The organism is Prevotella sp. P5-92, assembly GCF_002251245.1.
Taxonomy (GTDB): Bacteria; Bacteroidota; Bacteroidia; order Bacteroidales; family Bacteroidaceae; genus Prevotella.
Genome location: NZ_NPJG01000001.1, coordinates 115,343 through 160,483, shown reverse-complemented (window position 1 = coordinate 160,483; position 45,141 = coordinate 115,343). Strand labels below are relative to the sequence as shown.

Below are 45,141 nucleotides of genomic sequence, written 5' to 3'. Positions count from 1 at the left end.
AAGTGACTGTCCAAGCTTGAATCTGTCCAATAATGACAGAAAATCATTGCAGATAGAAGATTTTTCACTCAAAAAGTTGGATAATTCAGAAAAATGACTTAATTTTGCATTCATAACAGATTGTTGATTTTTTGTTTAATATCTTGTTTTTGACCCTTACAAAGATACAACAAATAATTGACAATCTGTTATTTATCCTCAGATTTTTTTCAATATTTTCAAAGAACGAGAAGTCTGTTCCCAATAAATGGGATAAAGGCTTAGTAGCAATTTCAACCACTTCTTTTAGGTGTGGGAAACTTTAATATATAATTTTGCAGTCAAAATGGTGAACGTAACATGTCGAGGGGTGCTGAGTAGTTACTGAGCTCGCAGTCGCAGTTAAAGTTACTTAAAAGTGTAGCTTGTTGGAAATATTTGTGACTTATCCGTGACTTGTTAAGTTGCAGAAGTTGCAAATCACTGAATTTAAACGATTTATCACAAGCAATCACAATGTCAAGAAAACAATCACTATGATATATGTTGTAATAGATACAAACTTTTTCGTGGCAAGGATATACATTATTTCTGAGATTCGCAAGGAAATCTTGTATATGCAGCGTTATTATATGTTGTTTTGCTGTGTGCGAACACAAAAAATACTTAATATATATCAAGAAAGTCGTATATTATTGACTGTCAACGGCATAAAAAGATTTAAAATACCTAAATATATTTGGTTGGTTCAGTTTTTCTTCCTAACTTTGCAGCCGATAATTAATAGGTGACATAGATGTCCCGTGTTGGGACGGTCATACTTAAGTCAAACTGGAGTAGAAATATGGCGTGCGTGTCATGTCTGTTTCACGGTCTTCTTGTGAAGACTATGCTCCAAAAAAGTTATGTTATGAATAGAATATTAAGAATTGTATGTCTAAGTCTTATTTTAACGTCAGTCTCGTTGCAATATGCAGCTGCTGACACGGTAAAGAAAACAAGATCAGGATTTGATTGGGAGCCGGTGATGGAGGCCATCATTCAAGTTGAGAGCGAAGGAGACCCAAAGGCTGTAAGTGGAAATTCTTGTGGAGCTATGCAGATAACTCCGATATTAGTGAAGGAATGCAACAATATCCTGAAGAAGCGCAACATGAAGAAGAGATATACTCTAAACGATCGTTTCAGTGTAGAGAAGTCGAAAGAGATGTTTCTTCTCATTCAATCTCATCACAATCCTTCGAACAATGTAGAGAAGGCTATCCGTTCGTGGAATGGTGGTATGCGTTACAGTGTGAAACGCACTCAGCGCTATTATAACAAGGTGAAGAAAAACTTAAAGAGAAAGTAATAATAATTGTTTTGGGTGGTGCTACTCTTTTCTTTAGACGTGTGATAACGTCAGAGGAAAAAGAGTAGCACTTTTTTTGTTTTGTCAGTAGAACGGGGGATGAGGCTATTGTGGTACATCCTCTTCCGTCCAGTCTTCAAAGGTGAAGGATGTCTCAATGTCCATGAGGTCGAATGTGGTCTTGACGCTGTGGATGTATCCACGTTTCATAACGACGTCTTTGTAGTTACGTTCGATTATTACCTCGTCGTTTGTGTCGATGACCTGGATGTTGGCATCGACAGTCTTGGGAAATACGTCAAACTGTCCGAAGATAGACACGTTGTTATTGGTTTTTCCAATATAATTTGTTGGAATGGTTATTGTATGTGAGAAGGAGGAGTTTTTGAGATTGCATCCTGTTTTTGGATTGAAGGAGTATGACGTCTGCTGTTCGCCACCTGTGTTTAGCGACAAAATGACCTTTTTGACATAATCGGGCATTGCATTTGTGAAATAAACCCTTAGTCTTGACACGCAAAGGTTGATGGGGAGGGTGACCGTCTGTGGGGATGAGGTGGAGCTACTCTCTATCGTCTTTTCCACAGAGCAAGCGTAGAGGAAGGGGATATAGGCCTCGTTGATGTCAACCTTCTCTGGTGAAACGATGTTTGCGTCCTCGGCGGTGGTGCTCGATGCCATGTGGGCGACGGCTACAAAGGTGTAGTTGCCGGGGTTGAGCTTCAGTCCGGTGATGGTGCCGAAGGAGGTGTCGTCCTTTCTTTGTTTGACCTCAGTTACCAGATTGTTTTCACTGTCAAACACTTTCAGTGCTATACGGGTGACGTCGCTGGTCCCGGTGGTTGTGGCACGTGTCTGCCATGACGTCTCGTCGATAACAAATTTGTAGTTGACATTGACGTTAGCCATGGTCTCGTCGTGTTTTTCTTCATTCTCAAGGCTTACTGTCTCGCATGCAGTGAGCAAAGATAACGTTAGGAAGAGTGTCGTAAAAATTTTCATTATTAATAATGTTTTGATGTGAAATAGTATATGAGTTATTGCTTCTTTACTGTAATGGTTTTTACCAGTCTCAGCCGATAGTTTTTCACCGTGGCCCCACCTTGTTTTATGGAGTTATAGCTGCTGCCGGCCTTAAAGCTGAAAGTCTTTTCGGCGTTGTCGCAGAGATACCTAAGGTTGGTGCCTTTATCGTCGGTTAAGACGATGGCGTCAGCATCTGTGCTCTCGATAAGACTGTCGAAGCTGTCGGTGTAAGTGAGATAAGTCTCGCGTAGAATCATCGCCTCGTCGGAGGTAGGAATACGCCATGATCCGATATTGTATTCGGTATAGTTCTGTGCACAGTCGGAGGCAGCGTTAGGAGTAGTGGTGTTGAATGCGGAAGTGAGTCCGCTATAGTCGGTGAGCGACATCAGCATGAGTTCAGCCGTGTTATTATCTTTTTCGGTAGAAGAGATGACGATATGTCCGTCCCACACGCTCAGGGCTTCAGGAATCTGTTCCACTTCGAACACGTCGTTGCTGCTGTCAGGCGAGTCGCCGTCGGCGGTGATGGTGGTAGTGATATCGGGAGAGAAAGAGAAGTCGAGATTGACGGGATTGCCCCACGCAGCAGGGCTGACGCTGCCAGAGACAGAGATGTTGCCGTTGCTGAGTATGCCATTAAGGGAGTAGGGAGTTCCCTGCTTCAGTGGCGCAAGATAGTTGACGGAGGCATACTGTTCGCCGTCGGTGTTGTCGTAAGCGATGGTAAAGGTGGTTTGCGATCCTACTGTGGGCATGATATAGACAACCCCCGACTGCCATTTCCCTTCTTTCTTATTCAGAGGTATGCGAGCGGTCTGAGTGTCGATGGTCTGTCCGCCGAACGTAATGCCCTTGGCGCTATTGGCTATAGACACGAAGGCCGACGGGCAGTCTTCAGGCAGGTTTTGCAGTGTGATGTTGATCGAAGCCACCTGGTAGTTTTGTTGTATGGTGACGTTGGCGTTGTCGGTCTTTGTCAATAGATTGGCGCTACCCATCTGCATGGCGAGCCCTGTGGTGAATCCCTGTGCTATGGCCACGGCGTCGTCAGGAACGTCGTCAGGCAGTTGTGGAGAGCCGAACGAGATGGTCGATGACAACTTTGGGGACTCATCCCACTGATAGGAAGTCCTGTTGGCAGAAAGTGCCACGATGCGACATTCCGTATTTTTAGGCACCATGATCACCATGTCCTCCTCTTCGCTTTCAAATGTTTGTTTTGTGAGGAGCGTGCCATCGTCTTTGAACGCATAGAGATAAAGTGGGAATGACAGTGGGCTTGTTGAACGAGTGGCCACCTTCACTTCCGTGTTGTCCGTGGAGCCAAGCGCAGAGTTACCCTCGTTTAGAGCATCCAAGTCGATTTTTTCACATCCACAGAGTGCCGTGATTATGAATGCTAAGACAAGCAATATCTTTATTCTATGAGCAATATACATGATGTGTTTTATTTGATGATTGTGTTTTGTTAGAGATTTTGAATTAATGCGAATTTACAATTTTCTTGATAATATTCCAAGAAAGCAAAAGAGATTTTATTAAAAATTAACGTGGCGAAAGGCGGTTGTCTTTATATAATGTCATTGAGCCTTCACTACACCTTATTATATATAGTGAAGAGAAAATGATAAGTTTATTCACGAAAAGTTTGGAGGATTGCGAAAAGTGTTGTAACTTTGCATAGTTTAAAAAAAGGAAATAGAAGAACAACAATAAAGGTATGAAAAAGGTAAGACATTTTTTTGCAGTATTGACGGTAGCGATGCTTACCGCCAGTTGTGGGACATCATCTACAGTGCCCATCACCGGCCGAAAGCAAAACATACTGGTGAGCGACGAGCAGGTGTTGAGTCTCAGCAATCAGCAGTATCAGGAGTATATGAAGCAGGCAAAGGCATCGCAAGACGCTACAAGCACAGCCATGGTGAAGCGTTGTGGCGAGCGTTTGGCAAGTGCCGTGGTCAGCTATCTGCAGCAGAATGGTCTGGCAGTAGAGGTGTCGCAGTACAAGTGGGAGTTTAATCTCGTGCAGGACAAGAGCGTGAACGCATTCTGTATGCCTGGTGGAAAGATTGTGGTGTATGAAGGACTGTTGCCAGTGACAAAGGACGAGTCGTCGTTGGCCATAGTACTTGGTCATGAGATAGCTCATGCCGTTGCTAAGCATTCTGCCGAGCGACTGAGCAACGAGGTGCGCAAGCAATATGGAGCACAGATTATTGGCGGTGTACTTCAAGGAGCGGGAGCCAGTGCAAACCTCCAGAATATCAGCTCTGCTGTTTTTGGCATAGGCACCACGCTCGGAGGAGCGGCATATTCGCGCAAGCAGGAGAACGAGGCCGACCGTCTTGGCCTTATCTTTGCTGCCATGGCGGGATATAATCCCGAGGTGGCGGTATCGTTTTGGCAGCGTATGGCATCGGCCACGGGCAGTACATACACGATACTGAGCGACCACCCGAGTGACGAGAGTCGCATAAAGAATATCCAGGGGTGGCTGCCTGAGGCGAAGCAATATTACAAGCCGACGACAACGACAAAGTCCTCGACATCGTCGAAGACAAAATCCTCTTCATCGTCAACGACCTCCACTTCTTATAAGTCCTCTTCAGGCAGTAAGACCACGACCCGGACGTTGAAGATTTCGTCGAAGAAATAACGAACCGCCATTTTTTCGGAGCAAGACATGAGCAAGGACGAGGAATACATGAAGAAAGCCCTTCAAGAGGCAGAAGAGTCAGCCAGGGTGGGAGAGATACCTATAGGGGCTGTAGTGGTGTGTAAGGGTAGGGTGATATCGCGTGCCCACAACCTTACAGAGACGTTGTGTGACGTCACGGCCCATGCAGAGATGCAGGCTATAACGGCTGCCGCCAACACGCTTGGCGGTAAGTATCTCACCGACTGTACCCTGTATGTGACAGTAGAGCCCTGTGTGATGTGTGCCGGAGCGATAGGATGGGCGCAGATTCCCCGTATAGTATTTGGCGCATACGACGAGAAACGCGGTTTCTTGAAGTATGCGCCAAAGGCCATGCACCCGAAGGCCGAGATTATCGGTGGGGTGTTAGAGTCGGAATGTTCCGAGCTGATGAAAGATTTTTTCAAGAGCAAGAGGTGAGGATCCTGAATCCCGCCTCTTGTTCTTTTTTTGTGCAGTGAAAGTCACTTCCTTGTGTGAGGAAAGTGACTTCCTTGTGTGAGGAAAGTGACTTCCTTGTGCGAGTGAAGTCACTTAATATTGTTCGTAAGAGTCGTCGTCGGGATCCATTCCCGGTTCGACATCCACTGAAAATTCGTTTTGGATGATACGTTGGTTATATTCCTTTCTGATGGGACCTGTGCGCATGATGAAGTCGCTGTAGTCGAGCATAGGAATAACCAGTCCGAACACGCCTAATCCCACACGTTTACCGTTAGGAATGGCATTGTTGCGCAGATAAGCAGTAGAGAAGAACATGTGGCGGTAGATTTCGATGGAGTTATGTTCCCAAAACATGTCCATCGTCTCTTCGTCCTCAGAATTTTTATCGGCATGAGTAAACACCGACATGGTGTTTCTCACCAGGTCGTCAGACTTGTCAGCATCTTTGGCTTGGCATTGTTCGATACATTCTCTGATGTCGTCCTCGATTTCCATTTCCATCTTTGCCTTTGATGGCACCGTGACTTTAGCTACGACGAGGATGATGGCCGTGATGCCGATGATGATGGCTATCTTTCCGAGGCAGCTGTTAAGGAAGAGGTCGGCAAACGAGTGTTTCTGAAATTGTTTACTATCGGTCTGTTGCATATTATTTCGTTTTAAAAGGTAAGTAAATATATTATTGATGATGAATTAGGTTCATAAATTCCTCGCGAGTCTTGGCCTGGTTGAAGGCCCCGCAGAATTCGCTGGTGGTAGTGATGGAGTTTTGTTTTTCCACTCCCCTCATCTGCATGCACATGTGTCTTGCCTCGACGACCACCATGACGCCGAGAGGTTTAAGGGTCTGTTCGATACACTCTTTGATCTGCAGTGTCATTCTCTCTTGCACTTGCAGACGGTGAGAGTATATATCCACCACGCGTGCTATTTTGCTCAGTCCGGTGATACATCCGTTAGGGATATAAGCCACGTGTACCTTGCCGTAGAAAGGAAGCATGTGGTGTTCGCAGAGCGAGAAGAAGTCGATGTCCTTGACGATCACCATCTGGCTGTAGTCCTCTTTGAACAGTGCGTCGGTGAGCACTTTGTGTGCGTCCATAGAGTATCCCCGGGTGAGCACTTGCATAGCTTTAGCCACCCTCATAGGAGTCTTCTGGAGGCCCTCTCTTTCTGTGTCTTCTCCAAGCAGTTGGAGTATGTCTTTGTAGTGTGAAGCGAGACTGTCAAGTCCGTCACGGTATTCTGTTTCTGGATTCATTTAATATTGTACGCTAATTTTTCCTTTCACGATAGAAGCCTGTTTATATCCCATCTTTTTTATTTCGAGCAGCATGGCGTGAGCCTCCTCGTAAGTACGGAAGTTGCCTATTCGGCATATCCATCGTGGTGAATAGAAATGAACGTAAATGGGTTGTTCTGGGAATTTGAGTTTTATCGCCTCTCCTATGTTCTGTGCTTTTTGTCTGTCGGCTCGGGTGTTACCGCCGGCGAAAGCCTGAACTCGATATCCGTTGACCTTATAGCTCCGTCCCATTACTTTTTTTCGCATATCCACGGTTGGGATATCGAATTCGTTGTCGGTTTGTTTTTTGGTGGAGTCCTCTTGCGGGACAGCGTTTTTTTTTGTTGTCTCCTTTTTGTCGGGAGACGGTTTGGAGTTTTCAGAAGTGTTTTTTGGGGAGAGTTTTGTTACATTGTCAGCCGAGCCGTTATTATCTGTTGGCTTTGTTGGCTTGATGTCTGGCTGGTTGCCATTCACGAGTTTGTCTATTGCCGCGCTGTGAACCACGGTGACGGTTCCCTTTCCGGCAACAGGTCTCTGCAGTCGTTGTGTGAACGTCTGTGCTGTAGCGTTGATGTTTATGCAGAGAAGTGTGAGTGCGGCAAAAAGTTTCATAAATAAAATTGTTTTCTCAGTAAGGAGAGGAGTCAGGTGAGGCCATGGAGACATGTCACTCACCTGTCACCTCCTTGTTGACATTATTGTTATGAATTAGTTCCAAGCGTCGATGATGCCCTTGAAGTCAGCAGCCTTGAGCGAAGCGCCACCGATGAGTCCGCCGTCGATGTCAGGCTTAGCGAAGAGTTCAGGAGCGTTGCTTGCCTTGCAGCTACCGCCATAGAGGATGGTAGTGTCGTCAGCCACTTCCTGTCCATAGACCTCAGCTACGCACGAGCGGATGTAAGCGTGGATTTCCTCAGCCTGTTCTGCGGTAGCGGTCTTGCCGGTACCGATGGCCCAGATTGGTTCGTAGGCGATGACGATATTCTTCCACTCCTCAGCAGAGAGGTTGAATACGCTGCCAGCGAGTTCAGCCTTAACCACTTCGTTCTGCTTGTTAGCCTCGCGCTCTTCGAGAGTCTCGCCGATGCAGAAGAGCACCTTCAGTCCGTTAGCGAGTGCGAGCTGTACCTTCTCCTTGAGGATTTCTGGAGTCTCGTTATAGTACTCGCGACGCTCAGAGTGGCCGAGGATGACCCACTGTGCACCAGTGCTCTTTACCATTTCGGCAGACACTTCTCCAGTGTAAGCACCCTTTTCCTTGTCGGCGCAGTTTTCGGCACCGAGTTCGATGGCGCTGTCCTTAACGATTTCGGCAACGCTTGCGAGGTGTATGAATGGTGTGCAGATGATGACACCGCAGTTAGGGTTCTTTACTACCTCTGTCAGTTCCTTTGCGAGAGCAACGCCCTCCTGCAGGTTCTTGTTCATCTTCCAGTTACCTGCTACAATTTTCTTTCTCATTTTTGTTAATGTGTTTAATTAAGATGTTAATATTCTTGTTTTGAAATTTTCTTGTCCATGCCCATGTTCTGTCGGCTATGGTGAGCAATGTGAGCGGAATGATAAACCAAAGAATCATTTCGAGTGCCGTGTTGGCATCGCTCTTGTTGCTGGTGTCGAGTCCTCCCCGCTGTATTGACGGGGTGTTGTCTTCTACTGCTGGCAGGGCGTTATGGCTCCATTTGCCCTCTATGCGTCCGTCGTGCATCAGTATCAGTCCTGGGTTGCTGCGTATCATTGTCTTCAGTGTGGTCTCGTCGGCGTTGGCAAACAGGTATTCCGCTCCGGTGCGGTCTCTCCATTTGCCGATGGCTTTGTCTGAGCTTGCCGTGATGCACAGGAAGCGGTAGCCGTGTCGTTTGGCGTAGTCATACAGTCGGTTTATCTCGTCGAAGTGTATGTCGTCAGCCTGTTCGAGGAATGGTGCTATGAGCATCATTGTGTATCCCTTGTCACCGACGATGTCCTCCGTGACGTCTGCATCGTCTTCTGCCGTTGTGATCGAGAAGTCGTGGATGGGAGGCACATATCCCTCTTTGGTCATTACGGTCTTGCTGTCGATGAACGTCCATGTGGAATCGGGGTAGTCGTCGAGTTTGAATTCCTTTCTTGTCCCGTTTTTCTCGAGTATGAACGTGGTCTCGAATTCTGGTTGTTCGGCTCCTTCTGGTATTTCCATTCCCGCCCTTATGTCGGCTCCGACGTGGTATGGGCGGAAGTCGAACTGTGGCAGATAGTAGAGGCTGTATCCCGAAACGGCGAGTATGAAGATGACCGTATAGTTGACCACTATCCACTGCGTGTTTCGGCTCAGCAGTCTTGCCATGGAGAGAGGCCATCGCGCCACTATGAGCGCGGCGGCAAGCAGGACGATGTTTTTTGTCAGTGTCTCCCCGTTAGTGAGTCTTATGGCGTCGCCGAAGCATCCGCAGTCGCTCACGGGGTTGGCTATGTAAAGCCATGCAGAGATGGCCGTCATGACCGTCATCACCGCCACAGTCACCTTGCTCACCAGTCGTCGTCTTATGGCGAAGAGCAACATCATGCCTATGAGGAACTCAGATGTCGAGAGCACTATCGAGCCCGCGAGAGTCAGCCAGTCGGCGCTCCAGTCGGCCAGTCCCCAAGCCACGAGGTAGTCGTGTATCTTGTATTGTGTGCCTATGGGGTCAACGGCCTTGACGAAGCCTGAGAAGACGAACGTCAGGGCCAGCAGTGCTCTTGCCGTGTTGACAGCCGCTATGGCGAGCTTATGCTGTCTTTTGTTGCTGTTCGTTGATTTTGATGACTCCAAAGACTGCATAATTGATGATATCCATATAGTTGGCGTCGATACCCTCGCTGACGAGCGTGTCTCCGTCGAGGTCTTCGATTTCTTTCACTCGTTGTATTTTTGTGAGGATGAAGTCGGTGTAGCTGCTCACCCTCATGTTTCTCCATGCCTCGTCATAGTCATGGTTTTTTCTCAGCATCAGTTCGAGAGCCTCTTTCGCGTGTCTGTCGTAGAGAGCCATCGCCTCGTTGACGTCGATGTCAACAGAGTCAGCGAATCCCTTTTCGAGCTGTATGAGTCCGACGATGCCATAGTTTATCAGGGCGATGAATTCTGGCAGTATGCCTTCATCGACGAGTGATATTTTCTTTATTTCGAGGCTTCTTATTCTTTTAGCCTTTATAAACAGCTGGTCGGTGAGCGACGATGGTCGTAGTATTCTCCACGACGCCCCGTAGTCGTGCAGTTTTTTCTCGAATAGTGTCCTGCACGTGTCCATAGCTGTTTCAAACTCCTGTTTTGTATTCATCTTGTTCTTTCAAATTCGCTGCAAAATTACTCAATATTCTTGAAACTGCCAAGGAAAAGGAGTATTATGTTTTATTTTATGTTCTCCTTTTGCTTCTTGTGGATATATTTTATCTTTGCGCACTGCATGTCGAAGCGCACTTTGAGCGAGTCGAGTTTCGCCTTTGTGGTGTTAAGCATGAGCAGTTCCTCGGCTGTGGCACGCAGTTCGGCCCTGTCTTTCTCTACCTTTGTCTTCTGGTAGTTGTAGTCGTGTGTCACCACCTGCAGTATGCTGTCGGTGTGCGCGAGGTCGTCCTGTGCCTGTTTGAGTGATATGCTCTGATACAGTGCCAGCGCCTTTCTTCTTGTCTCCACGGCGTTGGGGTAAAGTTTTCTCAGCGAGTCAATTTTTGCCAGTGCCACGTCGTAGTCTCCGTCGGTGAAGTGTTGTCCGGCCTCGTTGAGCAGGGTCTCGGCAGCCTGTTGTACGCTATTGTCGCAAGCCGAGAGCGTGAGCAGTCCTACCATGAGTGGTATTATGATGTTTTTGTTCATGATTCTTTATTGTTGTTTCTTTATTTTTATCTTATATGTCGTCCATGTCAATGCGTCGAAGGTGAGCAACGAGTCGGTGAGCAGGTCGCCGGTCTTGACGAGGTATTTTATCACCTCTGTAGCCTGTATGGTGCCTATCACGCCGACAATGGTTCCGAGCACGCCCACTTCCGATGCCGTAGGCACATGGTTTTCGGATGGTTCGCTGCCGAAGATGTCGCGGTAGTCGGCCGAGCCGGGCAGGTGGGTGAAGACGTTCCCTTCAAATCTCAGCACTCCTCCATGCACGAATGGTTTCCCTGCCTTGACGCAAGCGTCGTTAATCATGTATTTCGAGCGAAAGCTGTCGGTAGCGTCCACCACGATGTCGTAGTCGGCGGCAATGCCTGCAAGTCTGTCGGTGTCAAGATATTCGTTTATCTCCACCACATTGACGTCGGGGTTTATCCTTCTCATCTTTCTTGCAGCCGAAGCCACTTTGGGCGATCCGATGTCGTCGGTGGTATGAATGACCTGTCGTTGCAGGTTGGAGATATCGACAGTGTCTCCGTCGGCAATGCCGATGGTTCCCACACCGGCAGCAGCGAGATACAATGCCACTGGCGAACCGAGTCCTCCAGCTCCCACTATCAGCACTCGTCCGTCAGCTATCCGTTGTTGTCCCTTCTGCCCGATTTCGTCGAGTTTCAGGTGTCTGCTGTATCTTCCGTCAGTATCAAACATATTCATCTATACCTTATTATATATGAATCGGCATGCAAAATTACTTAAAATAATCGGTTCTTTATGCCGTTTCATTTTCCTTTTAAGAAGAATTAACGGTATGAGAGCAGTATAACTCTTTGTCATTTCTCTCTTTTTGAGTAATTTTGCACCCCTAAAAGTAGAAAAAGATGAAAATATATAGCGATGAAGAGCTTGCAAAGCTGCTTGACAAAGACATTTTCCACCTTATCTCCAGTGTGGCTGACGACCTCGGCCTTGAATGTTATGTGGTGGGAGGATATGTGAGAGACATTTTTCTCGAGCGTCCTTCTAACGACATCGACGTGGTAGTGGTGGGAAGTGGCATCGAAGTCGCGTCGGCGCTTAAACAGCGTCTTGGTCGCAAGGCCCATCTATCCGTGTTCCGCAATTTCGGCACGGCGCAAGTGAAATATCGTGACACTGAGGTGGAGTTTGTGGGAGCGCGCAAGGAGAGCTACAGCCACGACTCGCGCAAACCCATAGTAGAAAACGGAACGCTGGAAGACGACCAGAATCGTCGCGACTTCACCATCAATGCCATGGCGATATGTCTCAACAAGGAGTATTTCGGTGAGCTTGTCGATCCGTTCTATGGTATCGAAGACCTTGAGGACGGCATCATCCGCACGCCTCTCGACCCCGACATCACCTTCTCTGACGACCCGCTGCGCATGATGCGTTGCGTGAGGTTTGCCACCCAGCTACGCTTTATGATAGAAGAAGAGACCTTCGATGCCCTGGTGCGCAATGCCGAGCGGATAAAGATAGTCAGCGGCGAGCGCATCAAGGACGAGTTGAACAAGATCATGATGTGTCCTCAGCCCAGTCGTGGAATAGTGGATCTCTACCGATGCGGATTGCTTCAGCTCATCTTGCCCGAGCTGACGGCACTCGACGTGGTGGAGACGCGCGAAGGACGTGCACACAAGAACAACTTCTACCACACCCTCGAAGTGCTCGACAATGTGAGCAAAAAATCAGACAATCTGTGGCTACGTTGGGCAGCCCTCCTGCACGATGTGGGCAAGCCCCGCAGCAAGCGATGGGATGCCTCGGCAGGCTGGACGTTCCACAACCACAACTTCATTGGCGCCAAGATGGTGCCGCAGATATTCCGCCGTATGTCGTTACCCCTCGACATGAAGATGAAATACGTGAAGAAACTCGTCGATCTGCACATGCGCCCCATAGTCATTGCCGACGAGATAGTCACCGACAGTGCCGTCCGCCGTCTCATGAACGATGCTGGCGACGACATAGACGACCTCATGCTACTCTGCGAGGCAGACATCACCAGCAAGAACGAGGCGAGGAAAAAAATGTTTCTCAAAAACTTCCGCATGGTGCGCGAGAAACTCGCCGACCTGAAGGTAAAAGACTACCGACGGGTGCTTCAGCCCGTGATCGACGGTGACGAGATCATGCAGCTCTTCCATCTACCGCCAAGTCGCGAAGTGGGCGTCTTGAAACAGCATATGAAAGACGCTGTACTCGACAATAGGGTAGAAAACGAACGCGAACCGCTTATGGCGCTCCTAATGGAGAAAGCTAAGGAGATGGGGTTGACTAATTAGTGTTAGTCTGCCCCTTTTTGCTAAAAAAACACTAAATAACGGAGAAAAGACGTTAAATGTTGCCCTGATATTATCCATATATAATATAATATGTGTAACTTTGCAGTCCGAAAACTAAAAGGATGTTCTTAGTTTCTTTTTAAAGTTCTGAGTACGATCTATGTTTCTTTTTTGAAAAAGTAATAAGAGAATAATAATAAAACGTTTTAAATTAATAGGTATGAAAACAACAAAAATGCTAATGATTGCGGCTCTCGGAGTCACACTCGCCTCTTGTGGAGGAAAGTCTGGTGGCAAGCCAAATTTCGCAGACAACGAGTATGCTGTAAGAACCGTAGAAACACAGGGAACAGAATTGCAGACAACCTTTCCCGCAACCATCAAAGGTATTCAGGATGTGCAGATACGCCCAAAGGTATCTGGTTTTATCACCAAGATCTGCGTCCATGAAGGTCAGAACGTGAGTGCCGGCCAGTTGCTCTTTGTCATCGACAACGAGACATATCAGGCACAAGTGCGTCAAGCCAAGGCAGCAGTCAACACATGCAAGGCTCAGCTTGCCACATCAAAACTCTCTTACGAGAACTCTAAGGAACTGTTTGCCAACAAGGTGATTGGTCAGTTTGAGCTCTCTACAGCCGAAAACACATACGCCACAGCCGAAGCACAGTTGGCTCAGGCCCAGGCAGCCCTTGCCTCAGCAGAGGAAGCGCTGAGTTTCTGCTACGTGAAGAGCCCGGCAGCCGGTGTCGTTGGTTCGCTGCCTTACAAGGTAGGAGCCCTTGTCAGCGCTTCGAGCCAGGAGCCACTGACCACCGTGTCGGATGTCAACACCGTTGAAGTTTATTTCTCAGTGACTGAGAAAGACATGCTCGCCATGACCAAGGGCGCCGACGGAGTGGCAGGAGCCATAGCAGCCTATCCTCCCGTTAAGCTCCAGCTTGCCGACGGAACTATCTACGACCAGCCCGGCAAGGTTGTCAAGGCCAGCGGTGTCATCGATGCCGCCACCGGTTCGGTGTCGCTCATAGCCCGTTTCGACAATGCCAAGCACGAGCTCCGTTCGGGCGGTTCGGGCCAGATCATCATCCCTCAGTCAACCTCGTCGGCTATCATTATTCCACAGACAGCCACCTCGGAGGTGCAGAACAAGAAGTTTGTCTATCTCCTTGGCAAGGACAACAAGGTTAAATTCACCGAGATACAGGTTAATCCACAGAACGACGGCGTCAACTATATCGTCACCGGCGGTCTGAAGCCAGGCGACAAGTTTGTGTCTAAGGGCATCTCGTCGCTCTCTGACGGCATGGAGATAAAGCCTATCACCGAGGAGCAGTATCAGAAGAAGATCGACGACGCTGCTAAGCTCGGCGAGGGTCAGAACTCAGCCTCTAAGGTCATCGACGCCATGACCTCAAAGAAATAAGAAACAAGATTTAGGATTTTTTCTTTTTTAAGCAATGACATTTACAAATTTCATAAAGCGCCCGGTACTCTCGACGGTGATATCTATATTCTTCGTCATACTGGGTCTCATCGGACTCATCTCGCTGCCTATCGAGCAGTTCCCCGATGTGGCACCACCAACCATCTCGGTGCGCACTTCCTATACTGGAGCTGACGCGCAGACAGTGCTCAACTCCGTTATCGTCCCTCTTGAAGAGAGCATCAACGGTGTGGAGAACATGACTTACATGACCTCGCAGGCCACCAACGACGGTTCGGCCTCGATCACCGTTTATTTCAAGCAGGGAGCCGACGCCGACATGGCTGCCGTCAACGTTCAGAACCGCGTGGCGCAGGCACAAGCTCTTCTGCCAGCTGAGGTTACACGTGTGGGAGTCACCGTGACGAAGCAGCAGACCTCAAACGTCATCATGTTCACCCTCACCTCTGAGGACGGACGCTACGACGATGAGTTCCTCACCAACTACAACGAGATCAACGTCATCCCGGCCATCAAGCGTATCAACGGTGTGGGCGGCGTGATGTCGCCGGGTATGAAGACCTATTCTATGCGTATATGGCTCCAGCCCGACAAGATGAAGCAGTATAACATGATGCCGTCTGACGTGTCGGCAGCCCTTGCCGAGCAGAACATCGAGGCCGCTCCGGGTAAGTTCGGCGAGCAGTCGAACGTGTCGTTCCAGTACGTCATGCGCTACAAGGGCCGTCTGAAGACTCCCGAGGAATATGGCGACATCATCATCCGCAGCGACGTCAATGGCCAGACCCTTCGCCTGAAGGACGTGGCAAAGATAGAGCTTGGCGGACTCGACTATAGCGTGTCGATGAAAAACAACGGCAATCCTTCTGTCATGGGTATGGTGCAGCAGATAGCTGGCTCCAACGCCACACAGATTGCCGCCGATGTGAAGGCAGAGCTTGAGAAGCAGTCACAGTCGTTCCCTCCAGGCATGGAGTATAAGATCAACATGGACGTCACCGAGTTCCTCTTCGCCTCTATCGAAGAGGTGGTGTTCACCCTTGTCATAACCCTTTTGCTCGTCTTCCTCGTGGTGTATGTGTTCCTGCAGGACTTCCGCTCTACGCTCATCCCAATGATCGCCGTGCCGGTGGCTCTTATAGGTACGTTCCTCTTCCTCTGGCTGTTTGGCTTCTCCATCAACCTGCTTGTACTCTCTGCCCTCCTGCTCGCCATCGCCATCGTGGTCGATGACGCCATCGTGGTGGTAGAGGCGGTACACGCGAAGCTCGACCAGGGTTATAAGTCGGCCCTTGAGGCCTCTATCGACGCCATGAACGAGATTACCGGAGCCATCATCTCCATCACGCTTGTAATGGCTGCCGTGTTTGTGCCAGTGTCGTTCATGGGCGGTACGAGCGGTATGTTCTATCGTGTGTTTGGTGTCACCATGGCGGTGTCTATCCTTATCTCCGCCTTGAACGCGCTGACACTTTCGCCAGCCCTCTGTGCCATCCTCCTCAAGCCACATGCAGGCGACGAGGAACACAAGAAGATGTCGGTCATCGACCGTTTCCATGCTGCTTTTAACACTCAGTACAACAAGATACAGGGCAAGTATAGGAACGGAGTAGAGAAGGTGCTCAAGCATCGCATCGCTGCCGGTGTCACCGTGGCGCTCGGCATCGTGGCGCTCGTGGTCACCATGGCCACCACCAAGACCGGACTTGTGCCCGACGAAGACAACGGCGTACTCTTCTGTACAGTGTCTATGGCACCAGGTACAGGCGAGGCACGCACCCGCGAGGTGATGGAGCAGATAGACCATATCTTGGCCACTAACCCGGCCATCAAGACCCGCGAGCGTCTTGTGGGCTACAACTTCATCGCCGGTCAGGGTTCAGACATGGGTACGTTCATCATCAAGCTCAAGCCCTTCGAAGAGCGTCCGGCCGGATTCTTCTACAATCTCTCTGGACTGTGGGAAGGCGACGGCATCAAGCGTTTCTTCCTCAACCCAATGTCAAATACCGCGGTGCTCGGCATGATCTACAAGCAGACCGCCGAGATAAAAGACGCACAGATCCTCGCCTTCGCTCCGCCAATGATCAACGGCTTCGGTATGACCAACGGTGTTACCTTTACCATGCAGGACAAGACCGGTGGCGACCTCAACAAGTTCTTTGAGATAACCAAGGATTATCTCGCCGAGCTCAACAAGCGTCCCGAGATAGCACAGGCCATGACATCATACAATCCTAACTATCCGCAGTATATGGTGGATGTGGATGTCGCAAAATGTAAGCAGGCAGGCATTGCGCCTTCTACAGTGCTCACCACCCTTCAGGGATATTATGGAGGACTCTATGCGTCAAACATGAACGCCTATGGTAAGCTCTATCGTGTCATGATCAAGGGCGACGTAGCGAGCCGCGAGCGTCCTGACGGACTGAACAACATCTTCGTCCGCACACCGGCAGGCATGTCGCCAGTCAAGGAGTTCTGTTCTCTGCGTCGTGTCTATGGCCCGTCAAACGTCAACCGTTTCAACCTCTTCACCGCTATCAATGTCAACGCCTCGGCAGCCACAGGCTACTCGTCGGGTGATGCCATCCGCGCCATCGAGGAGGTTGCAGCCCAGGTGCTGCCACAGGGTTACGGCATCGACTATTCGGGTCTTACCCGTTCGGAGCGCGAGTCGAGCGATTCCACGGCCATCATCTTCGTCATGTGTATCGTCTTCGTCTATCTCATCCTCTCCGCACAGTATGAGAGCTATATCCTGCCGTTGGCTGTGATCCTCTCGATACCGTTCGGTCTTGCCGGAGCGTTTATCTTCACACAGATCTTCGGCCACTCTAACGACATCTACATGCAGATCGCGCTCATCATGCTTATCGGTCTGTTGGCAAAGAACGCCATCCTTATCGTGCAGTTTGCCCTTGAGCGCCGTCAGATGGGTATGGCCATCAAGTATTCGGCCATCCTCGGTGCCGCCGCCCGTCTGCGTCCTATCCTTATGACCTCGTTGGCGATGATTATCGGTCTTCTGCCGCTGATGTTCGCTTCGGGTGTGGGCAAGAACGGAAACCAGACGCTTGGTGCCGCTGCCGTTGGCGGTATGCTTATCGGTACTTTGCTCCAGGTGTTTATCGTTCCCGCCTTGTTTGCCGTGTTCCAGTGGCTGCAGGAGAAGATCTCGCCGTTGAAGTTTGCCAACGACGAGGCGCATGTTGACTCTGAGATACGTCAGTATGCCAACCCCTATGCCGCCGAGGCACTCCAGAAGCTCATCGAGATGAGAGACAAGGAAAAGAACACAAATAATTAAAGAAGAACAAAGTAATAAGGTATGCAAATAAAGAAAGTATTACTGTTCGCCGCCGCAGGCATCAGCCTCGCCAGCTGCGGACTCTACAATAAGTACGAGCGCCCTGAGGTCAACACCCAGGGGCTCGTCCGCGACCCCGTGTCGCTCACCGACACCCTTGCCGTCGCCGACACCACGTCGTTTGGTAATCTGCCTTGGCGCACCGTCTTCACCGACCCGCAGCTGCAGACCCTCATCCAGCAGGGACTCGACAAGAACGCCGACCTGCTCAATGCCGCGCTCAACGTGAAGATGCTGCAAGCCCAGCTCGCGGTGGCCAAGCTCGCCTTCCTGCCTAACATCACCCTCTCGCCACAAGGCACACTGTCGTCGTTCGACGGTTCGAAGACCTCGAAGACCTATCAGCTGCCCGTGACAGCGAGCTGGAGCGTGGATCTCTTCGGCAATCTCCTCTCCGTGAAGCGTAATGCGCAGATGCAGCTGCTTGCCTCAAAGGACTATCAGACAGCCGTGAAGACAAATGTCATCTCAGGCATCGCCAATCTCTACTACACGCTCCTCATGCTCGACCGTCAGCAGGAGATACTCGACGAGATGGCCTCGCTCACCAAGGAGACATGGGACATGATGGCACTGCAGATGAAGTTCGGACGCGCTCGCTCGACCAGCGTGCAGAGCGCCGAGGCAAGTTACTACTCAGTGCTCGCGCAGTCGGCCGACATGAAACGTCAGATACGCGAGATGGAAAACTCACTCTCGCTGCTCATCGGACAACCCGGCCAGCAGATTCCACGTGGCAAGCTCTACGACCAGATGCTGCCCACGGAGTTCAGCACCGGCGTGTCGCTACAGCTGCTCAGCAATCGTCCTGACGTGCATGCAGCCGAGATGAAACTCGCCAGCTGTTTCCACAACGTTCAGACAGCGCGCAGCCGTTTCTATCCAAGCATACGCATCAGCGGCACTGGAGCGTTCACCAATAGCGCGGGTGCAGCCGTGATCAATCCCGGCAAGTGGCTCCTCTCGGCAGTGGGAAGTCTCACTCAGCCAATCTTCGCCAATGGTCAGCTTATAGCTGGACTCAAGGTGGCGAAAGCACAGCAGGAGCAGGCTTTCAACGACTGGCAGAACCTCGTGTTCAAGGCAGGCAATGAGGTGAGCAACGCCCTCGTCAGCTACAACACCTACGCCGAGCGCAGCCAGCTCGACAGCAAGCAGACAGAGCTCTATCGCAAGAATGTGGAAGACACACGCCAGCTCTACATGAGCAGCGGCTCGTCATATCTCGAGGTGATCAGCGCACAGGCCAACCTCCTCAACGCCGAGATCTCGAAGGTCACCGACGACTTCTACAAGATGCAGGCCGTGGTAAGTCTGTATTCGGCACTTGGAGGAGGAAGAGAGTGAGTCGCGTCGGAGATGAGAAATAAAGAACTCAACTTTTGCAGGTAGGGGGAAGTTAAAGAAGTTAAGGAAGTTAAAGAAGTTAAGGACGTATGTTCTGGCCTCATAAACTCCTTGACGGACGCTAAAAGACTATTGTCTTTAACTTCTTTAACTTCCTTAACTTCTTTAACTTCCTTAACTTCCTCAACTTCTGTAAGTAGAGTACATGCGAATATTAAATTTAAAAATTAAAGAATTAAAGTACTTATGATTAGCGACAAAGCATATATCGACCCCAAGGCGAAGCTCGGAAAGAACGTCACCGTCTATCCCTTCGCATATATCGAGGGCGACGTCGAAATAGGCGACAACTGCGTCATCTATCCCTACGCCTCCGTCATGAACGGAGTGCGTATGGGCTGCGACAACAAAGTCTATCAGAACACGGTTCTCGGAGCAGAGCCACAGGACTTCAACCACCGTGGCGACTCTACGCGTCTCGTCATCGGCGATGGCAATATCTTCCGCGAGAATGTGGTCATCAACCGCGCCACCTACAAGGACGGCGAGACACGCGTAGGCAACCGCAACTTCTTTATGGAAGGCGTCCACGTGTCGCACGATACGAAGATCCTCAACTACTGCACCTTCGGCTATGGTACCAAGGTGGCGGGTGACTGCGAGATTGCCAATGGCGTGATGTTCTCCTCGGGTGTGATCATCAATCCAGAGGTGCGTATCGGCGGAGGTACGATGATCACCAGCGGTGTGCGTATCTCGAAGGATGTGCCCCCGTTTATCGTGGCCACACACAATCCCGTCACCTATGGCGGACTGAACATCAATCTCCTCAAGGCGTCGGGCACCGACGAGAAGGTCATCGCACATATCGCCAATGCCTATCGTCTGCTGTTCCATGGCAAGACTGCCACCCACGACGCTATCCGTCAGATCAAGGAGCAGGTGCCTGAGAGCAAGGAGATACGTATCCTCATCAACTTCCTCGAGAACACCAAACTCGACGTCATCACTAAGATTTGATGATTGTGGTATAAGGATAGTAACAGTTAGAAAATTGGCTGTTTTGGTATAAGGATAGTAACTGGGAAATAGTTATCTGTTAACCGGTAACAAGTTAACTTTTTAACATCAGGTTACAGGTCAAACAAAAAAAGGTTGCGCAACATGCGCAACCTTTTTTTCGTATAGTATTTGGCTACCGTTGTCCGCTACCGTTGTCCGCCGATGTAGGGTCTTACTTTATGTAAGACCGCAACCCGATTTGTGGCGGATTCTTGGCGGGCGGTCTTACATGAAGTAAGACCCTACAGAGGCGGGGTTGGCGGATCCTATTCTTATAGCAGAACTTCGTTGTTGTCGAAGTCTGAAAGTTGAATAGAATCGTCGTAGAACTGAATTTCCGATCCAGCTAAGATATGCTGGTTGAACTCTGTTTTGTGAACCGTTATTTCTGGTTTAATATATGTTTTCTTCATAACTGTAAATGTTATATTGGATGATGATTTTTTTGTTTTTCCTTACAAATATGCCCTTGCCGGCGTTCTTCACCTGCTGTCCTTGCAGGTTGTAGAGAGGCATGTCGGCATTGTCGTCGCCCCGGTCGCCGTCAGATACGCTGATTTTTTTCCCTTCTTTTAGGTTGATTCTTTCGTGTCATGTCTCAAAAGGAATGTCTTTGGTCTCTGTTATGTGCAAAGTTACGAATTAAATCTGAAACGACCAAACATTTTTCGGGATTTTTTTCGAGAAGGTGTGAAAGACAGTAAAAGGGCATTTTTTTGCTACCACGCGAGGAAAAAAAATATTCCTCGCGTGGTAGCAAAAAAATGGTCGTGAAAGGGGAGACGTGAAGATGAAATGAAAGATAGCCTGCGACAAGCTGACCTTTTCATAATCTTATATTATGCTTATACTTTTTTCGGGGAAAAATTTGCTGAAGTCGAAATAATAATGTAACTTTGCATAAGATTTAGCTGCACTCGGCAATTTGAGAGTACAACTCTCATTGCGCTCGTTGGCAAAATCTTTGCATAAAATTTAGCTGCACTCGGCAATTTGAGAGTACAACTCTCATTGCGCTCGTTGGCAAAATCTTTGCCAAAGATTTATCAAAAGAAAATGATGAGAACGATATTGATGATAATGGCGGGATGGCTGGTGGCCGTCAACGCCATGGCACAAGACAAATTCGTGGAACGATCGACAGATGTGCTCTGCGTGGTGCCGACACTGACCGGCCTTTGCGCGGCCATAGTGAACGAAGACAAGAAGGGAGCGGTGGAACTGGGACTAAGCACAGCCACTGCACTCGTGGCAAACTATGCCCTCGAAGCGGCGATAACGAAAGACCGACCCGACGGCACAGGACGACACGCCTTCCCAAGCACACACACCGCACTCGCCTTCAACGGATCGAGTTTCCTGATGAAAAGATACGGATGGAAATGGGGTGTGCCAGCCTATGCCATCTCGGCTTATGTGGCATGGGGAAGGACACATGCCGACAAACACGACTGGTGGGACGTGCTGGGAGGAGCTGCACTTGGCGCAGGCGCAGCGCTGATATTCACTCACGAGTTTACAAAAGATACAGACATCACTATCGCACCAGCCGTGATAAACGGAAATGCAAAGGGCTTGGTGGCAAGACTGGTGTTCTGACCCGCATGGCGTATATCAGACCTCGGCCTGCTGCCTACGTCAGACATTAACGGTGTCGGGTCATGTAGATTTTGCCTTCCAGTAGTTCTACTTATATAAATAAGGTGTAAAATAGGGAAAATAAGGAGAAAAGAGCAGAAACCTAAATAAGTGTTAAATATATAAACTTTTTTAGCAAAATATTTGCGGGTAAGAAAAAATGTTTGTACCTTTGCACCCGCAAACAAGAGATGAGGTGCCATAGCTCAGTTGGTAGAGCAAAGGACTGAAAATCCTTGTGTCCCCGGTTCGATTCCTGGTGGCACCACTCCTCCTTTCATTAGACCCCTGTTTAGCTTCGGCGGCAGGGGTTTTTCTGTTATCTGATAGTATATGCAAATAGGAATAGATGTGGGTATCAGTACCACAAAGATTGTGGGAATAAAAGAAGGCAAGGTGTTTTCGCCCATACGTATCTCTGCCGTAGATCCGGTGACATCGCTCTATGGCGCTTTTGGAAAGTATCTTCACGACAACGACCTCGGGTTCGGCGACGTGGAGCAGGTGGTGTTGACGGGCGTTGGCAGCGCCTATATCCAGCAACCCGTCTATGGCCTGCAGACGAAGAAATGCGACGAGTTTGTGGCTGACGGTCTCGGAGCACGTCACGAGTCGGGCATCGACAACGCCATCGTGGTGAGCATGGGCACGGGAACGTCGTTCGTGAAATGTGAAGGCGACAAGATGACTCATATCGGCGGAGTGGGCATAGGTGGCGGTACGCTGCAAGGCCTGTCGAGGCTGCTGCTCAACACAGGCGATATTCGCTATGTGTCGGAACTGGCACAGAAGGGGAACCTTGCCAACATCAACCTTCAGATAGGCGACATCAGCGCCAATCCGCTGCCCGGACTACCCATGGACGCCACGGCATCGCTGTTTGGCAAGGCACAGAGCAACGCCACAAAGGAGGACATTGCTGCCGGACTGGTGTGCATGACGCTGCAGTCGATAGGCAGTGCAGCCATCCTCGCCGCCCTTGGCACTGGCATCGACGACTTTATCCTCATTGGCAACCTGACGCTCCTCGACCAGTGTAGGGACGTGTTCCCTGCCATGGCAAAACTGTATGGCGTCAACTTCCACATACCAAACCATTCGGAATTCTGCACTGCCATAGGAGCGGCGGTGAGTTAAAGAAAAAAAACATATTACGCAATGACAGACATATCAAAACTTGGTGAGTTTGGACTGATAAGCCGACTTACAGACGGTCACAATCCGAAAAACAGTTCTACACTCTATGGCGTGGGCGACGACTGCGCAGTGCTGCACTATCCCGACAAAGAGGTGCTCGTGACTACCGACATGCTGATGGAAGGCGTGCATTTCGACCTTACTTATATCGACATGCAGACGTTAGGATACAAGTCGGCGATGGTGAACATAAGCGATATCTTTGCCATGAACGGCACTCCGCGACAGATGACCGTGTCGATGGCACTGAGCAAACGCTTTGCGGTGGAGGACGTGGAGAACTTCTACTCCGGACTGCGTATGGCGTGCGAGAAATGGGGCGTGGACATCGTCGGCGGCGACACCACCTCATCATATACCGGACTCGCCATCAGCATCACATGCATAGGTGAGGCGGCAAAAGACGAGATCGTGTATCGCAACGGTGCAAAGGAGACCGACCTCGTGTGTGTGTCGGGCGACCTCGGCGCGGCATATATGGGACTGCAACTGCTGGAGCGAGAGAAGAGCGTCTATTACCAGCAGGTGGAGGAGGCAAAGCGCAAGGGAAACAAGGCACTGCTCGACCAGCTGGAGCATTTCGAACCCGACTTTGCAGGAAAGGAATATCTGCTGCAGCGACAGCTCAGGGCTGAGGCCCGTGGCGACATCGTCAAGCGTCTCAGGGATGCCAATGTCAAGCCGACGGCGATGATGGACATCAGCGACGGACTGAGCAGCGAACTGCTCCATATCTGCACTCAGAGTCATGTGGGATGCCGCATCTTCGAGAAAAACCTGCCCATCGACTACCAGACAGCCGTGATGGCTGAGGAACTGAACATGAACGTCACCACCTGTGCACTGAACGGAGGTGAGGACTACGAACTGCTCTTCACCGTGCCCATCGGCGACCACGAGAAGATACAGGCCATGGACGACGTGAAACTGATAGGACACATCACAAAAGAGGCTCTGGGACGTGTGCTCGTGACACGCGACGACCAGGAGTTTGAGCTTAAAGCACAGGGATGGAATCCCTTGAAAGATTAAGATAACGAAAACGATAACGAAAACGATAACGAAAACGATAACGAAAACAGGTGAACGATAACGAAAACGCCAATGCCCGCATACATGTCGGGCATTGGCGCAATTAACTTGTCCACTTGTCAACTGAAACAACTCGTCAACTTGTCCACTTGTTAACTTGTTAACGGTTAACGGTTAACTTTTTCACTTCTATTTGTTTCTCTTCAGACTACGCCAGATTGTGGCGGAGTTAATGGAATTTTATGGTATGCGACTTCTGGTTGCCGTGACGCTGGCGTTCGTCCTTTACCTTCGTCAGGATGCTGTTGCGCGAGTTTTTGCGCACGTAGCCGATGATGTGCTCGTCAAACTTCTCCTGCTTCTCCATGAATTTTATGCGAAGGGGTAGGGCGTAGAGATTGTGGCGCACATCGTCGCTAAGGCCTTCCGTCTCGAGCAGACGAGTGCAGTCTTTCTCGGTGGTGACGATAAGCTTCGGATGAGGCATGGTGGCGAAGGTGGTGTTGATGAGGTCGATGTCTGAACGCTTGAACGTGTGATGGTCGGCAAAGGGCAGACTGAGGATATTCTTCGTGTGAGGTTCGAGATCGACTATCATCTGCTTGGGCGACGCTATGCCGGTGAGCAGAAGCACATGAGTGGAAGGCGTGATGCTGTCCAAGGAACGCTCCTCGCCACAGAACACCGGGCGGAGGTCGTCATAGACCAGCGTGGTGAAGAAGAGCTGCTGGTAAGGAAAGAGGTTCATTGCCTTGGTGATGACACGAAACTCCATGGGCTTGAGGTCGCGCGGACACTTGGTGACGATCACGATATCGGCGCGGTTCTTGCCTTTGAGCGGTTCGCGGAGGCGTCCTGCTGGCAGCAGCTTGTCGTAGATGATGAGACGGTGATAATCCACGAGGAGGATATTTATGCCAGGCTTCACGTAGCGGTGTTGGAAGGCGTCGTCGAGAAGGATGACGTCTATGTCGGCTACGGTGGAACTGTCTGTGAGACGGCGTATGCCGTTGACGCGGTTGCGGTCCACAGCTACGGTGATGTCGCCAAACTTGGTCTTCATCTGCATTGGTTCGTCGCCGATGTCGCGTGTGGTGCTCTTGCTGTCGGCGATGATGAATCCGCGTGACTTGCGCTTATAACCCCTGCTGAGCACCGCTACCGACACTTTCTCCTTTAGCAGTCGTATGAGATACTCCACATGTGGCGTCTTGCCCGTTCCCCCAACGGTGATGTTGCCGACGGCGATGACAGGCACGTCGAAGCTGTGCGACTTGAGCAGTCCCACGTCGAACAAGAAGTTGCGTACTCTTACCCCGAAACCGTAGATCCAGCTAAGGGGCAAGAGCCAATCGTTGACCTTTATGAAATCGCCTTCCATCGTCGTCTTAGCGTATTACAAGGTGGTAAGGCATGCGTGCCTGTACTGGATATTGCTGTTCTACACGTTTCAGCATCATCAAGGGTGTGTAATAATCGCCGAGCGATGCTTTCAACTGTTCGTCGAGGAAGTTGCCGTTGTCGCCTTCAAGGCTTGAGAGCATCTGGTCGATGAAGTTGGGTGCAGCGGGATAGGTGGCGGTGTCATAGTCGTCTTTCACCTTAGCCAGTTCGGCTGCCTTTGCCACTGCTTTGTCGAGACCTCCAAGGTCGTCAATCAGCTTTATCTTCAGCGCGTCCTTGCCAAGCCATACGCGTCCCTGTGCTATCTCGTTTACGTCGGCGGTCTTCATCTTACGTCCTTCTGCCACTCTGCTGAGGAAGAGGTCGTAGCCGTTGCCGATATATTTCTGCAGGTGGGCAAGCTCCTCGGCATTGAACGGACGTGCCACGGAGCCGAAGTCGCTGAAGCGGTTGGTCTTCACCACGTCGAACTTCACGCCGAGTTTCTCTGTTGCGAGTTGGCTGAAGTCAGGGAACATGCCGAAGATGCCAATGCTGCCCGTTAGCGTGGTGGGCTCGGCGAAGATATAGTCGGCACCGCAGCTGATGTAGTATCCGCCAGAAGCTGCATATCCGCCCATCGACACCACTACGGGCTTCTTGGTGCGCATCTTCTTCACGGCGTTCCATATCTGTTCGGAGGCATAGGCGCTGCCACCGGGCGAGTTGACGCGCAGCACGACAGCCTTTACGTCGTCGTCTTTCATCAGCTCTTCGAGGTCTTTCGTCACCACGTCGCCACAGATGGCTGCCGAGGTCTGTCCGTCGGCGGTGTTGACGATCTCGCCGTATGCGTAGTAGATGGCTATCTCGTTGTCAGAGCGGTTGATCTTTTCGGGCAGGTTGTTCATGTCGGTCACCGACATCTGGTTGATGACGTCGTCATCGCCGATGCCAAGGCGTTGCTTTACCGAAGCCTTTACCTCGTCGGTATAAGCGATCTTGTCAACGAGATGATGGCGCACGTAGTCCTCTGCCTTTGCGAAGGTGATGAGGCTGTCGGCATAGGCGTTGAGCTGTGCCACGGGCAGCTTTCTGCTTGCAGCCACGTCGCCCACCATGGTGTTCCACACACCGGTGATATAGGCGGTGACCTGTTCGCGGTTGGCGTCGCTCATGTGGTCCTCGCTATATGCCTCGGTGGCACTCTTGAACTTCCCCACCTTCACTATCTGCATCTTCACGCCCACTTTTGCCAGGAGATCCTTGAGGAACATGGGCTGTGCGGCGAGGCCGTGCCAGTCGATGAGTCCAGAGGGGTTGATGGCAATCTCGTCGGCCACCGAGCAGATGTAGTAAGCCTGCTGCGTGTACTGTTCGCCGTAAGCTACTATCCATTTGCCGCTCTTCTTGAAGTCGGCGAGTGCCTTGCGAATGGCCTGGCACGATGCGGGCGCGTCGGCGTCGAAGAGTCCCGCTTCGATATATATTCCCTTAACCTCTTTCTCCTCTTTGGCGCGCTTTATGGCATAGAGGATTTCGTCGAGACCGTTAGTCTCCGCCACCGAACCAACCATCTGCGCGAAGGGGTTGTCGTCAGCCCTCTCTTCAAGCGAGCCGGAGAGATTGAGAACCATGACTGAGTTGTCTTTTACCACTGTTGTCGCCTCCTGCGAGGCTATCATGCCCATCACGGATATCACCGAGATGATGCCGATAAGGATAGCGAAGAGCACCATTCCGGTGACTGTCGCAAAGGTGTACTTTAGAAAATCTTTCATCTCTTATTCTTTTTTGTTGTATGTCGTCGTTATTGCTTCACGCATCTGAGGAAAATGGCGCGTCGCAGTTCAAATAGTGGCTCCATATATTATATAATGTGGCACCACGCATTGAATAATCTGGCTTCTTAAATTAAATAATGTGGCAAAGGTAAGGTTTTTTTTTCTTATTGCAATGAAAAAGAGGGATAAAATGGCAGAAAAAGAGAAAAAACACTAAAACGGGCACTGACATTTTGTCATAATGGCGATTTTGGCACGGTTTTGGCAGTGTGCCTTGACGAAGACCGGCTGCCACGCGACACGCCACGGGGCCGGCGAGAAACACGATTGTATAACATATTAAAAATAAAAAAGCATTATGAACATCAAACCATTAGGAGACAGAGTACTGGTACTCCCTGCACCAGCAGAAGAAAAGGTAGGTAGCATCATCATTCCAGACACTGCAAAAGAGAAACCATTGCACGGCAAAGTCGTTGCTACAGGCAACGGAACCAAGGACGAGGAGATGTTCCTGAAAGAAGGCGACGAGGTGCTCTATGGAAAATACTCAGGCACCGAACTCGAATATGAAGGCACGAAATATCTGATGATGCGTCAGAGCGACGTGCTCGCTGTGATTGGATAGGAGGAAAGACATAGTTTAACAAAACAAAAAACAACAGAATCATTATGGCTAAAGAAATAAAGTTTGACGTAGATGCCCGCGAAATGTTGAAAAAGGGCGTTGACCAGTTGGCAAATGCAGTAAAGGTGACACTCGGTCCTAAGGGACGCAACGTGATCATCGAGAAGAAGTTTGGCGCACCGCAGATAACCAAGGACGGTGTGACAGTGGCTAAGGAAGTGGAACTCGAAGACCGCTTTGAGAACACCGGAGCACAGCTCGTGAAGAGCGTGGCAAGCAAGACTGGCGACGATGCCGGCGACGGTACAACCACAGCTACCATACTCACACAGAGCATCGTCAACGTGGGACTCAAGAACGTGACAGCAGGTGCCAACCCTATGGACCTCAAGCGCGGTATCGACAAGGCCGTGGCTGCTGTCGTAGAGCATATCAAGAACAGCGCCGAGCAGGTGGACGACAACTACGACAAGATCGAACAGGTGGCAACAGTGTCGGCTAACAACGACCCAGAGATAGGTAAGCTCATCGCTGATGCCATGCGCAAGGTGAGCAAGGACGGAGTCATCACCATCGAGGAGAGCAAGAGCCGCGACACTTACACCAACGTCGTTGAGGGTATGCAGTTCGACCGCGGATACCTCAGCGGATACTTCGTTACAGACGCAGAGAAGATGGAGTGTGTGATGGACAACCCATACATCCTCATCTACGACAAGAAGATCTCTAACATCAAGGACTTCCTGCCTATTCTCCAGCCAGCGGCCGAGAGCGGACGACCAATGCTCGTAATCGCTGAGGACGTTGACTCTGAGGCACTCACAACACTCGTCGTAAACCGTCTGCGTGGCGGACTCAAGATATGTGCAGTGAAGGCTCCTGGATTTGGCGACCGCAGAAAGGCTATGCTCGAGGATATCGCTGTGCTGACAGGTGGTCTCGTGATCAGCGAGGAGAAGGGACTGAAGCTCGAACAGGCTACACTCGACATGCTCGGCACTTGCGACAAGGTGACCGTCAGCAAGGACAACACCACCATCGTCAATGGTGCAGGCGACAAGCAGCTCATTGCCGACCGTGTGGCTATGATAAAGAACGAGATGGCTAACACCACAAGCTCTTACGACAAGGAGAAGCTCCAGGAGCGTCTGGCCAAGCTTGCAGGCGGTGTGGCTGTACTCTACGTGGGCGCTAACAGCGAGGTGGAGATGAAGGAGAAGAAAGACCGCGTTGACGACGCTCTCTGCGCAACACGCGCTGCTGTAGAGGAAGGCGTGGTTGCCGGTGGCGGTACAACATACATCCGCGCTCTCGAATCTCTCAAAGGTCTCAAGGGTGCCAATGCCGACGAACAGACCGGTATCAACATCGTGGAGCGTGCCATCGAGGAACCTCTCCGTCAGATCGTTGCCAACGCAGGCGGCGAGGGCGCTGTAGTCGTACAGAAGGTACGCGAGGGTGAAGGTGACTTCGGTTACAACGCTCGCACAGGCGAATATGAGGACCTCCGCAAGGCTGGTGTCATCGACCCTGCAAAGGTGGCACGCGTGGCTCTGGAGAATGCTGCATCCATCGCAGGTATGTTCCTCACCACCGAGTGTCTCATCGTCGATAAACCAGACGATAAGGCTGCTATGCCTATGGGCGGTGCACCGGGCATGGGTGGCATGATGTAATTCAGACATTGCAAAAGGGGCGTTTCTGTGCTAATTTGTTATAATTTTGTTAAAAAAGAGACAAAATACGTGCTATCGTATTGGCAAATAGGACAGAAATGCCTAACTTTGCAGCCTAAAGACATTCAGAATACGTTATCATTCATAAAAATGATTCAACACATTGATAAAAATTTTTGATTTGTTTTAGTAGATTAGTTTTTAAGTAGTTTGTTTTTTGGGAATCGGCTGTCGGGAGGCAGCCGATTTTCTTTGTTTTATAAGGAAAGTGTGAAAAGTGGAGGAAATGTTTGGTAATTACGAAAATATTGTGTAACTTCGCCGCCTGAAAGATTCTCACTGATGGAAAGACTTATAGAAATATATAGAAAATGGGCCGGAAAAGGACCCAAAAACGTGACAAGGATGCAGGGAGCCGGAAGCAACCGTGAATACTATCGTATCACGGCTGACGACGGGACGACCGTGGTGGGTGTCGTGGGAACCAGTCGCGACGAAAACCATGCCTTCATATATCTCAGCAACCATTTCTCAGCACGAAAACTGCCAGTGCCAAAGGTGTTAGCAGTAACCGACGACGAGATGTGCTACCTGCAGACCGACCTCGGAGAGACTTCGCTCTTCGACGCCATCGCAGGAGGACGCGACGCTGGAGGAAGATACACTTTAAGCGAGAAGCAACTGCTCGTCAGAACCATTCGCGAATTGCCAAACATACAGATAAGGGGAGCACGGGGACTCGACTTCGACAACTGCTACCCGCAACCAGAGTTTGACACCAATAGCGTGCTCTTCGACCTGAACTATTTCAAATACTGCTTCCTGAAACCTACAGGGCTCGACTTCCACGAACTGAAACTGGAGGCAAACTTCCATCTCCTCGCCAAAGACCTCACCTCAGAGAAATCAGAGAGCTTCATGTACCGCGACTTCCAGGCCAGAAACGTGATGCTCGACAACGACGGGAATCCGCTCTTCATCGACTTTCAGGGAGGACGTAAGGGACCATTCTACTACGACCTCGCTTCATTCTTGTGGCAAGCATCGGCTAAATACCCAAACAAACTGAGACGCGAACTGGTATATGAATACTATAACTCCCTGAAAAACTATACCGAGGTGCCCTCGGCACGACATTTTGTCGAGCGACTGAGCCTCTTCGTGCTCTTCCGCACGCTACAGGTGCTCGGAGCTTATGGATTCAGAGGATATTACGAGAAGAAAAAACACTTCATCGACTCTATTCCACCAGCAATACAAAACCTCAGGGAACTCATCAGACAGAACAACTTCCCATATCCTTACCTCATAGACGTGCTCGGTCAGCTCGTCGAGATGCCGCAGTTTGCACGCATCGAACAGCCTGCCGCCAACCGCGCCGACGGATATAAGGTAACTGAGAATAATGTGTATAAGGCTCATCCGCAAGACGGACCTGCCACATTCTCCAAATACGACGGCAAGGGGCCGCTCGTGGTTCGCGTCTATAGCTTTTCCTACAGAAAGGGAATACCTGAGGACGAGACAGAAAACGGTGGTGGATATGTTTTCGATTGCAGAAGCACACACAACCCCGGACGATATGAGCCGTACAAACAGCTCACGGGACTCGACGAACCCGTGATACGATTCCTTGAGGACGACGGCGAGATACTCACCTTCCTCGACAGCGTATATAAGCTCGCCGACGCTCATGTAGAGAGATACATGCAACGAGGGTTCACTTCGCTCATGTTCTGCTTCGGATGCACGGGAGGACAACACCGAAGCGTATATAGCGCGCAGCATCTTGCAGAACACTTGCACCGGAAATATGGCATTGAGGTGAGAGTGGTACACAGGGAACAAAACATTACACAGACGATGAAATGAGACAAGCTATGATATTTGCCGCTGGACTCGGCACAAGACTACGTCCACTCACCGACACCATGCCTAAAGCGCTGGTGGAGGTGGACGGAAAACCGCTCCTCTGGCATGTGATCCAGAAACTCAAGGAAGCGGGATTCGAACGGGTGGTGGTCAACGTCCATCATTTTGCACAGCAGATAACCGACTATCTCAACAGAAATCATAATTTCGGACTCGACATAAGGATAAGCGACGAGACACGGACGCTGCTCGACACAGGTGGAGGAATAAAAAAAGCACAACAGCTGTTCTCTCCCGATGAGCCAATCCTCATACATAACGTGGATATCCTGAGCAATGTGGATCTCGCACTCCTATATGAAAAGGCAAAAGATGACGATGCCACACTGCTCGTAAGCCAACGAGACACGTCAAGATACCTCGTGTTCGACGATGCTATGCAGCTCACTGGATGGGTGAATATCAAGACGGGAGAAACAAAAGGACCGCTTCCCGACAATTTCAACCCCCTCACGTCCACCCTCAAACGATTCGCCTTCTCAGGCATCCACGTCTTCTCGCCACGGCTGTTTGCAGCCATGGAAGGATGGCAGGAGACGTTTGGCATCATCGACTTCTATCTGTCAGCTTGCAGCAATGCCAAGGTGAGAGGCATCGTAAAAACCGACCTCAGACTGCTCGACGTGGGAAAACTCGACAGTCTTGACAAAGCAGAAAAATTCATTAACAACAAATAATTAAGAAAGAAAAATGGAACAGAAGATTATCATCCTCGACTTCGGGTCGCAGACGACCCAACTTATAGGACGACGCGTCCGTGAGCTCGACACCTTCTGCGAGATTCTTCCCTACAACAAGTTCCCGAAGGACGACCCCTCTGTCATCGGAGTCATCCTCAGCGGCTCGCCGTATTCGGTGCACGACCCAGAGGCGTTTAAGGTTGACCTTGGCGACTTCATGGGCCGACTGCCGGTATTGGGCATATGCTACGGAGCGCAGTTCATGTCGCACACACTGGGAGGAAAGGTGGAGAAGGCTGATTCGAGAGAGTACGGACGTGCGCATCTTGAGACAGTTGATACCGCCAATCCACTCTTTAAGGGCTTCGAACAGAACTCGCAGGTGTGGATGAGCCATGGCGACACCATCACCGCCATACCTGACGGATTTGAGTGTATCGCTTCTACGCGAGACGTGAAATATGCCGGATATACCAACGGCAAGGACGTCTGGGCTGTGCAGTTCCATCCTGAGGTGTTCCACAGCGTGCAGGGATCACTGCTGCTGAAAAACTTCGTGGTGGACATCTGCGGATCAAAACAGGCGTGGAGCGCGGCATCGTTTGTCGATACCACTGTGGCTGAACTGAAAGAGCAAGTGGGTGACGACCGCGTCATCCTCGGACTGTCAGGAGGCGTTGACTCGTCGGTGGCTGCCGTGCTCCTCAATCGTGCCATTGGCAAAAACCTCACCTGCATCTTTGTCGATCACGGAATGCTCCGAAAAAACGAGTTCCGCGACGTGATGCACGACTATGAGTGTCTCGGACTTAACGTCATCGGTGTGGATGCCAGCGAGAAGTTCTTCGCCGACCTTGCCGGTGTGACCGACCCTGAGCAGAAACGAAAGATCATCGGCCGCGACTTCGTGGAGGTGTTTAACGCCGAGGCAAAGAAAATAACAGGTGCAAAATGGCTCGCACAGGGCACCATCTATCCCGACCGCATAGAGAGTCTTAACATCACCGGAAAGGTTATCAAGAGCCATCATAACGTGGGCGGACTGCCAAAGGAGATGCATCTGCAGCTCTGCGAACCGCTGAAGTGGCTCTTTAAGGACGAGGTGCGTCGTGTGGGACGTCAGCTCGGCATGCCCGAACATCTCATCACTCGCCATCCCTTCCCCGGTCCTGGTCTCGCTGTCCGCATCCTTGGCGACATCACTCCTGAGAAGGTACGCATTCTCCAAGATGCCGACGACATCTACATCCGCGGCCTACGCGACTATAAGGTGCGTCTCAGCGGAGAGGAAGCGCGTAAGGTATTGGCTGCAGGAGTGCCGGCGACAATGACCGACGGAGAGATTGAGGTAAGCCTCTACGACCAGATATGGCAGGCTGGCACCGTGCTGCTTTCTACAGTGCGTAGCGTTGGAGTCATGGGCGACGAGCGTACCTACGAGCATCCCGTTGCCCTGCGTGCCGTCACCTCTACCGACGCCATGACTGCCGACTGGGCCCATCTCCCTTACGACTTCATGGCAAAGGTGTCTAACGAGATTATCAACAAAGTAAAAGGCGTCAACCGCGTCTGCTACGACATCTCCTCAAAACCACCTTCGACAATCGAGTGGGAATAAAAAAGAGTGTCTTTTGCACGATGGCCGTCTGTATGATAAGCATCGGTAAGCACAGTGCATAACAGACATATACCCATATAGTTAGACCACCATCCGAATTCCTTTTAAGAGGTGCGGATGGTGGTCTTCTCTGTATGTAATTGATTCTTGTCAGATATGTTATTTCACTGCTATTTTTACACTCTCCTTACCAATCCTGGCTACTACGATGGTGCCTTGCTTGGCAGAGAACGAAACGTTGCCATCTATTGATTTTGCAGTGCCGAGAGCCTTTCCGTCAAGAGCATAGAAGCTGACTGTATCGTTGGTGTCGAGACCGGAGATGTTGATGAAGCCTCCTGCCGACTGGATGGCGATGCCACGCTCTTTCACTGATTCAACACCATCGGCGACTTCGATAGCTTTAATAGTTCCAAAGTCGCTCCAAGGCTCTGTTGTTTTATAAGCCTCGATTGCAGATGCAGGGACGTAAAGAGTAGCATTTTCGATATTTGAATCATCGAAAGCATCAAAATCGGTTGATGGAACTTCCTCTGCGTAACAATAGACGTTTTCTATATATTTACATTCAGCGAAAGCCCTATCTCCAATACTTGTCACGGAATTAGGAATAGTGACGGAGATGAGGCCGCTGCATTCATAGAAAGCATAATCTCCAATACTTGTCACCGAATTAGGAATCGTGACGGAGGTGAGGCTGCTGCATCGATAGAAAGCCAAAGCTCCAATACTTGTCACTGAATTAGGAATCGTGACGGAGGTGAGGCTGCTGCATCCATAGAAAGCTCCTCCAATTATTGTTGATATATTTTCAGGTATAGAATAATGACCTTCATATCCCGTTGGTAAAAAGACAAACATATCATTTACAATAATTGGATGTGTGAGGCTGCTGCAATAGCTGAAAACATCATTTCCAATACTTTTCACAGAATTAGGTATTGTGACGGAGGTGAGGCTGCTGCAACTAAAGAAAGCCCAACCTCCAATACTTGTCACGGAATTAGGAATCGTGACGGAGGTGAGGCCGCTGCAATACTCGAAAGCACCATCTCCAATACTTGTCACAGAATTAGGTATAGTGACTGAGGTGAGGCCACTGCATTCCCTGAAAGCCCCATCTCCAATACTTGTCACGGAATTAGGAATCGTGACGGAAGTGAGGCCGCTGCAAGAAGCGAAAGCCCAATCTCCAATACTTGTCACAGAATTAGGAATCGTGACGGAGGTGAGGCTGCTGCAAGAAGCGAAAGCCTCATCTCCAATACTTGTCACGGAATTAGGAATCGTGACGGAGGTGAGGCTGCTGCAACCCAAGAAAGCATAATCTCCAATACTTGTCACAGAATTAGGAATCGTGACGGAGGTGAGGCTGGTGCATTCCTCGAAAGCATTATCTCCAATACTTGTCACAGAATTAGGTATCGTGACGGAGGTGAGGCTGCTGCAACTAGCGAAAGCTTCATCTCGAATACTTGTCACAGAATTAGGTATAGTGACGGAGGTGAGGCTGCTGCAACCCCAGAAAGCATCATTTCCAATACTTTTCACAGAATTAGGTATCGTGACGGAGGTGAGGCTGCGGCATTCATAGAAAGCTCCTCCAATTATTGTTGATATATTTTCAGGTATAGAATAATGACCTTCATATCCCGTTGGTAAAAAGACAAACATATCATTAACAATAATTGGATGTGTGAGGCCGCTGCAACCCCATAAAGTACCATCTCCAATACTTGTCACAGAATTAGGTATCGTGACGGAGGTGAGGCTGCTGCATTCATAGAAAGCCAAATCTCCAATACTTGTCACAGAATTAGGAATCGTTACTGAGGTGAGGCTGCGGCAACCCCAGAAAGCCCAATCTCCAATACTTGTCACAGAATTAGGAATCGTGACGGAGGTGAGGCTGCGGCAACCCCAGAAAGCATCACTTCCAATACTTGTCACAGAATTAGGTATCGTGACGGAGGTGAGGTCAATGCATTCAAAGAAAGCCGCATCTCCAATACTTGTCACAGAATATTTTGAATTCTCAAAAGTAATAGATTCGGGAATCACTATGTCACCTGAATAATCTCCGACTTGCGTTACTGTGGCGGTTGTTCCAGAAATGTCATAGTAAATCCCATCCACCTTAACAACATCTGCAGATGCTGAAATTGAGAAGAACACGCTAAGAATGAGCGTTGTCAAACATGCAGTAAATCTTTTTTTCATAATTTCAATAATAATTTAATACCTAAATTCCGCAGCACTTCAGTTTAACTTTTTTATAAGTGCCTGAACAACAAAAAGTTCTTGCATGCGGCAAGCGGCAAAGCCGAGCAGTTCAGGATTTTGCCATGTCAGATTTTTCACTTACCTTAGCGCTGCAAATCAAGACAAGCAAAAATCATCAATGACGTGGCAAAGGTACAAATTAAATCTGAGAAAATCACTCCTTTTGGAGGAATATTTCACGTGAGGGAGCATTTTTCCCGTTTTGTGGGTCCGGTAATCGACAAAGTCCTGGGACTTCGGTGCACGTCGTTCGGCTATCAAAGCGCGAGGTTGTGGAGTTCTATAACCTCAGAGGCGGCAAAGAACACATCTTCGATGACATGAACAATGGCTTCGGATGGGCAAGGCTGCCAAAGTCCTTCATGGCAGAAAACACTGTGTTCCTGCTGCTGACAGCACTCATACGCAACTTCTATAAATTCATCATGGCGAGGCTTGACGTGAAGAGGTTCGGACTAAAGAAAACCAGCCGCATCAAAGCCTTCGTATTCAAGTTCATCAGCGTGCCAGCCAAGTGGATAAGGACGGCAAGGCACTATCAGCTGAACATCTACACGGACAACAAATTATATCAGAACCCTTTTGCATTCACTGATGGCTAAGAAACCGAATTCGCGGGTAAACGGCAGCATAAAGTCCCTGTAATGCTTGACGGGGTAAGGGGAAGCTGGGCATGACCCATGCATAATCACGTCTGTAGTGGCAAGAATATCGTCAGATGGAGAAGCGAACTGCAAAATTAGTCGGCATCAATATTAGTTGCGGATTTTAGGGGAAAAAAGTTGTAACTTTGCAGCCGAAACAATGGAAAAAAGTTGCAGATATGCTTAAAAGAAAGATAATAGACAGGCTCGAAAAGTGGTATCAGTCAGGATATTACAAAGCCCCACTGGTGTTCGGCGAAAGACACTACCTCCCATTGTATATGGCATCATTGATATAGGCAAAGTTTTTGGAAACGCAACGTTTTACGTTGTTTTTCCAAAAACTTTGCAAATCCCTTCATACATCGTATTTGCAAATTACTTTATATCAGTGATTTGCAAGTTAAACGGTAGAAAAGTGGTGACGTGAATTCTGAATAGATTGAAAAAGACGAAGATTTAACACATTTAACTTTTGTAAACTACAAAAAAATGGATAAATACGGCATTTTGCAAATCATAATACAAATTCCTTGTCTTTGAGTTTATAATACTTCAACGCACGAACCATCAAACACTCACAATCCTTTTTCCATTGTTCTTTACCACATAATTCATCAACATTTGATTCTTCAGAAAAACGTCCGTCCTTACATACTCTGTACATTGGACATATATCTCCATCGATTTTTTGTAATCTGCGAAAGATTAGTTCGAATCCTGCAAGAGTAGCAGTCTCAAGATACGGATGCCCGGTTTCATTATTATTTGGCAAATATGTCATTTCTGGTGTCTCTATATATGGCAAGCCGTATGCATTTACTAGTGTCATGAATTGTCTTCTGTCTTTTATATCACCTGTATATAGCCACATTAGATAGTAGTGCACATACTCATGCACAAAAATGCTATATTTCCTATCGTCACTTAACCCCTCTTCAGTAAAATCAATATGTTCATTCAGAACCATATGTAGATGGTCTGTCTCATATCTGCCATTCTGTTCTCCTTCAAATAAAGTCATGCTAATAGAATTGAGCTAAATCAAATCAGTGACTAACAGAAATTATAACCCACTTACCATCATTATCCTTGCCTTCATGTTTCAAAGCACCAAACTTCTGCAAAGTAGAAAGGTCGCGCTCGATGGTGCGTTGGCTCACCGACAAAGTCTCCGACATTTGTTTGCCAGTGATTGTTGGAGACTCTTTGATGAGATTAAGAATTTTCCGCTGACGCTCAGTGAGTTTCGTCTCCGACATATCTCCGTCAGAGTCTCCGACATTCTGTGTGTCGGAGGTGGCAAAGATTATGGTTTGGAATTGAGTGGGAGTAGATTTGAAAAGAATCATCGGGGACAGGTTCATCGACCCTAAAGAGTGAACCAATGTACCTGTCCCCATGACCCTTCTTGAAAATGGTTTGGTGAAAATATCCGATGCAGTTGTTGTTGGTCTTGTCAACCTGACGAAGACATTCTGACTCAATGGTTTGCTGCAAGTCCTGTCCGTATATTTTTGAGTCGAACGTAAGTTTTATTGGGTCGATGAGATTCTTGTTGAACGACTTCAGGTCAATACTGCGGCGGTATTGCATCATTGTCGATTCAACGTGCTCATATATGTCTGCGTCGGAAATGAAACCTAAATTGTAATTTTTCATATTATATCTTCTTTTTACTTCAAAATGTTTTATGACAGTTGTCACAACCCTTTATCTCGTCTTCTGCCAAGCCTGTCATCTCACGCCCCTTTTCCTCGCCGTATCAAGCGAGTTCTTTAGGGTGCGGTAAGTCTTGAGGCTGTCCTCTTTCCCTTCAGCTCGACGGGCGTGAACTTAGCTATCCCCGCTATTTCTTCCCCCTCAATCCCATTCATGCCTTGAATATTTTACTTGCCGAGATGCAGCTTTTCTTATGCAAAGTTAGTAATTTTATTGTTACGTTCCAAGAAAAAGGCGGGAAAAAGTGGGAATATGATGATTTTTTTTTCAAAACCAAGAAAATGCAGGTGAAAGGGGCTCGATAGTAGCATTAAGGGAATTGAGTCAAAAAGACAAAATTTGCAACAGTATTACAGTATTACAGTTTTATTTTAAAGGGTATGCTTTTCCCCTAATTTTATCTTATATTATATATATATTTATATATATAATATAAAGTTTTTTTTCAAAAAAAAGGGATGCCTTAAAATAAAACTGTAATACTGTAATACTGTTGCTGTGTTGCTGTATTTTTAGGTTTGTTAACATACAGTATTACAGTATTACAGTTTGATTTTAAACCCACAAAATCTCTCTAACTAAGGAAAAATATTTACGTGGTTGGAGAAATATTTCGGGGTAGTTAGAAATAGTATAATACACTCTGTGTATTATAAAAAATGTTAAAGAAAAGAAGGAAGTTAAGTAAACACTTGCAAAATCGAGAAAAATGTTGTACCTTTGCAAACGTAAAAGAAAATCGGAAGCGCGCCCGAGGAATCCTGGCAGAAAGAGTTCTTTCACTTATTGCAACCATTAATATTTCAGCGGCTCACGCAGCATGCCCACCTCCAATCTGCGTCGGCGGCGGACTAAAGGCAGGCACGGGATTACTGCAGATGGCGGCAGACCAGAGGCCATCACAAGCTCATTGTCAACGACGCCATCCGTGAGGCGAGTGGACCGTCATGTGCTTGTCGTGCTTCATGTGCTTGTTGTGCTTCATGCGGAGATGCTGCTTGACATGCTTCATGCACTTCTTGCAGTGACATGGCTTATGTGGGCCATCGCGGTGAGTCACCACCACTACATCTACACCCTTGTCGTGACGCGGATTCACATTGTTCTTTCCACTGACTGTTACCACTACTGTGAGCATCATAACCAAAGTCAAAATAATCTTCTTCATAATCGTAAAGTATTAAAACGTTAAACAATAAATTTTTCTGCTGCAAAGTTACGGCTTTTCTCCTTACGTCGCAAAAGATTTACCCTAAAGGCCGGGAGGGAAATCTATATTGTAAGAAGGAAATTCCCCGAAGCTATGGTAAAGAAAAGGGATCCGCGAGGCCGTAACAGCTTTGTAACGAAATAGTAGCGAAGGCTTAAAATGATTGTAGCGGCGGTGTAATCTACTGTCTGTACCTTTGCACCCGAAAACAAAACAACATTTTTTGAAAACGAATGAAGACAGTAAAAAGACTTTTCGCCACAACAGTTGTGGCCATCGCTACAGCCTCTGCCGCATGGGCCATTGAGGCTACAGAGGAATCGAGTTTCGGAATCATCAGCGGTCAGGTGACCGACGCCGAACGACACACCCTGCCGGGTGCCACCATCCAGATTGAAAGCCTGCACACGGGCGTGACAGCTGACATCAACGGATTCTACAAACTGCCGAATCTCAAACCCGGAGCCTACACGCTGAAAGTGACTTACGTGGGATATAATCCAATATATAAAAAGGTGAACATCACCGACACGAAGAAGGTGATCGTGGAAGATATAGTGATGAGCGAAGGCGTCGAACTCTCGGAAGTGAACGTAAAAGGTGCCTTCACAGGACAACGACGAGCCCTGCAGATGCAAAAAGAGGCTATGGGCGTGACCAACGTGGTCAGTGCCGACCAGGTAGGCAAATTCCCCGACTCAAACATCGGCGACGCGCTGAAACGCATCAACGGCATCAACGTCCAGTACGACCAGGGCGAGGCACGCTTCGGACAGGTGCGTGGAACGAGCGCCGACCTCACCTCAGTGACTGTCAACGGCAACCGTCTGCCTTCTGCTGAGGGCGACACACGCAACGTACAACTCGACCTCATACCTGCCGACATGGTGCAGACCATCGAGGTGTCGAAGGTGGTGACGTCTGACATGGACGGCGATGCCATCGGCGGAGCTATCAACCTCGTCACGAAAAACACGCCCTTCCGTCGCGTGCTGAACTTCACGGGCTCTACAGGCTACACGTGGATCTCGGGCAAGCCACAGTGGAATATCGGCGCCACATGGGGCGATCGCTTCTTCGACGATAAGTTTGGCGTCATGGCAAGTGCATCGTACCAGTATGCCCCAGGCGGATCAGACAACACCGAGTTTGAATATGTGGAGAAGAAAGGCGAGGTACAGCTCAAGGAGGCACAGGTAAGACAGTATTACGTCACACGCGAGCGACAGAGCTACTCGCTTGCCCTCGACTATCAGTTCAACCCCATGCACAAGATTTCGTTCAAAGGCATCTACAACCGACGCAACGACTGGGAGAACCGATACCGCATCAGCTATAAGAAACTCAACTCTGAGGCCAAGGACCAGAGCGTGGTGCTGCAGACGAAGGCGGGAGATGACGACAACAAGAGCGCACGACTGGAACGCCAGCAGACCATGGACTTCACCCTCGACGGAGAGCACAACTTCGGCCGTCTGAAGATTGACTGGGCGTCGAGCTACTCGCGTGCCACCGAGGACCGCCCCAACGAGCGTTATATAGGTCTGAAGCTCAAAGGCAGCTCCGACCTTGACTTCGGCAAGTCGTTTGTCGATGTGGGCATGCGCCAGCCTTATTCCACTCTCGCCATCCCCTCTTTCAGCGAGGCGAAATGGAAGATAGACGAGTTTACCAACTCAGACCAGGCCATAAAGGAAAACGAACTTAAGGAACGCATCAACTTCACCTTGCCGCTGTCTAAAGGCCTTTATGGCAACACCGTGAAGTTCGGTTATAAATATACACGCAAGGAGAAAGAGCGTAACACCGAATATTATGACTATTCAGACGCTGCAGACAAATACATTCCCGACTGGAAAGACAATCTCGTCAACGAGGTGCGCGAGGGATTCATGCCTGGAAGCCAATATCCTATCGGAACACAGTTTGTGAGCAAGGACTACATGGGACGCATAGACTTTAACAAGGCTGACGGCGCTGAACTCTACGAGGAGGAAGCGGGAAACTATAAGGCGACGGAACAGATCCACGCTGGCTACCTCAGATTCGACCAAAAGCTCGGCGAGAGACTCGACGCTACCGTCGGACTGCGCATCGAAAACACCAGACTCAAGACCAGCGGCGTGAACTATATCATGGACGAGGACGAGAAGGAAAGCCTGAAGCCTACAGGCGTGTATAAGAACGACTACACCAATCTCTTGCCAAGCCTGCTGCTGAAATACAAGACCAGCGACGACGGAAGCATTAGGGCATCGCTGACCAAGACACTCTCACGTCCGAAATACTCTGCTCTCGTGGCTAACAAGAGCTTCAACCTCGCCGACCAAGAAGCCACCATCGGCGACCCGAACATTAAGCCTACCACATCGTGGAACATCGACCTCTCGTTCGACCATTACTTCAAGAGCATCGGAATGGTGAGTCTCGGACTCTTCTATAAAGACGTGAAAAACGTGAATATTGAAACTCTCGGATATTACAATGGCGAAGAGCTGGGTCTTGCAGGTAACAAAGAGGTATTCGAAGTAACACAGAACATGAATGCATACGATGCACGCGTATATGGAGTGGAAGCAGCCTTACAACGCGACTTCGGATTCATCACTCCGGCTCTGAGATGCCTCGGATTCTACGGCAACTACACATACACACATTCCACCACACGCAATTACAACTCACGTTTGGGCATCACCGACGGCGACGACGTGAAGATGGCCGGTTCGCCAGAGCACACCGCCAATGCCTCGCTCTACTTCGAGGACAAGGGATGGAACATACGTCTGTCATACAACTTCGCCTCGTCGTTTATCGACCAGATGAACACCGGAAGCCGCGAGCTCGACCGCTACTACGACAATGTTAACTATCTCGACATCAACGCTTCTTACACCTGGGGCAAGAAGACTAAGTTTACCGTTTTCGCCGAGGCCAACAACCTGCTCAACCAGCCTCTGCGTTACTATCAGGGACAGAAAGACCGCACCATGCAGGTGGAATACTACGGGGTGAAGGTCAATGCAGGAGTAAAGATAAACTTATAACAGTTGAACAAAAAAAACATAAGTCATGGATACAGTAATGATAGAAATAAGACGTGCCGAGAGAAACTTCTGGGCTATACTTGCCGCCATTGCCCTCTCGCTACTCTTCGCCGCGTCAGCAGGCGCACAGACGCCATGCGAATGGAAGACTCTAAAGGGCGACATCAATCTCTTCGTAGCCAACGACCTTGGTCGTAACGGCTATTACGACCAGAAGCCCATAGCCGAACTAATGGGCAAGATGGCAGACGAGATTGGTCCGGAGGCTGTCGTTGCCATTGGCGACATTCATCACTTCGACGGAGTGGCATCGGTCAACGACCCGCTGTGGATGACCAACTACGAACTCATCTACTCACACCCCGAACTGATGATCAGCTGGTTTCCGGTGCTCGGCAATCATGAATATCGCGGCAACACGCAAGCCGTGCTCGACTATTCGAAGGTGAGCCGCCGTTGGCAGATTGAAAACAGATATTACTCTAAGACATTTGCCGACGACAAAACGGGGGCTACACTCCGCATAGTGTTTCTCGACACCACTCCGCTCATCGACGGCTACCGACAGTCGAAGCGTTATCCCGATGTGGGAAAACAAGTCGTGGACGAGCAGCTGCAATGGCTTGACACTACACTGAAAGAAGCTAAGGAAGACTGGATAGTGGTCGTAGGACATCATCCCATCTATGCCGAGACAAAGAAAGACATAGTGGAACAAAAAGACATGCAACGCCGACTTCTACCAATTCTACATAAATACAACAACGTCTCGATGTATGTCTGCGGCCACATCCACAACTTCCAGCACATACGCAAAAATGGCGATACCATCGACTACGTGGTCAACTCTGCCGGCTCTCTCTCGCGCAAGGTAAAGCCCACCGACGGCACTGTGTTCTGCTCGCCTTCAACGGGTTTCTCGGTGATCAGCGCCACCAAAGAGAGCCTCTCGCTCTATATGATAGACAATCATGGTGTGGCGATACATCAGGTAAAAATCGATTGATTTTTTCTGAATTTCACTCGCGAGACTTAAACAAATAATAATGTCTCTTCTCATCTGCCATTTTCTCTATGGCATAGCGCAGCGAGGTGCGGTGCATCTCATGGGCATGGTCGTCGAGATAGCCTTCAAGAGTGGTCATGTCGCGTTTGCCCACCTCGCGCAGCATCCACCCCACGGCCTTGTGTATCAGGTCGTGGGGATGATGCATAAGTATTGTGGCGAGATGCAGGCAGTCGTCGTATTGGTCGGCACGAATCAGCATCCAGCAAGTCACCATGGCTATGCGCTGTTCCCATAGGCAGGGACTTGCAGCAAGACGGTAGAGCACCTCGCGGTCGGGCATGGTGCCGTCGGCTTGCGGATAGAGCAGCCACGGTCCGAGAATCTTCGGACACGACATATCCACGAGGTCCCAGTTGTTGGCGCTGCGGGCATGGTTAAGATAGAAACGTGCTATCTCCCCACGCCTTTCGGCATTCACCGTAGGCACCTGACGTGCCTTGGGCAGGGCGGCCTTCATCTCCTCCACAAGGAGCAGAAGACCACAGAGTCTCACCTCGTGCCACTCTGACGCTAAAAGGACTTCAATCTCTTCGAGTGGCACCTTCAGCCTGGCTTCCTTCACCACGAGGCGAGTGTCGGGCACCTTGATGCCAATAAACTGGTCACCCTCGCCATATTCGCCTTTTCCGGTCTTGAAAAATCGCATGAGGTTGGCTCTCTGCATCTCGTCGCCCATGGAGAGCAGAGTGGAAATGATGTCGTCAGCTTTTACTTTCATAACTTTTAAAGATGGGGAAAATGATATAAACTTCGAGGATGCAAAATTACAACTATTATCTGAAAGAATGTGTTTTTTGCCAAAATATTAACTAATTTTCCATAAACAAGTACTGAGAATATGCACAATAGGACGCCATCACACTAATATTTAAAAGGAAAAGTTTGGAGGAATAGATTATTATTTGTAATTTTGCACACGGATTTACACATTATATATATATTATGAAGATATTCGCCATAGGTATGAACTACCTGCAACATACAGCCGAACTCGACGGTTCGGCATATAAGCCCGAAGCGCCAGTGATATTCACCAAGGCTGACTCGGCGCTACTTAAAGACCACAAGCCATTTTTCATTCCCGACTGGTCGAAACAAGTGGACTACGAGACTGAGATCGTGATACGCATCTGCCGTCTCGGCAAAGGTATTCCCGAACGTTTCGCCCACAGATATTACGATGCCGTGACCCTCGGCATCGACTTCACCGCACGCGACATACAGAAAGAGATGAGGGCAAAAGGCATGCCGTGGGACTTGTTTAAGGGCTTCGACGGTTCGGCTGCCATAGGCGAATGGATACCAAAGGAGAAATTTCTCAACCTCCAGGCGCTGCATTTCCATCTCGACATCAACGGACACACCGTGCAGCAGGGCATGACGAGCGACATGGTGTTTAAGATCGACGAAATAGTGAGCTACAT

Annotated in this window: 36 protein-coding genes, 1 tRNA gene and 2 pseudogenes (1 of these 39 running past the window's edge); 21 read left to right on the top strand and 18 right to left on the bottom strand. The window is 49.4% G+C overall.

The annotated features are described in order from the left end of the window. Window positions 1-1,006 precede the first annotated feature (1,006 nt). Entirely contained in the window at window positions 1,007-1,330 is a 324-nt protein-coding gene (locus tag CIK99_RS00600; protein ID WP_371590803.1) for a transglycosylase SLT domain-containing protein, read from the top strand. Window positions 1,331-1,435: 105 nt separating this feature from the next. Here CIK99_RS00600 and CIK99_RS00595 read toward each other — a convergent pair whose 3' ends face one another. After that, entirely contained in the window at window positions 1,436-2,332 is an 897-nt protein-coding gene (locus CIK99_RS00595) for a FimB/Mfa2 family fimbrial subunit (RefSeq protein ID WP_094378699.1), read from the bottom strand. A gap of 35 nt (window positions 2,333-2,367) precedes the next feature. After that, a complete protein-coding gene (locus CIK99_RS00590) occupies window positions 2,368-3,798 on the bottom strand; it encodes a hypothetical protein (RefSeq protein WP_144007845.1) in 1,431 nt (476 codons plus the stop codon). A 281-nt stretch (window positions 3,799-4,079) separates the two neighbouring features. Between CIK99_RS00590 and CIK99_RS00585 the strand changes: the two genes are divergently transcribed. Both CIK99_RS00585 and CIK99_RS00580 read left to right on the top strand, forming a co-directional pair. Next, entirely contained in the window at window positions 4,080-5,018 is a 939-nt protein-coding gene (locus CIK99_RS00585; RefSeq protein WP_094378695.1) for a M48 family metallopeptidase, read from the top strand. 27 nt (window positions 5,019-5,045) lie between these two features. Next, complete coding sequence (locus CIK99_RS00580; RefSeq protein WP_094378693.1) at window positions 5,046-5,480, top strand: nucleoside deaminase; 435 nt, start codon at window positions 5,046-5,048, stop codon at window positions 5,478-5,480. Window positions 5,481-5,594: 114 nt separating this feature from the next. Here the strand turns inward: CIK99_RS00580 and CIK99_RS00575 are convergent, their stop codons facing one another. The 7 genes and pseudogenes from CIK99_RS00575 to CIK99_RS00540 all read right to left on the bottom strand — a co-directional run bounded on the left by CIK99_RS00575 (window position 5,595) and on the right by CIK99_RS00540 (window position 11,353). After that, window positions 5,595-6,152, bottom strand: coding sequence for a hypothetical protein (locus CIK99_RS00575; protein WP_094378690.1), 558 nt, complete (start codon window positions 6,150-6,152; stop codon window positions 5,595-5,597). Window positions 6,153-6,183: 31 nt separating this feature from the next. Further along, window positions 6,184-6,765 (bottom strand): GTP cyclohydrolase I FolE, encoded by a 582-nt coding sequence (folE, locus tag CIK99_RS00570; RefSeq protein ID WP_094378688.1) that lies wholly within the window; start codon window positions 6,763-6,765, stop codon window positions 6,184-6,186. Further along, complete coding sequence (locus CIK99_RS00565) at window positions 6,766-7,404, bottom strand: SPOR domain-containing protein (protein ID WP_094378686.1); 639 nt, start codon at window positions 7,402-7,404, stop codon at window positions 6,766-6,768. 96 nt (window positions 7,405-7,500) lie between these two features. Beyond that, window positions 7,501-9,595 (bottom strand): annotated as a pseudogene (locus tag CIK99_RS15650) (BT_3928 family protein). After that, window positions 9,543-10,094: a DUF1599 domain-containing protein gene (locus CIK99_RS00550; protein ID WP_094378681.1), complete on the bottom strand. Its 552-nt coding sequence runs from the start codon at window positions 10,092-10,094 to the stop codon at window positions 9,543-9,545. The pseudogene CIK99_RS15650 and the gene CIK99_RS00550 overlap by 53 nt, the downstream one beginning before the upstream one ends. 71 nt (window positions 10,095-10,165) lie before the next feature. Then, on the bottom strand, window positions 10,166-10,630 hold the full coding sequence (locus CIK99_RS00545) for a hypothetical protein (protein WP_094378679.1): 465 nt from the start codon (window positions 10,628-10,630) through the stop codon (window positions 10,166-10,168). A gap of 6 nt (window positions 10,631-10,636) precedes the next feature. Beyond that, entirely contained in the window at window positions 10,637-11,353 is a 717-nt protein-coding gene (locus CIK99_RS00540; protein WP_254047668.1) for a HesA/MoeB/ThiF family protein, read from the bottom strand. A 170-nt stretch (window positions 11,354-11,523) separates the two neighbouring features. On the opposite strand from CIK99_RS00540, the gene CIK99_RS00535 reads away from it, so the two are divergent. The 5 genes from CIK99_RS00535 to lpxA all read left to right on the top strand — a co-directional run bounded on the left by CIK99_RS00535 (window position 11,524) and on the right by lpxA (window position 20,135). Further along, entirely contained in the window at window positions 11,524-12,951 is a 1,428-nt protein-coding gene (locus CIK99_RS00535; RefSeq protein ID WP_094378675.1) for a CCA tRNA nucleotidyltransferase, read from the top strand. Between the two features lie 220 nt (window positions 12,952-13,171). After that, entirely contained in the window at window positions 13,172-14,377 is a 1,206-nt protein-coding gene (locus tag CIK99_RS00530) for an efflux RND transporter periplasmic adaptor subunit (RefSeq protein ID WP_094378673.1), read from the top strand. Between the two features lie 34 nt (window positions 14,378-14,411). Continuing rightward, complete coding sequence (locus tag CIK99_RS00525) at window positions 14,412-17,708, top strand: efflux RND transporter permease subunit (protein ID WP_094378671.1); 3,297 nt, start codon at window positions 14,412-14,414, stop codon at window positions 17,706-17,708. 21 nt (window positions 17,709-17,729) lie between these two features. Next, window positions 17,730-19,115 carry an efflux transporter outer membrane subunit gene (locus CIK99_RS00520; RefSeq protein ID WP_094378668.1) on the top strand — a complete coding sequence of 462 codons (1,386 nt, stop codon included), beginning with the start codon at window positions 17,730-17,732 and terminating at the stop codon, window positions 19,113-19,115. Window positions 19,116-19,361: 246 nt separating this feature from the next. After that, entirely contained in the window at window positions 19,362-20,135 is a 774-nt protein-coding gene (gene lpxA, locus CIK99_RS00515; protein ID WP_094378667.1) for an acyl-ACP--UDP-N-acetylglucosamine O-acyltransferase, read from the top strand. 435 nt (window positions 20,136-20,570) lie between these two features. Here the strand turns inward: lpxA and CIK99_RS15845 are convergent, their stop codons facing one another. Next, window positions 20,571-20,693: a hypothetical protein gene (locus CIK99_RS15845; protein ID WP_256387378.1), complete on the bottom strand. Its 123-nt coding sequence runs from the start codon at window positions 20,691-20,693 to the stop codon at window positions 20,571-20,573. Window positions 20,694-21,233: 540 nt separating this feature from the next. On the opposite strand from CIK99_RS15845, the gene CIK99_RS00510 reads away from it, so the two are divergent. From CIK99_RS00510 to thiL, 4 genes are all read left to right on the top strand, one after another. Next, window positions 21,234-21,776 (top strand): phosphatase PAP2 family protein, encoded by a 543-nt coding sequence (locus CIK99_RS00510; RefSeq protein WP_254047667.1) that lies wholly within the window; start codon window positions 21,234-21,236, stop codon window positions 21,774-21,776. 234 nt (window positions 21,777-22,010) lie between these two features. Next, window positions 22,011-22,083: transfer RNA gene (locus tag CIK99_RS00505), tRNA-Phe, on the top strand. Window positions 22,084-22,148: 65 nt separating this feature from the next. Further along, window positions 22,149-22,952 carry a type II pantothenate kinase gene (coaW, locus tag CIK99_RS00500; protein ID WP_094378665.1) on the top strand — a complete coding sequence of 268 codons (804 nt, stop codon included), beginning with the start codon at window positions 22,149-22,151 and terminating at the stop codon, window positions 22,950-22,952. A gap of 21 nt (window positions 22,953-22,973) precedes the next feature. Continuing rightward, window positions 22,974-24,044, top strand: a complete 1,071-nt coding sequence (gene thiL / locus CIK99_RS00495) for a thiamine-phosphate kinase (protein WP_094378663.1) — start codon at window positions 22,974-22,976, stop codon at window positions 24,042-24,044. Between the two features lie 229 nt (window positions 24,045-24,273). Here thiL and lpxK read toward each other — a convergent pair whose 3' ends face one another. Together lpxK and sppA are read right to left on the bottom strand one after the other, a co-directional pair. Continuing rightward, entirely contained in the window at window positions 24,274-25,425 is a 1,152-nt protein-coding gene (gene lpxK / locus CIK99_RS00490) for a tetraacyldisaccharide 4'-kinase (RefSeq protein WP_094378660.1), read from the bottom strand. Window positions 25,426-25,432: 7 nt separating this feature from the next. After that, window positions 25,433-27,208: a signal peptide peptidase SppA gene (gene sppA / locus CIK99_RS00485; RefSeq protein WP_094378658.1), complete on the bottom strand. Its 1,776-nt coding sequence runs from the start codon at window positions 27,206-27,208 to the stop codon at window positions 25,433-25,435. 361 nt (window positions 27,209-27,569) lie between these two features. Here sppA and CIK99_RS00480 point away from each other — a divergent pair, with 361 nt between their 5' ends. The 5 genes from CIK99_RS00480 to guaA all read left to right on the top strand — a co-directional run bounded on the left by CIK99_RS00480 (window position 27,570) and on the right by guaA (window position 33,745). Further along, window positions 27,570-27,839: a co-chaperone GroES gene (locus tag CIK99_RS00480; RefSeq protein WP_094378656.1), complete on the top strand. Its 270-nt coding sequence runs from the start codon at window positions 27,570-27,572 to the stop codon at window positions 27,837-27,839. A gap of 44 nt (window positions 27,840-27,883) precedes the next feature. Next, on the top strand, window positions 27,884-29,515 hold the full coding sequence (gene groL / locus CIK99_RS00475; protein ID WP_094378655.1) for a chaperonin GroEL: 1,632 nt from the start codon (window positions 27,884-27,886) through the stop codon (window positions 29,513-29,515). Between the two features lie 342 nt (window positions 29,516-29,857). Further along, a complete protein-coding gene (locus CIK99_RS00470; RefSeq protein ID WP_094378653.1) occupies window positions 29,858-31,387 on the top strand; it encodes a phosphotransferase in 1,530 nt (509 codons plus the stop codon). Further along, window positions 31,384-32,124 carry a nucleotidyltransferase family protein gene (locus CIK99_RS00465; RefSeq protein ID WP_094378651.1) on the top strand — a complete coding sequence of 247 codons (741 nt, stop codon included), beginning with the start codon at window positions 31,384-31,386 and terminating at the stop codon, window positions 32,122-32,124. Before CIK99_RS00470 ends, CIK99_RS00465 begins: the two co-directional genes overlap by 4 nt. A gap of 13 nt (window positions 32,125-32,137) precedes the next feature. Then, window positions 32,138-33,745 carry a glutamine-hydrolyzing GMP synthase gene (gene guaA, locus CIK99_RS00460; protein WP_094378649.1) on the top strand — a complete coding sequence of 536 codons (1,608 nt, stop codon included), beginning with the start codon at window positions 32,138-32,140 and terminating at the stop codon, window positions 33,743-33,745. Between the two features lie 159 nt (window positions 33,746-33,904). On the opposite strand, the gene CIK99_RS00455 is transcribed toward guaA, so the two are convergent. Next, a complete protein-coding gene (locus CIK99_RS00455) occupies window positions 33,905-35,965 on the bottom strand; it encodes a leucine-rich repeat domain-containing protein (RefSeq protein ID WP_094378647.1) in 2,061 nt (686 codons plus the stop codon). A 320-nt stretch (window positions 35,966-36,285) separates the two neighbouring features. Here CIK99_RS00455 and CIK99_RS00450 point away from each other — a divergent pair. Next, window positions 36,286-36,630, top strand: a pseudogene (locus tag CIK99_RS00450) (transposase); the annotation flags it as partial. A gap of 559 nt (window positions 36,631-37,189) precedes the next feature. Here the strand turns inward: CIK99_RS00450 and CIK99_RS00445 are convergent. The 4 genes from CIK99_RS00445 to CIK99_RS00430 form a co-directional block, all read right to left on the bottom strand. Continuing rightward, window positions 37,190-37,696, bottom strand: coding sequence for a hypothetical protein (locus tag CIK99_RS00445; RefSeq protein ID WP_094378645.1), 507 nt, complete (start codon window positions 37,694-37,696; stop codon window positions 37,190-37,192). Between the two features lie 25 nt (window positions 37,697-37,721). Beyond that, window positions 37,722-37,934, bottom strand: a complete 213-nt coding sequence (locus CIK99_RS00440; RefSeq protein WP_254047666.1) for an HTH domain-containing protein — start codon at window positions 37,932-37,934, stop codon at window positions 37,722-37,724. 7 nt (window positions 37,935-37,941) lie between these two features. Then, window positions 37,942-38,334: an Eco47II family restriction endonuclease gene (locus CIK99_RS00435; RefSeq protein WP_094378643.1), complete on the bottom strand. Its 393-nt coding sequence runs from the start codon at window positions 38,332-38,334 to the stop codon at window positions 37,942-37,944. Window positions 38,335-39,307: 973 nt separating this feature from the next. Beyond that, the gene (locus tag CIK99_RS00430; RefSeq protein ID WP_094378641.1) at window positions 39,308-39,562 is read right to left on the bottom strand and encodes a hypothetical protein; all 255 of its coding nucleotides are present in this window, start codon (window positions 39,560-39,562) and stop codon (window positions 39,308-39,310) included. A 275-nt stretch (window positions 39,563-39,837) separates the two neighbouring features. Between CIK99_RS00430 and CIK99_RS00425 the strand changes: the two genes are divergently transcribed. Both CIK99_RS00425 and CIK99_RS00420 read left to right on the top strand, forming a co-directional pair. Beyond that, window positions 39,838-42,648: a TonB-dependent receptor gene (locus CIK99_RS00425; RefSeq protein ID WP_094378639.1), complete on the top strand. Its 2,811-nt coding sequence runs from the start codon at window positions 39,838-39,840 to the stop codon at window positions 42,646-42,648. A 25-nt stretch (window positions 42,649-42,673) separates the two neighbouring features. After that, a complete protein-coding gene (locus CIK99_RS00420) occupies window positions 42,674-43,654 on the top strand; it encodes a metallophosphoesterase (RefSeq protein ID WP_254047665.1) in 981 nt (326 codons plus the stop codon). Window positions 43,655-43,667: 13 nt separating this feature from the next. Here CIK99_RS00420 and CIK99_RS00415 read toward each other — a convergent pair whose 3' ends face one another. Next, window positions 43,668-44,435 carry a DNA alkylation repair protein gene (locus CIK99_RS00415; RefSeq protein WP_094378634.1) on the bottom strand — a complete coding sequence of 256 codons (768 nt, stop codon included), beginning with the start codon at window positions 44,433-44,435 and terminating at the stop codon, window positions 43,668-43,670. 224 nt (window positions 44,436-44,659) lie between these two features. Between CIK99_RS00415 and CIK99_RS00410 the strand changes: the two genes are divergently transcribed. Then, window positions 44,660-45,141: the 5' portion of a fumarylacetoacetate hydrolase family protein gene (locus CIK99_RS00410; RefSeq protein ID WP_094378631.1), read on the top strand. 136 nt of this gene lie beyond the right edge of the window; 482 of the gene's 618 nt are visible here — the first part of the coding sequence; it begins with the start codon at window positions 44,660-44,662; the stop codon falls past the right edge of the window.

Bases quoted from the DNA above. Each gene is read 5' to 3' on its own strand.
- CIK99_RS00465 (WP_094378651.1), top strand. From the start codon at position 31,384: ATGAGACAAGCTATGATATTTGCCGCTGGACTCGGCACAAGACTACGT.
- thiL (WP_094378663.1), top strand. From the start codon at position 22,974: ATGACAGACATATCAAAACTTGGTGAGTTTGGACTGATAAGCCGACTT.
- CIK99_RS00420 (WP_254047665.1), top strand. From the start codon at position 42,674: ATGGATACAGTAATGATAGAAATAAGACGTGCCGAGAGAAACTTCTGG.
- CIK99_RS00415 (WP_094378634.1), bottom strand. From the start codon at position 44,435: ATGAAAGTAAAAGCTGACGACATCATTTCCACTCTGCTCTCCATGGGC.
- CIK99_RS00520 (WP_094378668.1), top strand. From the start codon at position 17,730: ATGCAAATAAAGAAAGTATTACTGTTCGCCGCCGCAGGCATCAGCCTC.
- groL (WP_094378655.1), top strand. From the start codon at position 27,884: ATGGCTAAAGAAATAAAGTTTGACGTAGATGCCCGCGAAATGTTGAAA.
- CIK99_RS00600 (WP_371590803.1), top strand. From the start codon at position 1,007: ATGGAGGCCATCATTCAAGTTGAGAGCGAAGGAGACCCAAAGGCTGTA.
- lpxA (WP_094378667.1), top strand. From the start codon at position 19,362: ATGATTAGCGACAAAGCATATATCGACCCCAAGGCGAAGCTCGGAAAG.
- guaA (WP_094378649.1), top strand. From the start codon at position 32,138: ATGGAACAGAAGATTATCATCCTCGACTTCGGGTCGCAGACGACCCAA.
- coaW (WP_094378665.1), top strand. From the start codon at position 22,149: ATGCAAATAGGAATAGATGTGGGTATCAGTACCACAAAGATTGTGGGA.
- sppA (WP_094378658.1), bottom strand. From the start codon at position 27,208: ATGAAAGATTTTCTAAAGTACACCTTTGCGACAGTCACCGGAATGGTG.
- CIK99_RS00435 (WP_094378643.1), bottom strand. From the start codon at position 38,334: ATGAAAAATTACAATTTAGGTTTCATTTCCGACGCAGACATATATGAG.
- CIK99_RS00455 (WP_094378647.1), bottom strand. From the start codon at position 35,965: ATGAAAAAAAGATTTACTGCATGTTTGACAACGCTCATTCTTAGCGTG.
- CIK99_RS00470 (WP_094378653.1), top strand. From the start codon at position 29,858: ATGGAAAGACTTATAGAAATATATAGAAAATGGGCCGGAAAAGGACCC.
- CIK99_RS00440 (WP_254047666.1), bottom strand. From the start codon at position 37,934: ATGTCGGAGACGAAACTCACTGAGCGTCAGCGGAAAATTCTTAATCTC.
- CIK99_RS00525 (WP_094378671.1), top strand. From the start codon at position 14,412: ATGACATTTACAAATTTCATAAAGCGCCCGGTACTCTCGACGGTGATA.
- CIK99_RS00585 (WP_094378695.1), top strand. From the start codon at position 4,080: ATGAAAAAGGTAAGACATTTTTTTGCAGTATTGACGGTAGCGATGCTT.
- CIK99_RS00510 (WP_254047667.1), top strand. From the start codon at position 21,234: ATGATGAGAACGATATTGATGATAATGGCGGGATGGCTGGTGGCCGTC.
- CIK99_RS00575 (WP_094378690.1), bottom strand. From the start codon at position 6,152: ATGCAACAGACCGATAGTAAACAATTTCAGAAACACTCGTTTGCCGAC.
- CIK99_RS00595 (WP_094378699.1), bottom strand. From the start codon at position 2,332: ATGAAAATTTTTACGACACTCTTCCTAACGTTATCTTTGCTCACTGCA.
- CIK99_RS00425 (WP_094378639.1), top strand. From the start codon at position 39,838: ATGAAGACAGTAAAAAGACTTTTCGCCACAACAGTTGTGGCCATCGCT.
- CIK99_RS00535 (WP_094378675.1), top strand. From the start codon at position 11,524: ATGAAAATATATAGCGATGAAGAGCTTGCAAAGCTGCTTGACAAAGAC.
- lpxK (WP_094378660.1), bottom strand. From the start codon at position 25,425: ATGGAAGGCGATTTCATAAAGGTCAACGATTGGCTCTTGCCCCTTAGC.
- CIK99_RS00580 (WP_094378693.1), top strand. From the start codon at position 5,046: ATGAGCAAGGACGAGGAATACATGAAGAAAGCCCTTCAAGAGGCAGAA.
- CIK99_RS00540 (WP_254047668.1), bottom strand. From the start codon at position 11,353: ATGTTTGATACTGACGGAAGATACAGCAGACACCTGAAACTCGACGAA.
- CIK99_RS00530 (WP_094378673.1), top strand. From the start codon at position 13,172: ATGAAAACAACAAAAATGCTAATGATTGCGGCTCTCGGAGTCACACTC.
- CIK99_RS00480 (WP_094378656.1), top strand. From the start codon at position 27,570: ATGAACATCAAACCATTAGGAGACAGAGTACTGGTACTCCCTGCACCA.
- CIK99_RS00590 (WP_144007845.1), bottom strand. From the start codon at position 3,798: ATGTATATTGCTCATAGAATAAAGATATTGCTTGTCTTAGCATTCATA.
- CIK99_RS15845 (WP_256387378.1), bottom strand. From the start codon at position 20,693: ATGCCTCTCTACAACCTGCAAGGACAGCAGGTGAAGAACGCCGGCAAG.
- CIK99_RS00545 (WP_094378679.1), bottom strand. From the start codon at position 10,630: ATGAACAAAAACATCATAATACCACTCATGGTAGGACTGCTCACGCTC.
- CIK99_RS00565 (WP_094378686.1), bottom strand. From the start codon at position 7,404: ATGAAACTTTTTGCCGCACTCACACTTCTCTGCATAAACATCAACGCT.
- CIK99_RS00445 (WP_094378645.1), bottom strand. From the start codon at position 37,696: ATGACTTTATTTGAAGGAGAACAGAATGGCAGATATGAGACAGACCAT.
- CIK99_RS00550 (WP_094378681.1), bottom strand. From the start codon at position 10,094: ATGAATACAAAACAGGAGTTTGAAACAGCTATGGACACGTGCAGGACA.
- CIK99_RS00430 (WP_094378641.1), bottom strand. From the start codon at position 39,562: ATGAAGAAGATTATTTTGACTTTGGTTATGATGCTCACAGTAGTGGTA.
- folE (WP_094378688.1), bottom strand. From the start codon at position 6,765: ATGAATCCAGAAACAGAATACCGTGACGGACTTGACAGTCTCGCTTCA.